At 62.1% G+C, this 55,585-nt stretch carries 52 protein-coding genes and 2 pseudogenes (1 of these 54 only partly in view); 39 read left to right on the top strand and 15 right to left on the bottom strand.

Translation table 11 applies throughout. The annotated features are described in order from the left end of the window. The 4 genes in view from ssuD to ACP7E3_RS01495 are tightly spaced (at most 28 nt apart) and all read left to right on the top strand, a layout consistent with a single transcriptional unit that may run on beyond the window. Window positions 1-203, top strand: the final stretch of a protein-coding gene (ssuD, locus tag ACP7E3_RS01510) for an FMNH2-dependent alkanesulfonate monooxygenase (protein ID WP_057003983.1). It extends 946 nt beyond the left edge of the window; the window shows 203 of its 1,149 coding nt (coding positions 947-1,149); its start codon lies off the left edge, out of view; the stop codon is at window positions 201-203. A gap of 9 nt (window positions 204-212) precedes the next feature. After that, a complete protein-coding gene (gene ssuC, locus ACP7E3_RS01505; RefSeq protein WP_046381713.1) occupies window positions 213-1,001 on the top strand; it encodes an aliphatic sulfonate ABC transporter permease SsuC in 789 nt (262 codons plus the stop codon). Further along, complete coding sequence (ssuB, locus tag ACP7E3_RS01500; RefSeq protein WP_046381714.1) at window positions 998-1,804, top strand: aliphatic sulfonates ABC transporter ATP-binding protein; 807 nt, start codon at window positions 998-1,000, stop codon at window positions 1,802-1,804. Before ssuC ends, ssuB begins: the two co-directional genes overlap by 4 nt. Before the next feature lie 28 nt (window positions 1,805-1,832). After that, window positions 1,833-2,048, top strand: a complete 216-nt coding sequence (locus ACP7E3_RS01495; RefSeq protein WP_017845085.1) for a TOBE domain-containing protein — start codon at window positions 1,833-1,835, stop codon at window positions 2,046-2,048. Window positions 2,049-2,282: 234 nt separating this feature from the next. Here the strand turns inward: ACP7E3_RS01495 and ACP7E3_RS01490 are convergent, their stop codons facing one another. After that, entirely contained in the window at window positions 2,283-2,924 is a 642-nt protein-coding gene (locus ACP7E3_RS01490; protein ID WP_079444895.1) for a TetR/AcrR family transcriptional regulator, read from the bottom strand. 232 nt (window positions 2,925-3,156) lie between these two features. After that, window positions 3,157-4,533, bottom strand: coding sequence for a glutamine synthetase family protein (locus tag ACP7E3_RS01485; RefSeq protein WP_026139798.1), 1,377 nt, complete (start codon window positions 4,531-4,533; stop codon window positions 3,157-3,159). 278 nt (window positions 4,534-4,811) lie between these two features. Between ACP7E3_RS01485 and ACP7E3_RS01480 the strand changes: the two genes are divergently transcribed. The 9 genes and pseudogenes from ACP7E3_RS01480 to ACP7E3_RS01440 form a co-directional block, all read left to right on the top strand. Then, window positions 4,812-5,084 (top strand): glutamine amidotransferase, encoded by a 273-nt coding sequence (locus tag ACP7E3_RS01480; RefSeq protein ID WP_128192375.1) that lies wholly within the window; start codon window positions 4,812-4,814, stop codon window positions 5,082-5,084. 118 nt (window positions 5,085-5,202) lie between these two features. After that, on the top strand, window positions 5,203-6,561 hold the full coding sequence (locus tag ACP7E3_RS01475) for a glutamine synthetase family protein (RefSeq protein ID WP_017845082.1): 1,359 nt from the start codon (window positions 5,203-5,205) through the stop codon (window positions 6,559-6,561). A gap of 58 nt (window positions 6,562-6,619) precedes the next feature. Then, the gene (locus ACP7E3_RS01470) at window positions 6,620-7,984 is read left to right on the top strand and encodes an aspartate aminotransferase family protein (RefSeq protein ID WP_261754617.1); all 1,365 of its coding nucleotides are present in this window, start codon (window positions 6,620-6,622) and stop codon (window positions 7,982-7,984) included. Window positions 7,985-8,191: 207 nt separating this feature from the next. Then, a complete protein-coding gene (locus ACP7E3_RS01465; protein ID WP_046385153.1) occupies window positions 8,192-9,286 on the top strand; it encodes a polyamine ABC transporter substrate-binding protein in 1,095 nt (364 codons plus the stop codon). A 239-nt stretch (window positions 9,287-9,525) separates the two neighbouring features. Beyond that, window positions 9,526-10,620 carry a polyamine ABC transporter substrate-binding protein gene (locus ACP7E3_RS01460; RefSeq protein ID WP_017845079.1) on the top strand — a complete coding sequence of 365 codons (1,095 nt, stop codon included), beginning with the start codon at window positions 9,526-9,528 and terminating at the stop codon, window positions 10,618-10,620. A gap of 66 nt (window positions 10,621-10,686) precedes the next feature. Beyond that, window positions 10,687-11,829 carry an ABC transporter ATP-binding protein gene (locus tag ACP7E3_RS01455; protein ID WP_017845078.1) on the top strand — a complete coding sequence of 381 codons (1,143 nt, stop codon included), beginning with the start codon at window positions 10,687-10,689 and terminating at the stop codon, window positions 11,827-11,829. Further along, complete coding sequence (locus ACP7E3_RS01450) at window positions 11,826-12,746, top strand: ABC transporter permease subunit (protein ID WP_046381716.1); 921 nt, start codon at window positions 11,826-11,828, stop codon at window positions 12,744-12,746. Before ACP7E3_RS01455 ends, ACP7E3_RS01450 begins: the two co-directional genes overlap by 4 nt. After that, a complete protein-coding gene (locus ACP7E3_RS01445; protein WP_426122125.1) occupies window positions 12,743-13,627 on the top strand; it encodes an ABC transporter permease subunit in 885 nt (294 codons plus the stop codon). Before ACP7E3_RS01450 ends, ACP7E3_RS01445 begins: the two co-directional genes overlap by 4 nt. A gap of 136 nt (window positions 13,628-13,763) precedes the next feature. Next, window positions 13,764-13,865: pseudogene (locus tag ACP7E3_RS01440) on the top strand (putrescine ABC transporter permease PotI); the annotation flags it as partial. A 182-nt stretch (window positions 13,866-14,047) separates the two neighbouring features. Here ACP7E3_RS01440 and ACP7E3_RS01435 read toward each other — a convergent pair. Continuing rightward, window positions 14,048-14,689 (bottom strand): HD domain-containing protein, encoded by a 642-nt coding sequence (locus tag ACP7E3_RS01435; RefSeq protein ID WP_057003980.1) that lies wholly within the window; start codon window positions 14,687-14,689, stop codon window positions 14,048-14,050. Between the two features lie 250 nt (window positions 14,690-14,939). Between ACP7E3_RS01435 and ACP7E3_RS01430 the strand changes: the two genes are divergently transcribed. Then, window positions 14,940-15,905, top strand: a complete 966-nt coding sequence (locus ACP7E3_RS01430) for a GlxA family transcriptional regulator (RefSeq protein WP_201021631.1) — start codon at window positions 14,940-14,942, stop codon at window positions 15,903-15,905. 54 nt (window positions 15,906-15,959) lie between these two features. On the opposite strand, the gene ACP7E3_RS01425 is transcribed toward ACP7E3_RS01430, so the two are convergent. Together ACP7E3_RS01425 and ACP7E3_RS01420 are read right to left on the bottom strand one after the other, a co-directional pair. Continuing rightward, window positions 15,960-18,314, bottom strand: a complete 2,355-nt coding sequence (locus ACP7E3_RS01425) for a penicillin acylase family protein (protein ID WP_108524850.1) — start codon at window positions 18,312-18,314, stop codon at window positions 15,960-15,962. Between the two features lie 31 nt (window positions 18,315-18,345). Then, window positions 18,346-18,921 (bottom strand): DUF6436 domain-containing protein, encoded by a 576-nt coding sequence (locus ACP7E3_RS01420; protein ID WP_126585160.1) that lies wholly within the window; start codon window positions 18,919-18,921, stop codon window positions 18,346-18,348. A gap of 111 nt (window positions 18,922-19,032) precedes the next feature. Between ACP7E3_RS01420 and ACP7E3_RS01415 the strand changes: the two genes are divergently transcribed. Then, a complete protein-coding gene (locus ACP7E3_RS01415; protein WP_046381721.1) occupies window positions 19,033-19,974 on the top strand; it encodes an alpha/beta hydrolase in 942 nt (313 codons plus the stop codon). A gap of 104 nt (window positions 19,975-20,078) precedes the next feature. Here the strand turns inward: ACP7E3_RS01415 and ACP7E3_RS01410 are convergent, their stop codons facing one another. Further along, window positions 20,079-20,831 carry a DUF2059 domain-containing protein gene (locus ACP7E3_RS01410; RefSeq protein ID WP_017845071.1) on the bottom strand — a complete coding sequence of 251 codons (753 nt, stop codon included), beginning with the start codon at window positions 20,829-20,831 and terminating at the stop codon, window positions 20,079-20,081. A 131-nt stretch (window positions 20,832-20,962) separates the two neighbouring features. Here ACP7E3_RS01410 and ACP7E3_RS01405 point away from each other — a divergent pair, with 131 nt between their 5' ends. Next, window positions 20,963-21,595 carry a 2OG-Fe(II) oxygenase gene (locus tag ACP7E3_RS01405; RefSeq protein WP_057003976.1) on the top strand — a complete coding sequence of 211 codons (633 nt, stop codon included), beginning with the start codon at window positions 20,963-20,965 and terminating at the stop codon, window positions 21,593-21,595. A 2-nt stretch (window positions 21,596-21,597) separates the two neighbouring features. Next, the gene (locus tag ACP7E3_RS01400) at window positions 21,598-22,098 is read left to right on the top strand and encodes a DUF523 domain-containing protein (protein WP_079444887.1); all 501 of its coding nucleotides are present in this window, start codon (window positions 21,598-21,600) and stop codon (window positions 22,096-22,098) included. 1 nt (window position 22,099) lies between these two features. Here ACP7E3_RS01400 and ACP7E3_RS01395 read toward each other — a convergent pair whose 3' ends face one another. Continuing rightward, window positions 22,100-22,594 carry a transporter substrate-binding domain-containing protein gene (locus ACP7E3_RS01395; RefSeq protein WP_079444886.1) on the bottom strand — a complete coding sequence of 165 codons (495 nt, stop codon included), beginning with the start codon at window positions 22,592-22,594 and terminating at the stop codon, window positions 22,100-22,102. A 133-nt stretch (window positions 22,595-22,727) separates the two neighbouring features. On the opposite strand from ACP7E3_RS01395, the gene ACP7E3_RS01390 reads away from it, so the two are divergent. Continuing rightward, entirely contained in the window at window positions 22,728-23,168 is a 441-nt protein-coding gene (locus ACP7E3_RS01390) for a DUF4399 domain-containing protein (protein ID WP_046381724.1), read from the top strand. A gap of 67 nt (window positions 23,169-23,235) precedes the next feature. Here the strand turns inward: ACP7E3_RS01390 and serA are convergent, their stop codons facing one another. Next, window positions 23,236-24,465 carry a phosphoglycerate dehydrogenase gene (gene serA, locus ACP7E3_RS01385; protein WP_017845066.1) on the bottom strand — a complete coding sequence of 410 codons (1,230 nt, stop codon included), beginning with the start codon at window positions 24,463-24,465 and terminating at the stop codon, window positions 23,236-23,238. 367 nt (window positions 24,466-24,832) lie between these two features. Between serA and ACP7E3_RS01380 the strand changes: the two genes are divergently transcribed. From ACP7E3_RS01380 to ACP7E3_RS01365, 4 genes are all read left to right on the top strand, one after another. Further along, window positions 24,833-26,227, top strand: coding sequence for an FAD-binding oxidoreductase (locus tag ACP7E3_RS01380; protein WP_046381725.1), 1,395 nt, complete (start codon window positions 24,833-24,835; stop codon window positions 26,225-26,227). Between the two features lie 22 nt (window positions 26,228-26,249). Continuing rightward, complete coding sequence (locus tag ACP7E3_RS01375; protein WP_017845064.1) at window positions 26,250-26,915, top strand: fumarylacetoacetate hydrolase family protein; 666 nt, start codon at window positions 26,250-26,252, stop codon at window positions 26,913-26,915. 171 nt (window positions 26,916-27,086) lie between these two features. After that, entirely contained in the window at window positions 27,087-28,013 is a 927-nt protein-coding gene (locus ACP7E3_RS01370) for an SdiA-regulated domain-containing protein (protein ID WP_108524856.1), read from the top strand. Between the two features lie 118 nt (window positions 28,014-28,131). Next, window positions 28,132-29,046, top strand: coding sequence for an SdiA-regulated domain-containing protein (locus ACP7E3_RS01365; RefSeq protein WP_126585158.1), 915 nt, complete (start codon window positions 28,132-28,134; stop codon window positions 29,044-29,046). 31 nt (window positions 29,047-29,077) lie between these two features. Here the strand turns inward: ACP7E3_RS01365 and rpiA are convergent, their stop codons facing one another. Next, window positions 29,078-29,749: a ribose-5-phosphate isomerase RpiA gene (rpiA, locus tag ACP7E3_RS01360; protein WP_426122124.1), complete on the bottom strand. Its 672-nt coding sequence runs from the start codon at window positions 29,747-29,749 to the stop codon at window positions 29,078-29,080. A gap of 135 nt (window positions 29,750-29,884) precedes the next feature. Here rpiA and ilvA point away from each other — a divergent pair, with 135 nt between their 5' ends. Further along, window positions 29,885-31,399 carry a threonine ammonia-lyase, biosynthetic gene (gene ilvA / locus ACP7E3_RS01355; RefSeq protein ID WP_017845060.1) on the top strand — a complete coding sequence of 505 codons (1,515 nt, stop codon included), beginning with the start codon at window positions 29,885-29,887 and terminating at the stop codon, window positions 31,397-31,399. Between the two features lie 41 nt (window positions 31,400-31,440). Continuing rightward, window positions 31,441-31,854, top strand: coding sequence for a DUF2269 family protein (locus tag ACP7E3_RS01350; RefSeq protein ID WP_017845059.1), 414 nt, complete (start codon window positions 31,441-31,443; stop codon window positions 31,852-31,854). 111 nt (window positions 31,855-31,965) lie between these two features. Here ACP7E3_RS01350 and ACP7E3_RS01345 read toward each other — a convergent pair whose 3' ends face one another. Continuing rightward, window positions 31,966-32,622 (bottom strand): HAD family hydrolase, encoded by a 657-nt coding sequence (locus ACP7E3_RS01345; protein ID WP_046381729.1) that lies wholly within the window; start codon window positions 32,620-32,622, stop codon window positions 31,966-31,968. 143 nt (window positions 32,623-32,765) lie between these two features. On the opposite strand from ACP7E3_RS01345, the gene ACP7E3_RS01340 reads away from it, so the two are divergent. Beyond that, entirely contained in the window at window positions 32,766-33,245 is a 480-nt protein-coding gene (locus ACP7E3_RS01340; protein ID WP_026139795.1) for an RNA pyrophosphohydrolase, read from the top strand. A gap of 22 nt (window positions 33,246-33,267) precedes the next feature. Continuing rightward, window positions 33,268-35,547 (top strand): phosphoenolpyruvate--protein phosphotransferase, encoded by a 2,280-nt coding sequence (gene ptsP / locus ACP7E3_RS01335; RefSeq protein WP_017845056.1) that lies wholly within the window; start codon window positions 33,268-33,270, stop codon window positions 35,545-35,547. A gap of 141 nt (window positions 35,548-35,688) precedes the next feature. On the opposite strand, the gene ACP7E3_RS01330 is transcribed toward ptsP, so the two are convergent. Further along, window positions 35,689-36,435 carry an NRDE family protein gene (locus ACP7E3_RS01330; protein WP_426122123.1) on the bottom strand — a complete coding sequence of 249 codons (747 nt, stop codon included), beginning with the start codon at window positions 36,433-36,435 and terminating at the stop codon, window positions 35,689-35,691. A gap of 121 nt (window positions 36,436-36,556) precedes the next feature. On the opposite strand from ACP7E3_RS01330, the gene ACP7E3_RS01325 reads away from it, so the two are divergent. From ACP7E3_RS01325 to ACP7E3_RS01315, 3 genes are all read left to right on the top strand, one after another. After that, window positions 36,557-37,339, top strand: a complete 783-nt coding sequence (locus ACP7E3_RS01325) for a sulfite exporter TauE/SafE family protein (protein WP_017845054.1) — start codon at window positions 36,557-36,559, stop codon at window positions 37,337-37,339. A 66-nt stretch (window positions 37,340-37,405) separates the two neighbouring features. After that, window positions 37,406-38,218: a prolipoprotein diacylglyceryl transferase gene (lgt, locus tag ACP7E3_RS01320; RefSeq protein ID WP_057003970.1), complete on the top strand. Its 813-nt coding sequence runs from the start codon at window positions 37,406-37,408 to the stop codon at window positions 38,216-38,218. 52 nt (window positions 38,219-38,270) lie between these two features. Further along, complete coding sequence (locus ACP7E3_RS01315) at window positions 38,271-39,104, top strand: thymidylate synthase (protein ID WP_057003969.1); 834 nt, start codon at window positions 38,271-38,273, stop codon at window positions 39,102-39,104. A gap of 82 nt (window positions 39,105-39,186) precedes the next feature. On the opposite strand, the gene cadR is transcribed toward ACP7E3_RS01315, so the two are convergent. Beyond that, the gene (gene cadR, locus ACP7E3_RS01310; protein ID WP_017845051.1) at window positions 39,187-39,636 is read right to left on the bottom strand and encodes a Cd(II)/Pb(II)-responsive transcriptional regulator; all 450 of its coding nucleotides are present in this window, start codon (window positions 39,634-39,636) and stop codon (window positions 39,187-39,189) included. A gap of 84 nt (window positions 39,637-39,720) precedes the next feature. Between cadR and ACP7E3_RS01305 the strand changes: the two genes are divergently transcribed. From ACP7E3_RS01305 to ACP7E3_RS01270, 8 genes and pseudogenes are all read left to right on the top strand, one after another. Beyond that, a complete protein-coding gene (locus tag ACP7E3_RS01305; RefSeq protein ID WP_426122122.1) occupies window positions 39,721-41,979 on the top strand; it encodes a heavy metal translocating P-type ATPase in 2,259 nt (752 codons plus the stop codon). Between the two features lie 16 nt (window positions 41,980-41,995). After that, entirely contained in the window at window positions 41,996-42,859 is an 864-nt protein-coding gene (locus ACP7E3_RS01300) for a LysR family transcriptional regulator (protein WP_057003967.1), read from the top strand. Between the two features lie 237 nt (window positions 42,860-43,096). Beyond that, window positions 43,097-44,161 carry a putative 2-aminoethylphosphonate ABC transporter ATP-binding protein gene (locus tag ACP7E3_RS01295; protein ID WP_046381733.1) on the top strand — a complete coding sequence of 355 codons (1,065 nt, stop codon included), beginning with the start codon at window positions 43,097-43,099 and terminating at the stop codon, window positions 44,159-44,161. A gap of 1 nt (window position 44,162) precedes the next feature. Continuing rightward, a complete protein-coding gene (locus ACP7E3_RS01290; protein ID WP_411220684.1) occupies window positions 44,163-45,875 on the top strand; it encodes a putative 2-aminoethylphosphonate ABC transporter permease subunit in 1,713 nt (570 codons plus the stop codon). An 18-nt stretch (window positions 45,876-45,893) separates the two neighbouring features. Beyond that, on the top strand, window positions 45,894-46,907 hold the full coding sequence (locus ACP7E3_RS01285; protein ID WP_046381735.1) for a putative 2-aminoethylphosphonate ABC transporter substrate-binding protein: 1,014 nt from the start codon (window positions 45,894-45,896) through the stop codon (window positions 46,905-46,907). A gap of 125 nt (window positions 46,908-47,032) precedes the next feature. Continuing rightward, a pseudogene (locus tag ACP7E3_RS01280) lies at window positions 47,033-48,163 on the top strand (TIGR03364 family FAD-dependent oxidoreductase); the annotation flags it as partial. After that, window positions 48,163-48,717, top strand: coding sequence for a phosphonate degradation HD-domain oxygenase (locus ACP7E3_RS01275; RefSeq protein ID WP_026139794.1), 555 nt, complete (start codon window positions 48,163-48,165; stop codon window positions 48,715-48,717). The pseudogene ACP7E3_RS01280 and the gene ACP7E3_RS01275, both read left to right, overlap by 1 nt. Before the next feature lie 93 nt (window positions 48,718-48,810). Beyond that, window positions 48,811-49,353 (top strand): hypothetical protein, encoded by a 543-nt coding sequence (locus ACP7E3_RS01270; RefSeq protein WP_046381737.1) that lies wholly within the window; start codon window positions 48,811-48,813, stop codon window positions 49,351-49,353. A gap of 6 nt (window positions 49,354-49,359) precedes the next feature. Here ACP7E3_RS01270 and ACP7E3_RS01265 read toward each other — a convergent pair whose 3' ends face one another. Next, window positions 49,360-50,727, bottom strand: a complete 1,368-nt coding sequence (locus ACP7E3_RS01265) for a DUF3482 domain-containing protein (protein ID WP_017845042.1) — start codon at window positions 50,725-50,727, stop codon at window positions 49,360-49,362. Beyond that, window positions 50,720-52,099 (bottom strand): DUF2868 domain-containing protein, encoded by a 1,380-nt coding sequence (locus ACP7E3_RS01260; RefSeq protein ID WP_104904289.1) that lies wholly within the window; start codon window positions 52,097-52,099, stop codon window positions 50,720-50,722. Before ACP7E3_RS01260 ends, ACP7E3_RS01265 begins: the two co-directional genes overlap by 8 nt. A 90-nt stretch (window positions 52,100-52,189) precedes the next feature. Between ACP7E3_RS01260 and ACP7E3_RS01255 the strand changes: the two genes are divergently transcribed. Continuing rightward, complete coding sequence (locus tag ACP7E3_RS01255; RefSeq protein ID WP_102618289.1) at window positions 52,190-52,702, top strand: dihydrofolate reductase; 513 nt, start codon at window positions 52,190-52,192, stop codon at window positions 52,700-52,702. A gap of 84 nt (window positions 52,703-52,786) precedes the next feature. Here the strand turns inward: ACP7E3_RS01255 and ACP7E3_RS01250 are convergent, their stop codons facing one another. Beyond that, complete coding sequence (locus tag ACP7E3_RS01250; RefSeq protein WP_057003963.1) at window positions 52,787-54,178, bottom strand: L-cystine transporter; 1,392 nt, start codon at window positions 54,176-54,178, stop codon at window positions 52,787-52,789. Window positions 54,179-54,419: 241 nt separating this feature from the next. Here ACP7E3_RS01250 and ACP7E3_RS01245 point away from each other — a divergent pair, with 241 nt between their 5' ends. Continuing rightward, window positions 54,420-55,481 (top strand): hypothetical protein, encoded by a 1,062-nt coding sequence (locus tag ACP7E3_RS01245; RefSeq protein WP_046381742.1) that lies wholly within the window; start codon window positions 54,420-54,422, stop codon window positions 55,479-55,481. Window positions 55,482-55,585: the final 104 nt, after the last annotated feature.

The following is a 55,585-nucleotide window of genomic DNA, read 5'->3' as shown; positions in this document are numbered from 1 at the left end:
TCAAGGAATACGCGGCGCTGGGCATCGACACCTTTATCTTCTCCGGTTATCCACACCTGGAAGAATCGTATCGCGTCGCCGAGTTGCTGTTCCCGCACCTGGATATCGAACGCCCCGAGTTGCCGAAAAGTGCCGGCTACGTGAGCCCGTTCGGCGAGATGGTCGCCAACGACATCCTTCCCAAAGCGGCGTCACAGAGCTGAGGTGGCGCCATGAATGTGGAAAAACTGAGCCATCGCGTGGCGCCTTGGGTGCTGCCGGTGTTGCTGTTGGCGGTGTGGCAGTTGTCGGTGTCGGCGGGGTGGTTGTCGACGCGGATTCTGCCGGCGCCGAGCGCGGTGATCGAGGCCGGGGTCAACCTGGTACGCAGCGGTGAAATCTGGACGCACCTGGCCATCAGCGGCTGGCGCGCGGGCCTGGGTTTTGTGATCGGTGGCAGCATCGGTCTGGCCCTGGGCTTTATCACCGGCCTGTCGACGTGGGGCGAGCGCCTGCTGGACAGCTCGGTGCAGATGATCCGCAACGTGCCGCACCTGGCGTTGATCCCGCTGGTGATCCTGTGGTTCGGCATTGACGAGACCGCGAAGATTTTCCTGGTCGCCCTCGGCACGCTGTTCCCGATCTACCTCAACACCTACCACGGCATCCGCAACGTCGACCCGGCGCTGGTGGAAATGGCCCGCAGCTACGGCTTGTCCGGCTTCAGCCTGTTCCGCCAGGTGATCCTGCCGGGCGCGCTGCCGTCGATCCTGGTGGGCGTGCGTTTTGCCCTGGGCTTTATGTGGCTGACGCTGATCGTGGCGGAAACCATTTCGGCCAGTTCCGGTATCGGTTACCTGGCGATGAACGCCCGTGAATTCCTGCAAACCGACGTGGTGGTGCTGGCCATCGTCATGTACGCGATTCTCGGCAAGCTGGCCGACCTCGCAGCGCGCGGCCTGGAGCGTGTGTGGCTGCGCTGGCATCCGGCTTATCAAGTGAATAAAGGAGGTGCGGCATGACCGCTCAACAACCTCCGCGCCTGCTGAAGGGGATTCCCCTGGCGGTGCGCAAATTGCGCAAGGCCTTTGGCGCGCGGGAAGTGCTCAAGGGCATCGACCTGCATATTCCGGCGGGCCAGTTCGTTGCCGTGGTCGGCCGCAGTGGCTGCGGTAAAAGTACCTTGCTGCGCCTGCTCGCCGGCCTCGACAAGGCCAGCAGCGGTGAGCTGCTGGCCGGCTCCGCGCCGCTTGGCGCGGCGATCGAAGACACGCGGTTGATGTTCCAGGAAGCGCGTCTGCTGCCGTGGAAAAAGATCATCGACAACGTCGGCCTCGGCCTCAAGGGCAACTGGCGTCCCAAGGCACTGGAAGCGCTCGAAGCGGTCGGCCTGGCCGAGCGTGCGAATGAGTGGCCGGCGGCCTTATCCGGTGGCCAGAAGCAACGTGTGGCCCTGGCGCGTGCGTTGATTCATCAGCCGCGTCTGTTGTTGCTCGATGAGCCGTTGGGCGCGCTGGATGCGTTGACCCGCATCGAGATGCAGCAACTGATCGAAAGCCTCTGGCAGAAGCATGGTTTCACCGTGTTGCTGGTAACCCACGACGTCAGCGAAGCCGTGGCCATTGCCGACCGGGTGATCCTGATCGAAGACGGCGAAATCGGCCTCGACCTGATTGTCGACCTGCCGCGTCCACGCGCCCGAGGCTCGCATCGCCTGGCCGCGCTCGAAGCGCAGGTGCTCAACCGTGTGCTGTCGCTGCCCGGCACCCCGCCGGAACCCGAACCCGTTTCACCGTTGCCTACGCAATTGCGGTGGGCGCAATAACTCACTTGTCCCATGAAGGAAAAACGACATGACTATCAAAGCCATCAACGTGCGTAACCAGTTCAAAGGCACCGTCAAGGAAATCGTCGAAGGCGACGTGCTCTCGGAAATCGACGTGCAGACCGCGTCCGGGATCGTGACGTCGGTGATCACCACCCGTTCGGTCAAGGAGTTGGAGCTGGTGATCGGCAGCGAGGTGATTGCCTTCGTCAAATCCACCGAGGTGTCGATCGCCAAGTTGTGATCACTGGCGCTATCGGGAGCAAGCTCCCTCCCACATTCGAACCGGTTTCTTCAGGAAAACTCGGTCACATGTGGAAGCAAGCTCCCTCCCACATTCGAACCGGTTTCTTCAGGAAAACTCGATCACATGTGGGAGCAAGCTCCCTCCCACATTCGAACCGGTTTCTTCAGGAAAACTCGGTCACATGTGGGAGGGAGCTTGCTCCCGATGAGGCCCTGCCAGACAACACATCCATCAGACAGTGACGCCCCGCTTGGGCAAATACGCCGGCAGATAAAGCCCCACATATGCATCGAACACGCGCATGCCTTCCTCAGCCATGCGCGGCGTGATCAGCCCATGCTGATGCACCGAACGCGCATACACGCGATCACTCAATTCCAGCGCCAGCGCGAACACGTCCACATCTGTGGGCAGGGTCGGCACTTCGAAATGCCGGTTGAACACGGCCAGCATCAAGTCACCCAACTCCAGATCGTGCTGGCGGTCGGCCTGATTCACTTCGGTCAGCCCGTGCTGGGTCAGGATCAGCTGGCGGGCGGCGGCGTCGTTGCTGTAGATGGTGAGCATGCGCTGTTCGACGATGTAAGACAGGTCGCGCCAATACTTGAGTGAATCATGCGCGATGGGCGCCTGGATTGCGGCGCGGAATGCCGCATGGACGTCAGCGGTCAACGCTTCCAGCAGCGCCGGCACGCTGGCGAAAAAGTGGTACACCGACGACGGCGGAATCTGTGCGCGCTCGGCCACGCTGTAGATCGACAAACCGGCCACGCCTTCGGACGCCAGCAACGTGCGGGCGGCGTCGAGGATCGCGTCGATCCGGGCCTGGCTGCGGGCGCGGGGTTTGCGAGGGGCGGCGGGGCGGGTGGTCATGGAAGTCTCCTACAAGGCAGCGGGCATTGTATGAGCAGGAGCCGGTGTTGTCTGCCAGGCCGCCATCGGGAGCAAGCTCCCTCTCACACTCGAACCGGTTTCTTCAGGAAAACTCGTTCAAATGTGGGAGGGAGCTTGCTCCCGATGGCGGCCAACTCGGTCTACCAAAAGCAACCCATAAAAAAACGCCACAGACCAAAGGCCTGCGACGTTTTTTCAGTGCAACCAGCGCTTACACGGTATGCAGGTACCAGTTGTACTCAAGGTCGGAGATGGAGTGTTCGAACTCTTCCAGCTCACTTTCCTTACAGGCGACGAAGATATCGATGTATTTAGGATCGATGTACTTGGCCATCACCTCGCTGTCGTCCAACTCGCGCAGGGCATCGCGCAGGTTGTTCGGCAGGCTTTGTTCGTTCTGCTCGTAGCTGTTGCCTTCCACTGGCGCGCCCGGTTCGATCTTGTTGGTCAGGCCGTGGTGTACGCCCGCCAGGACCGAAGCCATCAGCAGGTAGGGGTTGGCATCGGCACCGGCCACGCGGTGTTCGATACGCACGGAGTCGGCCGCGCCGGTCGGCACGCGGATCGCCACGGTGCGGTTGTCCAGGCCCCAGCACGGCGAGTTCGGCACGTAGAACTGTGCGCCGAAACGACGGTAGGAGTTGACGTTGGGGCACAGGAACGCCATTTGGGCGGGTAGGGTCTCCAGCACACCGCCGATCGCGTGACGCAATGCGGCGTTCTGCTCGGGATCCTCGCTGGCAAAGATGTTCTTGCCGTCCTTGTCCAGGATCGAAATGTGTACGTGCAAACCGTTGCCTGCCTGGCCTGGGTAAGGCTTGGCCATGAAGGTGGTGTCCATCTCATGGTCGTAGGCGATGTTCTTGATCAGGCGCTTGAGCAGTACCGCGTAGTCGCAGGCCTTGATCGGGTCGGCCACGTGGTGCAGGTTCACTTCGAACTGCGCCGGGGCACTTTCCTTGACGATGGCATCAGCCGGGATGCCTTGCTCTTTGGCACCTTCCAGGATGTCCTGGAGGCAGTCGACATATTCGTCGAGGTCGTCGATCAGGTAGACCTGTGTCGAGTGCGGGCGTTTGCCGGAGATCGGCGAGCGGGGCGGTTGTGGGCGGCCGTTCACGTTCTCCTGGTCGATCAGGTAGAACTCAAGCTCGAAGGCAGCGCAGATAGTCAGACCGAGGTCGTCGAATTTGCTTACAACCTGACGCAGTACTTCGCGCGGATCGGCGAAGAAAGGTTCACCTTCAATTTCGTGCATGGTCATCAGCAGTTGCGCGGTCGGGCGCTTTTGCCAAGGTTCATTGCACAGGGTGTCGGGGATTGGATAGCAGATTCGGTCAGCATCACCGATGTCCAGACCCAGGCCGGTGCTTTCCACCGTTGAGCCGTTGATATCCAGGGCAAATAAAGAGGCAGGCAAGTTAATGCCTTTCTCGTAAACCTTGTGGAGGCTGGTGCGTTCGATGCGCTTACCGCGCACCACACCATTCATATCCGCAATTAGAAGGTCTACGTACAGAACCTCAGGATGATCCTTAAGGAACGCGTTCGCTTCGTTAAGCTGAACGGCACGCGGGGGTACCGACATGATGCAACACCTTTGTTGTTAAAAATATCAATCATTGATCTTTTCAGGTTTCAGTCAACCCGAACGGCATGCCGAAGTCAAGCGAGGCCTTTTTTGCCCCAAAAAAGCGCCATGAGGGCTTTTTTGGGGCTTTTTGGGGCGGTTTTGCTCGGTTGCCCGGCTTGGGACTAGCAGGCTTGAGCGGGCCGTGTTGTATTTTTTACGGGGGTGTTGTGTAAAAAAATGAACAAGGCTAAGCTCGATTCAAACCCATAACAGCAATAATACCGGGGTGCTTCATGTCTGGCCTGCCGTTAATCGGCATCACCACCTGCGCGAAACAGGTCGGTCTGCATGCTTTTCAGATCCGTGTCGAATGTTGCGAACGCGCATTCCCATTGATGATTCCATCCCCGATAAGCCCCTTCGATCCGGCCATTATTCTTGACGGCCAGGACGCTGTTCGCGTGCCCCGTTCATTTTCTTGTACTCGCCCTTTTCATGACGCCGGTCCTGCCTTTTTTGCGGTTGCCGCTCATTATCCTGCACGGGAGGCAAGCCTTTTGCTTTAGGAGTGCAACGGCACCCCAAATGGCGGTTAAGCTCCCACTCTGATGAACCAGCGACGCCGATGCGTCAACCGACGCCTGACCTTTAATGAACGTCAGGAAACCCAGCCCAGAGGCATTTATGAGTAACAACCTCGACCAGCTCACCGATTGGTTGAAAGACCACAAGATCACAGAAGTCGAATGCATGATTGGCGACCTCACCGGTATCACCCGGGGCAAGATCTCGCCGACCAACAAGTTCATCGCCGAGAAAGGCATGCGCCTGCCCGAGAGCGTTCTGTTGCAGACCGTGACCGGCGACTATGTCGAAGACGACATCTATTACGAATTGCTCGACCCGGCCGACATCGACATGATCTGCCGCCCCGACCAGAACGCGGTGTTCCTGGTGCCGTGGGCCATCGAGCCTACCGCCCAGGTGATCCACGACACCTACGACAAGCAAGGCAACCCGATCGAGCTGTCGCCGCGCAACGTGCTCAAGAAAGTCCTCAAGCTCTACGCCGACAAAGGCTGGCAGCCGATCGTGGCGCCGGAGATGGAGTTCTACCTGACCAAGCGCTGCGAAGACCCGGACTTCCCGCTGCAACCGCCGATCGGCCGTTCCGGGCGCCCGGAAACCGGTCGGCAGTCGTTCTCTATAGAAGCGGCCAACGAATTCGACCCGCTGTTCGAGGACGTCTACGACTGGTGCGAACTGCAGGAGCTGGACCTCGACACCCTGATCCACGAGGACGGCACGGCGCAGATGGAAATCAACTTCCGTCACGGCGACGCGCTGTCCCTGGCCGACCAGATCCTGGTGTTCAAGCGCACCATGCGTGAAGCCGCGCTCAAGCACGACGTGGCCGCCACCTTCATGGCCAAGCCGATGACCGGCGAGCCCGGCAGCGCGATGCACCTGCACCAGAGCATCATCGACATCGCCACCGGCAAGAACGTCTTCTCCAATGAAGACGGGACCATGAGCCAACTGTTCCTCAACCACATTGGCGGCCTGCAGAAATTCATCCCCGAATTGCTGCCGCTGTTTGCCCCCAACGTGAACTCGTTCCGCCGCTTCCTGCCGGACACTTCGGCGCCGGTGAACGTGGAGTGGGGCGAAGAGAACCGCACCGTCGGCCTGCGCGTACCGGATGCCGGCCCGCAGAACCGTCGCGTGGAAAACCGCCTGCCGGGCGCAGACGCCAACCCGTACCTGGCGATCGCCGCCAGCCTGTTGTGCGGCTACATCGGCATGGTCGAAGGGCACAACCCAAGCGCGCCGGTCGTCGGCCGTGGTTACGAGCGGCGCAACCTGCGCCTGCCGTTGACCATCGAAGACGCCCTGGAACGTATGGAAAACAGCAAGACCATCGAGAAATACCTGGGTCACAAATTCATCACTGGCTACGTCGCGGTCAAGCGGGCCGAGCATGAAAACTTCAAGCGCGTGATCAGTTCGTGGGAGCGGGAGTTCCTGCTCTTCGCCGTCTGATGCGCCGGGCGCGCCCGTTGAACGGCGCGCCCTCCACTGAAAAGTCTAGGAGATTGGTATGTCCAGCAACAACCCGCAAACCCGTGAATGGCAAGCCTTGAGCAGTGATCACCACCTGGCGCCGTTCAGCGACTTCAAGCAGTTGAAAGAGAAAGGCCCACGGATCATTACTAAAGCCCACGGCGTTTACTTGTGGGACAGCGAAGGCAACAAGATCCTCGACGGCATGGCCGGCCTGTGGTGCGTGGCGATCGGTTACGGTCGCGATGAACTGGCTGACGCCGCCGCCAAGCAGATGAAAGAACTGCCGTACTACAACCTGTTCTTCCAGACCGCCCACCCGCCGGTGCTGGAACTGGCCAAGGCGATCTCCGACGTTGCACCGGCCGGCATGAACCACGTGTTCTTCACCGGTTCCGGCTCCGAAGGCAACGACACCATGTTGCGCATGGTCCGCCACTATTGGTCGATCAAGGGCCAGCCGAACAAGAAAATCATCATCAGCCGCAAGAATGGCTACCACGGCTCCACCGTGGCCGGCGCCAGCCTCGGCGGCATGACTTATATGCATGAGCAGGGCGACTTGCCGATCCCGGGCATCGTCCACATCGCCCAGCCGTACTGGTTTGGCGAAGGCGGCGACATGAGCCCCGAAGAGTTCGGTGTGTGGGCCGCCAACCAGCTGGAAGCGAAGATTCTGGAACTGGGCGTGGACAACGTCGGTGCCTTCATTGCCGAGCCGATCCAGGGCGCCGGTGGCGTGATCGTGCCGCCGGACAGCTACTGGCCGCGCATCAAGGAAATCCTCGCCAAGTACGACATCCTGTTCGTCGCCGACGAGGTGATCTGCGGTTTCGGCCGTACCGGCGAGTGGTTCGGCAGCGATTTCTACGACCTCAAGCCGGACATGATGACCATCGCCAAGGGCCTGACCTCGGGCTACATCCCGATGGGTGGCCTGATCGTGCGCGACGAGGTGGTGGCGGTGCTGAATGAAGGCGGCGATTTCAACCACGGCTTCACCTACTCCGGTCACCCGGTGGCTGCGGCGGTCGCTCTGGAAAACATCCGCATCATGCGCGATGAACAAATTATTAAGCGTGTGCATGATGAAACGGCACCGTATTTGCAGAAACGTCTGAGGGAGCTGGCTGATCATCCGTTGGTGGGTGAAGTGCGTGGTGTCGGCATGCTCGGTGCGATTGAACTGGTTCAGGACAAAGCGACGCGCAAGCGTTACGAAGGCCGCGGTGTTGGCATGATCTGTCGAACCTTCTGCTTCGAGAATGGCCTGATCATGCGCGCCGTGGGTGACACCATGATCATTTCGCCGCCGCTGGTGATCAGCAAGACCGAAATCGACGAGCTGGTGACCAAGGCTCGTCATTGCCTGGACCTGACTTTGGCGGCATTGCAGGGCTAAGTGCTAGGCTCAGAACGCAGTGACTCTCGGGTGCTGCGTTCGGGCAGTTATAAAAGTGGGGGGTTAGTTGAAAGCCGGCCCCCTAAGTTGCCAGACTGTTGTCCTGTTTTGCTGCCCTTCGACGGGCTGCCGAACAGCTGTGTATCGATGAAGCATGCTGCGGCCCAAAAAAGAAAATTGGAGCATCACCAAATGAAGGCATTAGGTTTGAAGAACGCTGGCAAGACCCTCCTCGCGTTGTCCCTGATGGGCGCAATGGCGGGCGCGGCCCAGGCAGACGATAAAGTGCTGCACGTCTATAACTGGTCCGACTACATTGCTCCGGACACCATCGCCAACTTTGAAAAAGAGTCGGGCATCAAAGTGGTGTACGACGTATTCGACAGCAACGAGACCCTTGAAGCCAAGTTGCTGGCAGGCAAGTCCGGTTACGACATCGTCGTACCGTCGAACAACTTCCTCGCCAAGCAGATCAAGGCCGGCGTCTACCAGGAGCTGGACAAGTCCAAGCTGTCCAACTACGAAAACCTGAACACGTCGCTGCTCAAGGCCGTGTCGGTCAGCGACCCGGACAACAAGCACGCTTTCCCGTACATGTGGGGTTCGATCGGCATCGGTTACAACCCGGAGAAGGTCAAGGCCGCGCTGGGCGTCGACAAGATCGATTCGTGGGACATCCTGCTCAAGCCGGAAAACATCGCCAAGCTCAAGAGCTGCGGTGTGAGCTTCCTCGATTCGCCAACCGAAATGCTGCCGATCGCGCTGCATTACCTGGGCCTGCCGACCGACAGCCAGAAGAAAGCCGACCTCAAGCAAGCTGAAGACCTGTTCCTGAAGATCCGTCCTTCGATCGGCTACTTCCACTCGTCCAAGTACATCTCCGACCTGGCCAACGGCAACATCTGCGTAGCCGTGGGTTACTCGGGTGACATCCAGCAGGCCAAATCCCGCGCGGCTGAAGCCGGTGGCAAGGTCAAAGTGGCGTATGACATTCCGAAGGAAGGCGCCGGCAGTTTCTATGACATGGTCGCCATCCCTAAAGATGCCGAAAACGTCGAAGCGGCCTACAAGTTCATGAACTACCTGCTCGAGCCGAAAGTCATGGCTGCGATCACCAACAGCGTGCGTTTCCCGAACGGTAACGAGAAAGCCACCGCATTGGTCGACAAAGACATCACCAGCGACCCAGGCATCTACCCGCCAGCGGACGTGCAAGCCAAGCTGTATGCCATTGCCGACTTGCCGGCAGCGACTCAGCGTGAAATGACCCGTAGCTGGACCAAAATCAAATCGGGCAAATAAGCGAGGAAACCTGTAGGAGCGAGCTTGCTCGCGAAAATCGTCAACGATAACGCAGCGCCTCTGGTCGCCCGCGTTGCCTGTGAGTTCTTCGCGAGCAAGCTCGCTCCTACAAAGAGCGGCAGCCGTACAGTAATTAAATGACAGAAAGTTTTGCCGGATCGGTTTATCGAGGGTAAGTTGCGCGCCGGTTTTGTTGCCGGGCAACAACTTTGGGCCCAACTATTTAAGAGGACCTCCACTTGCCATTTTCTTTATTTCGCCAAGCCTTGCTGGTAGGTGCAGGTATCACGCTGGCTGTCAGCGTGCAGGCCGCATCGACTGTGCATGTTTATAACTGGTCGGACTACATCGGCCCCGACACCCTGGCCAACTTTGAAAAGGCCTCCGGTATCAAGCCTGTGTATGACGTGTTTGATTCCAACGAAACCCTGGAAGGCAAGTTGCTGGCCGGACGTACCGGTTACGACGTGGTGGTGCCGTCCAATCACTTCCTTGGCAAACAGATCAAGGCCGGGGCGTTCCAGAAGCTCGACAAGTCGTTGCTGACTCACTACGCCAACCTCGACCCGGCGCTGCTCAAGCGCCTGGAAAAGAACGACCCGGGCAACCAATACGCCGTGCCGTACCTGTGGGGCACCAACGGCATCGGTTACAACGTCGATAAAGTCAAAGAAGTGCTGGGCGTCGACAAGATCGACTCCTGGGCCGTGCTGTTCGAGCCGGAAAACATGAAGAAGCTCGCGACGTGCGGCGTGTCCTTCATGGACTCGGCAGATGAAATGCTGCCGGCGGTGCTCAACTACATGGGCCTGAACCCCAACAGCGAGAACCCCGAAGACTACAAGAAGGCCGAAGCGAAACTGCTGAAAGTGCGGCCTTATGTGACCTACTTCCATTCTTCCAAATACATCTCCGACCTGGCCAACGGCAACATCTGCGTGGCGGCCGGGTTCTCCGGCGATGTGTTCCAGGCCAAGGCCCGCGCAGCCGAGGCGGGCAAGGGCGTGAACATCGCCTACGCGATTCCGAAAGAAGGCGGCAACCTGTGGTTTGACGTGCTGGCGATCCCCAAGGACGCGACCAACGTTAAAGAAGCCCACGCCTTCATCAACTATTTACTGCAACCTGAGGTTATCGCTCAGGTCAGTGATTACGTCGGTTATGCCAACCCTAACCCAGGGGCGGACGCGCTGATGGAGCAATCGATACGCACCGACGAAGCGGTTTACCCACCGCAGGCGGTTCTCGACCGGACATTTGTCAACTTCGAGCTACCCCCGAAAGTGCAGCGTTTAATGACCCGTAGCTGGACCAAGGTCAAGACGGGCAAGTAAGGCTCAAACTATCCTGGGTTCGCCCGCGTCGGGCGAACTGCACTCTTTTTTTTGGGAGTTTCGTAAATGGCAGTTGCCTCCGGCGCCTATAAGAAAGCCCTCGAGGGCGACCAGACACCGAAAAAGGTGCTGGTCAAAATCGACCGGGTCACGAAGAAGTTCGACGAGACGATTGCCGTGGACGATGTGTCCCTGGAAATCAAGAAAGGCGAGATCTTCGCCTTGCTCGGCGGTTCGGGTTCGGGCAAATCCACCTTGTTGCGCATGCTCGCAGGTTTCGAGCGCCCAACCGAGGGTCGCATCTACCTCGACGGTGTGGACATCACCGACATGCCGCCCTACGAGCGGCCGATCAACATGATGTTCCAGTCCTACGCGCTGTTCCCGCACATGACCGTGGCGCAGAACATCGCGTTTGGCCTGCAACAGGACAAGATCCCCAAGGCCGAAGTCGACGCCCGCGTGGCCGAGATGCTCAAGCTGGTGCAGATGAGCCAGTACGCCAAGCGCAAGCCACACCAGTTGTCCGGTGGCCAGCGCCAGCGTGTGGCCCTGGCCCGTTCCCTGGCCAAGCGCCCGAAACTGCTGCTGCTCGATGAACCGATGGGGGCGCTGGACAAGAAACTGCGTTCGCAGATGCAGCTGGAACTGGTGGAAATCATCGAGCGCGTCGGCGTGACCTGCGTGATGGTGACCCACGACCAGGAAGAGGCCATGACCATGGCCGAGCGCATCGCGATCATGCACCTGGGCTGGATCGCGCAGATCGGCAGCCCGGTCGACATCTACGAGACGCCGACCAGCCGCCTGGTGTGCGAGTTCATCGGCAACGTCAACATCTTCGACACCCAGGTGGTCGACGACGCTGAAGGCCACGCAGTGCTCAAGTGCCCGGACCTGGACCGCGACATCTACGTTGGCTACGGCATCGCCACTTCGGTGGAAGACAAGTCGGTGACCTACGCCATCCGCCCGGAAAAACTGCTGGTCACCACTCAAATGCCGACCTGCGAGCACAACTGGTCCAGCGGCAAGGTCCACGACATCGCCTACCTCGGCGGCCACTCGGTGTTCTACGTCGAGTTGCCGAGCGGCAAGCTCGTGCAATCCTTCGTCGCCAACGCCGAACGCCGTGGCCAGCGCCCAACCTGGGGTGATCAGGTGTACGTGTGGTGGGAAGACGACAGCGGCGTGGTACTTCGCTCATGAACATGAAAAAATTCAAGCGCCAGCTGCAACGAATAACCCCCGGTGGCCGGCATGTGGTCATCGGGATCCCTTTCCTCTGGCTGTTCCTGTTCTTCATGCTGCCGTTCTTCATCGTCCTGAAGATCAGCTTTGCCGAAGCCGACGTGGCGATCCCGCCTTACACCGAGATCTACACCTTCGTTGAGCAGAAGCTGCAACTGGTGCTGAACCTGGCCAACTACGCGATGCTCGGCGACGATGAGTTGTACATCGCCGCGTACCTGGGCTCGCTGAAGATGGCGTTCTTCAGCACCCTGCTGTGCCTGGTGATCGGCTACCCGATGGCCTATGCGATTGCCAGTGCGCGCAAAGAGATGCAGACCGTCCTCGTGCTGCTGATCATGATGCCGACCTGGACCGCGATCCTGATCCGCGTGTACGCGTGGATGGGCATCCTCAGCAACAACGGCTTGCTCAACAGCTTCCTGATGTCCATCGGGCTGATCAACGAGCCGCTGCAGATCCTCAACACCAACATCGCGGTGTATATCGGCGTGGTCTATTCGTACCTGCCGTTCATGATCCTGCCGCTGTACGCCAACCTGGTGAAACATGACCAGAGCCTGCTGGAAGCTGCCTCGGACCTGGGTTCGAGCACCTTCAACAGCTTCTGGAAGATCACCGTGCCGCTGTCCAAGAACGGCATCATCGCCGGTTGCATGCTGGTCTTCATCCCGGTGGTGGGCGAGTTCGTGATCCCGGAACTGCTCGGCGGCCCGGAAACCCTGATGATCGGTAAAGTGTTGTGGCAAGAATTCTTCAACAACCGTGACTGGCCGGTGGCTTCTGCCCTGGCGGTGGTGATGCTGGCGATCCTGATCGTGCCGATCATCCTGTTCAACCGCAGCCAAGCCAAAGAGATGGAGGGCAAGATATGAAGCGCGTCAGTTTCTCAAGCTTCATGCTGGTGGCGGGGTTGTTGTTCATCTACCTGCCGATGCTGATCCTGGTGATCTACTCGTTCAACGAATCCAAGCTGGTGACGGTGTGGGGCGGTTGGTCGATCAAGTGGTACGTGGGCCTGCTGGACAACACCCAGTTGATGGGCTCGGTGGCGCGTTCCCTGGAAATCGCCTGCTACACGGCCGTCGCGGCCGTGGCGCTGGGTACATTGGCGGCGTTCGTGCTGACGCGCATCAGCCAGTTCAAGGGCCGCACGCTGTTCGGCGGCCTGGTGACCGCGCCGTTGGTCATGCCCGAGGTGATCACCGGTCTGTCGCTGTTGCTGCTGTTCGTGGCGATGGCGCAGATGATCGGCTGGCCCCAGGAACGTGGCATCGTCACCATCTGGATCGCCCACACCACGTTCTGCGCGGCGTATGTGGCGGTGGTGGTGTCGGCGCGCTTGCGCGAGCTGGACCTGTCGATTGAAGAAGCGGCGATGGACCTGGGCGCGCGGCCGTGGAAGGTGTTCTTCCTGATCACCATCCCGATGATCGCGCCGTCGTTGGCGGCGGGTGGGATGATGTCCTTCGCGCTGTCCCTCGATGACCTGGTACTCGCCAGCTTCGTGTCGGGCCCGGGTTCGACCACGTTGCCGATGGAAGTCTTCTCGGCAGTGCGCCTGGGGGTCAAACCGGAGATCAACGCCGTGGCCAGCCTGATTCTGCTGGCGGTGTCGTTGGTGACTTTCCTGGTGTGGTTCTTCAGCCGACGTGCCGAAGAGATGCGCAAGAAGGCGATCCAACAAGCGATCGAAGAAGCGGCCGCCGATGGCTGGCAGCAGCCGGACAAGCGTCGGGCGCCTGTGCCGGTCTAACGGCCGACACGGTGCAAATGTGGGAGGGGGCTTGCCCCCGATAGCAGAGTGTCAATCACTGAAGCTGTGACTGATCCACCGCCATCGGGGGCAAGCCCCCTCCCACATTTTGACCGCGTTCCAGGTTGATCAGGCCGTCCACATCTGGATCACCCACACCACGTTCTGCGCGGCGTATGTGGCGGTGGTGGTGTCGGCGCGCTTGCGCGAGCTGGACCTGTCGATCGAAGAAGCGGCCAGCCGATGGCTGGCAGCAGCCGGACAAGCGTCGGGCGCCTGCGCCGGTCTAACGGCCGACACGGTGCAAATGTGGGAAGGGGGCTTGCCCCCGATAGCAGAGTGTCAGTCACTGAAGCTGTGACTGATCCACCGCCATCGGGGGCAAGCCCCCTCCCACATTTTGACCGCATTCCAGGTTGATCAGGCCGTCCACGGCGACTGGCGAATCACCTCGACAAAGTTCATCGGCTTGAACCCCGGCTCCTGATCCACCAGCACATCGGTCTTCACGTTGCCGAACGTGGTCAGCGGGCGATGGCGCAAGCCGTCGGCGAACGCGCAGATGATGCATTCCTTGAACCCTTCACCGCGTGGATGTGCATGCACCACGGCTTCGCGCTGCACGGGGGTAAATGCGGCGTAGTCCATGCCCAGCACGTCCATCTCGACGCCGGCGGTGACCAGCGCCACGGTCGGCCGCAGATGCTGTGGCACGCCCGGCGTGGTGTGCAGTGCGATGGACAGCCACACCTGTTCGATGTCGTCATCGCTCAGCCCATGCGGCTTGAGGAAGTCCGCCGCCGCGTTGGCACCGTCGACTTCGAAACGCTGGTCGTCGCTGCGATGGCCTTCGACCAGGCCCAGGTCATGGAACATCGCGCCGACGTAGAGCAGCTCCGGGTTATAGGTCAGTTGCTTGCGCTCACCGCTCAACGCACCGAACAGAAACACCCGGCGCGAGTGGTGGTAGAGCAGGTCGGATTCGATATCGCGGATGTAGTCGGTGGTGGCCCTGGCCAGGGCGCTGTCCGGGATCTTGATGCCGGCGATGCTGGTGCTCATGGTCGTTCTCCGCAAGAAAGCGCCGGGGTGGCGCCGAGGCAGCCAGTCTGGTCGCGCGCCGGGGAAGGGGCTATCGCAGCGAGGGTGCGATGTCGGCCAATGTGCTGCTACATCGTGCCAAGTGAAAGTCGGCTAGGGTGTAGCTGGCGATATCGCCCTTGAAGCCTGCGAAAATCCAAAGGTGGAAGGGCGTTTGCCCCCTCCCACAAGGGTTCTGTGTTTATCCGGTTAGGTAAAGGTGTGCCTGTTCATGAGCAAGACCGTCGGCATTCTGATTTTCCCCGGCGTCCAGTCACTGGACGTGACCGGCCCGCTGGATGTGTTCTGCGAAGCGAACCGTTTCCTGTCGCCCGACGATCAGTACCAGTTGGACGTGATCGGCCTGGACCACGGCAATATGGCCTGTTCCAACGGCCTGTCGTTGCAGGCCCATCGGCATTACCGCGAAGCGTTGCAAGCCTATGACCTGCTTCTGGTCGCCGGCGGGCCGCAGTTGCCTTTCGAGGATTTCGGCGCGCACTTCGATGATTGGCTGCGCGGGGCCGCGGCGCGGGCGCAGCGCTTCGGTTCGATTTGCAACGGCGCTTTCATACTGGCCCGCGCCGGCCTGCTCGACGGGAAAACCGTCACCACCCATTGGGGCGATGCCGCCGACCTGGTGCGGTTGTGCCCCAGCGCCCGGGTCGAGGCCGACCGTCTCTATATGCAGGACGGCAACCTCTACACCTCGGCCGGGGTCACGGCGGGGATCGACCTGTCGCTGTACCTGCTGGCCCAGGATCACGGGCCGGAAGTGGCGTTGAGCGTGGCCAAGCGCCTGGTGGTGTTCACCCAGCGTGCGGGCGGGCAGTCGCAGTTCAGCCCGTTCCTCACGCCCCACGCCGAAACCACCTCGGCGGTGGCGCTGGTGCAGGTGTATGTGCTGGCGAACCTGACCGGCGATCTGACCATCGCGGACCTGGCCAACGCGGCCAATATGAGTGCGCGCAACTTCTCCCGGGTGTTCGCCCGTGAAGCGCGGATCACCCCGGCGGAGTTCGTCGAGCGGGCGCGGGTGGATGCGGCGCGGGTGATGCTCGAAAGCAGCCGCGCACCGCTCAAGACCGTGGCCTATCAATGCGGGTTTCGCGATGCCCAGCACATGCGCAGCGTGTTCAACCGCCGACTGGGGGTGACGCCGCAACAGTTCCGGCTCAACTTCGCCGCGCCGGTGTAGGGGCAACACCGCAGATACAAGCCCCTTCCCACATTTTGACCGCGTTCCAGGCGGTCAGCGGGCTGGCAGCAGCTTCAGCGTACCGCGCGTATTGGCCGTGATTTCCTCGTCGCTGAAATGCGCCTGCTCATAGCCGCCCTCGATATACGTTTCCGCCTGGTCCCCATAGTGCTTGTCGAACGGCACACCGCTTTGCCCCACCGGGTTGATGGTCAGCGCGTGGGGCACGTCGGCGAAGTCGATCAGGCGCCGGGTCGACGGGCCGTAGGTCACCGGCCATGGTGCCGGGCCGATATTGGCTGACTGGTTGTTCGGCACTTCGTGGCTGCCCGGCGCGGGGAAGGGGCCGACGTTGACGAGCCGGTCCAGCGGTTTCTGCGAGCCCAGCGGGTGGCCGTGGGTCAGCGTATGGGCCTTGCCCCACTGCCATTGGCCCGGGTCATCGCCGAAGGTCGCCTTGAGGTGCGCGAGGCTGTTGTCCCAGGCGAGCTTGACGGTGTCGGCACGCTTGCCGTTCCACCAGGGCGAATCCGGGCTCGCGGCCAGGCGGGGCAACGCCGCATCGATCACCCGCGTGCTGAGCAGGGTCTTGAACATGGCGTCGCCGAGTTTCGGGTGGAAGGCCGCGTCAGCCAGGTTGAACAGGAACTGGTTGAACAGCGTGGCGCTGGTGGAGTCCAGCGGATAATCGCCTTTCCAGGCCGCCAGTTGCTCCACCAGTTGCAACTGCGCCGGGTCCTTGACCACCTCGCGCAGCACCGGCAACAGCGGTGCCAGCAGGCGCGGGCCGAAGGCGGTGGTGGTGCCCAGTTGCAGGGCCTGGCTGTTGTTCACGTCCCACTTCACGCGCTTGTCGCTCAACTGCGCGTTCAACTGCTGGCCACGGTCGGCCAGGTTGTAATAGCCGGGGATCTCCATGCCGCTGGGCGACACCGGCTGCGCATTGGCCGACACCACATAGCCACGCGCCGGGTTTTCTTCCTGGGGGTTGGCGCTGAACGGGTAGAAGCCCAGCTTGTCGGCCTGGGCCGTGCTGCCGTCGAGGATAAACCCGGGGTTGACGCCGGCCGGGCGGATCGGCAACTGCGCCGCCGCCCACCAGCCGATATCGCCCTGGGCATTCGCCCACACAATGTTCAGCCCCGGCGCCGACACCTTGGCTGCCGCGGCACGGGCCTTGGCCAGGGTGTCGGCGCGGTTGAGCTGGTAGAACCCTTCGAGGATCGGGTTCTGGGTGTCGAGGAACGCCCACCACATCGCGATCGGCGTCTTGCCGGCGTTCTCGCCGAGCACGTCATTGATGATCGGGCCGTGGGGCGATTGACGCAGGGTCAAGGTGACCGGTGCCTGGCCCTTGACCGCGATCTGTTGCTCGCTGCGGGTCATGTCGACCCATTGGCCGTGGTACCAGACCTGGTTGGCGTTGTCCGGATTGACCTGCTCGGCGATCAGGTCGAGGTCGTCGTTCTGGAACATGGTCAGGCTCCAGCCGAAATCCAGGTTGTGCCCCAGGAACGCCACCGGCACCAGCGCGTTGTGATAGCCATACAACTCAAAGCCCGGCGCCGACAGCTGCGCCTCGTACCACACCGACGGCACCGAGAAGCGGATATGCGGGTCACCCGCCAGCAACGGCTTGCCACTCTGGGTGCGGCTGCCGCTGATCGCCCAGGCGTTGCTGCCTTCGAACTGCGGCAAGCCGTTGTCGGCCAGGGCCTGTTCACTCAGGGCCGCGATGGCGCCGAGGTTTTGCCAGTCGCTGGCGGCCAGGTTGAGCGCGCCCTTGGGTTGCCAGGCGAGGTCGAACACGTTCAGGTAATCGCTGCCCAACTGGTCGCGTACATAGGTCAGCAATGGTTCGGTACGAAACGCCGCAGCAAAGCTGTAGGCCATATACCCGGCGACGCTGATGGTGTCCTCGGCGGTAAACGGCCGCTTGGGGATGCCCAGCACATCGAACTCCATCGGGCTGGCGTGGTTGTCCTGATACTGGTTGATCCCGTCCAGATAGGCTTGCAGGGCCTTCCAGTGCGCCGACTCGTGGTCCAACTGCGCCACATAAGTGGCGGAGCGCTCGCGAATGCGCAGGCTGCGGAACAGTTTGTCGGTGTCCAGCAGCTTGGGGCCGAGCACTTCGGCCAATTCGCCGCGCGCCAGGCGTCGCATGATTTCCATCTGGAACAGCCGGTCCTGGGCATGCACATAGCCCAGGGCGCGGTACAGGTCGGTCTCGTTCTCGGCGCGGATATGCGGTACGCCACGCTCGTCGTAGCGCACCGTGACCGAGCCTTGCAGGTTCGCCAGCGTCACGGCGCCCTGGCGGGTGGGTTGCTTGCTGTAGACGTACCAGCCGGCACCGACGGCGACCAGCGCCAGCAGCACCGCGAGAACCTGCAAGAGGCGCTTCATGAACATTCCTTACCAAGAGTGGGGCGACGGGCTACGAACCGGTTGGCCACGAACAATAGCAGCCCACCGCCAGGGTGTGAGTGGCATTCACTGCGCGGCCTGCTGCAAGGGCCTTGAGGATCGGCTCGATAAAGCTGTTGCTGGCGTTGCACGTCAGCCCTTCGCTGTAGGGCCCGAAATACGCGAGCTTGCCGCTGCGGTCCCAGATCGCCACGGCCGGGGTCGCGGGTATCTGATCGGCGCCGGGCAGGCTGCTGAGGATTTTCATCTGGCGCAGGTTGTCGGGCAACTGGCCGTGGCTGCCGGGTTTCTGCAGGGCGTAGAACTCGACGCCCTGGGGCGCGTAGTGCTCGATCAATTCGCCGAGGTGCTGCTGGTTGCCGACGTTGCACGGGCAGGCCGGGTCCCAGAAATGCACAAGGCGGATCGGGCCGGGGCCGGCGAGGTCGTCGGGCAGGCGCAGCGCGTCGCCGGAAAACACCGCCGTGTGTTCGCTGAAGGCACGCAGGTAGCGGCCTTGGAACCAGTCATACGCCGCCCATAACACGCCGGCGCAGAGGAGCAGCAGCAGGCTGGCGAACAGGGTGGTGCGGTAGGGCTGTCGCATTCAGATCAATCCTCGAAGGACGCGTAGCTTGCCATGCTTGCCCCGACAGATGAATATCGCAGCTCGATATTCCTCTGCGCAGCGCGTGAAGCCCCAAGTCTGGAACCTCTTATGCCCGTCACCTTTGACCCCGATCACCTGCGCGACAGCTTGCGGCCCCTGGTGGATGCGCAGCCACTCAGCGCCGAGGCGCGGGTCTATCAGCGCTTCTATGGGCTGGACCTGCGGGCGCGCCAGGTGCCGGCGGTGAGCCGCCTTGGCCGGTTCGAGGTCGATGGGTTCGCGGTGGTCGCCCAGGTGTGGTGGCCGCCGGTGCCGGTGGCGACGATGTTCATGTTCCACGGGTTCTACGACCATATGGGGCTGTACCGCCACGTCGTCGACTGGGCGCTGGACCAGGGTTTCGTGGTGATCGCCTGCGACCTGCCGGGCCATGGCTTGTCCAGCGGCGCGCGGGCCAGTATCGATGATTTTGCGGTGTACCAGGACGTGGTGCAGGCGCTGTTCGCCCAGGCCGAAGCGCTGCACCTGCCACGGCCCTGGCATCTGTTCGGGCAAAGCACCGGCGGCGCGGTGGTGGTGGATCACTTGCTCAACCATGGCGCCGACAGCCCGGCCCAGGGTAAGACTTTTCTGCTTTCACCCTTGGTGCGTCCGCGTGGGTGGGGCTGGTCGCAGGTCAGCTATTACCTGCTGCGGCCGTTCGTCAAAGGCATCGCCCGACGGTTCAGCGAAAACACCAATGACCCGGCCTTCAAGCCGTTCCTCGAAGCCGACCCCTTGCAGCCGCGCCAATTGCCGACCGCCTGGGTCGGGGCACTGGCGCGCTGGATCAGGCAAATCGAAGCCGCACCGCGCAGCCCGCGGCGGCCGCTGATTGTGCAGGGCGAAGAGGATATGACGGTGGATTGGCAGCACAACCTGCAGGTGCTGCGGGGCAAGTTCGATCAGCCTGAGGTGTTGATGCTCAAGCGCGGCCGGCATCACTTGGCCAATGAGATCCCGGAGATTCGCCAGGAATACTTCAAGTACCTCACCGACCACCTGAAATAACACGGACCAAATGTGGGAGGGGGCTTGCCCCCGATAGCAGGGTGTCAGTCAGCACATCTGATACTGACCCACCGCTATCGGGGGCAAGCCCCCTCCCACATTTCCTACTGCGCCAGGCTTGAGGTGCTTTGACCGACCGCCAAGCCTGCGCGGACCGCTGCCAACGCCGCCTGGTAATACGCCTTCCCCTGCGGCGACTCGGCAAACGTAGCGAATTCTTCCAGTTCCGGGTCGGACAAATCCCGATAGACGTACAGCAACGTGTTGTTCAGGTCATTGCCGATCTGTTGCATCAGCCGTTCGCGTTGTCCATCCAGCATGCCCTGGGCCTGGCCGCCGCCCAACAGGCCGGGGATCATCTGGCTCAAGCTGTCGGCCGCCACGCCGGCGATCGCCAGGCTGACTTCGGCGCCGGCTTCGCGGGCGGGCAGGGCCTGGGCCAGGTGGCCGATGATTAGGCTGCGGGTGGCGTCGGCTTCGATGTGCGGCAGGCCTTGGGCATTTTTTGCCAGCTGGTCGCGGCGGGTGGCCAGCAGTTCGGCAGCGACAATCTTGCGCCCCAGCGGCGACTGGAAAAACGCCAGGGCCGGTGCCGGGTCCGCCAGGTGCTTGCGCAGTTGGGCTTCGGCGCGCCGGTCCACGGCCTGGGCGGCGAAGCGCTTGTTGCTGTTGTCGACCAGCGCCTGGTACACCGCTGGCGGCAGGCTGTTGCGGTAGCGTTGCTGGGCGGCACTGAGGGCGTCATTGAAATGCGCGCGTTGTTCGGCCCAGCCGGCGACCTTGTACAACTGGTCATGGCCGTCTGCCCAAGCGGGCAAAACGCAGAACATCAGCAAGGAAAAAAACAAACGACGCATATGGACTCCTGTCAGTCGGCCACTATTGTCCGTGTCGGGCGTAGGATTTGTCGAGAAGTCCTATCAGTCACCTGACTAAAGTGCGTTCAGACGCTCAGCGGCTCTGTCGGATTCACAGGCGTATGGATACTATGCGCGCCATGCAAATATCCCACGATCACCCATTGCTGCAACGCATTGTCGACGACCTGGCCGAAAAGGGCTGGTCGCAGCAAAACGGCTTCCTGCCCCAGGCTCTGACCCTGGAACTGGCGGCTGAGTGCCGTAAACGTGCGGCTGAAGGTGAGCTGGCCCCGGCGGCGGTCGGGCGCGGGCCGGCCCAGGAGATTCGCGAGGGTATTCGTGGCGACCATATCCAGTGGCTGGAGGAGGGCGACGCCGTCGTCTGCGACCGCTATATGACGGTGATGGACAGCCTGCGCCTGGCGATAAACCGCAGCTTGTTCCTCGGCCTGGAAGATTTCGAAAGCCATTTCGCGATGTACCCGCCGGGGGCGTTTTACCTCAGGCACCTGGACCGGTTTCGCGACGACGACCGGCGCACGGTCTCGGCGGTGATCTACTTGAACGACGAGTGGCTGCCGGAACACGGCGGCCAGTTGCGCATGTACCTCAAGGACGGCGTCGAACTCGACGTGGTGCCCAGCGGGGGTTGCCTGGTGGTGTTCCTGTCCGGCGAAGTGCCCCACGAAGTGCTGCCTGCTACCCGCGAGCGCCTGTCGCTGACCGGCTGGTTTCGCCGGCGCGGTAACGAGCCGTTTTAAGCATGGAAAAAATTCTCGTCAGCCGCTGCCTGCTCGGGCACAAAGTGCGCTATGACGGCGGCGCCAGCGGGCCGTTCGATCAACTGGCGGCATGGCAGGCCGAAGGCCGCGTGGTTGCGATCTGCCCGGAAGTGGCGGGCGGTTTGCCCACGCCCAGGCCTTCCGCCGAGATTCCGGGCGGGCAGGGTATCGACGTGTGGGAGGGCCGCGCCCAGGTGCTGACCGCCGCGGGCGAGGACTTCAGCGCCGCCTTCCTCGACGGCGCCCGCCAGGCGTTGGCGCTGGTGCAGCGCCACAATATCCGTATCGCCGTGCTCAAGGCCAATAGCCCGTCCTGTGGCAATGTGCTGACCTATGACGGCACTTTCAGCGGTGTGAAGGTGAGCGGCGAAGGCGTCACGGCGGCGCTGCTCAAGCGCCATGGGGTGCTGGTGTTCAGTGAGTTGGAGTTGCTTGAGGCGGCGCAAGCCCTGGCCCGTCTCCCAAGCCCTCCCACATTTTGATTTACTGTGCTTTGGCTTCCGCCGTGTCGCTTTCGAGCCACTTCTGCCCCAGCGCCTTCAACCGGCCATCGGCTTTCACCCGTTGCAGCGCATTGTCCAGGCTCGCCTTGAACGCCGGGTTGCCCTTCTGGAACGGAATGGCCAGCGCCGGCTTGTCGCGATAAGGCTCACTGAAATCGAACTGATCCTGCAACTCGGCAGTCATAGCGATATGGTTGATGGCCACGTCGTACTTGCCGCTTGCCACGCCGGGCAGCATGTCGCTGTCGTCGGTGGTGATGAACGAGGGGCGCACATCCATCTCTTTGGCCAGTTGTTCACCGAGTTCCACTTCAAAACCGGTGAGTTTCTCGCCGTCCTTGAAGTTGAAGGGCGGGGTATTGGCCTCGAGGGCGATGCGCAGTTCACCGCGGTCAAACACATCATCGATCAATTCGGCGTGAGCCAAGGGGCTCATCAGAGGAAGCAGCAGTAACAGGCCAGGCGAAAAGCGCATGGTCACTCCTAAATAATTCGAATGTGCGAGGCGCGGTTCAGCATCGCTTTGTTATGGTGTTGAGTGCCTTGGACAGCAATTAGTCGCTAAGTTGTCATAACCCTACAAATTTCATAGAAAAGTGGAGAAGCGAATGAAAGCCCTTTTGTCTCGTGTAACGATTGCCGGCGTACTATTGGGTGCTTCGATGTTGGTGACCGCCGCAGACGGCATCCCTCGCAGCGCGCCACCTGAAAATGCCAAAGTGTTTATCGTTTCGCCGAAAGACGGCGCCACCGTCGATAAAACCTTCACCGTCAAATTCGGCATGGAAGGTCTGAAACTGGCCCCGGCCACCGACCAGACCCCAGGCACCGGCCACCATCACCTGCTGGTCGACCAGAAGGCGCTGCCCGACGCCAGCGTGCCGATCCCGGCCACCGATAGCGTAATCCACTTCGGCAAGGCCCAGACCGAAACCGAGCTGACCCTGACCCCTGGCAAGCACACCTTGCAACTGGTCGCCGGCGATAAACTGCACATGCAGTTCAACCCGACTGTAGCGTCGAAAGTGATCACGGTTAACGTCAAGTAAGATTTGTTCAGACAAAAAAATGGGAGACCCCTGCGGGCCTCCCATTTTTCGTAGGGCGTTTGAAGCGTTAGAACAACACGCGGCAACGAATCGTGCCGTTGATGTGTTGCAGCTTCTGTTGCGCCAGGTCCGAGTACTCGGCGTCGACGTCGATCACCACGTAGCCGACCTTCTCGTTGGTCTGCAGGAACTGACCGGAAATGTTGATGCCGTTTTCCGCGAAGACCTTGTTGATCTCCATCATCACACCCGGGATGTTCTGGTGGATGTGCAGCAGACGGTGCTTGCCAGGGTGAGCCGGCAGGGCCACTTCCGGGAAGTTGACCGAGGACACCGACGTACCGTTGTCGCTGTACTTGACCAGCTTTTCCGAGACTTCCAGGCCAATGTTGGCCTGGGCTTCAGCGGTGGAGCCGCCGATGTGCGGGGTCAGGATCACGTTGTCCAGGCCACGCAGCGGGCTTTCGAAGATGTCGTCGTTGGAGCGTGGCTCCACCGGGAACACGTCGATGGCGGCGCCGATCAGGTGCTTGTCCTTGATCGCGTCGGCCAGGGCGTCCAACTCGACCACGGTGCCGCGGGCGGCGTTGATCAGGATGCCGCCTTTCTTGATCGCGCGGATTTCCTTCTCGCCGATCATCCACTGGGTCTCAGCGGTTTCCGGCACGTGCAGGGTGACGATGTCGGACATGCCCAGCAGCTCGGTCAGGCTCGACACTTGCGTGGCGTTACCCAGTGGCAGCTTGGTCAGGGTGTCATAGAAGAACACCTGCATGCCCAGGCTTTCGGCCAGGACCGACAGTTGAGTGCCGATCGAACCGTAACCGATGATCCCCAGCTTCTTGCCGCGGATTTCGAAGGAGTTGGCTGCGCTCTTGATCCAGCCGCCACGGTGGCAGGAGGCATTCTTCTCCGGAATGCCGCGCAGCAGCAGGATGGCCTCGGCCAGCACCAGCTCCGCGACGGAACGGGTGTTGGAGTACGGTGCGTTGAACACCGCGATGCCGCGCTCGCGCGCTGCGTTAAGGTCGACCTGGTTGGTGCCGATGCAGAAACAGCCGACCGCCACGAGTTTCTTGGCGTGATCGAAGACCTCTTCGGTCAGTTGAGTGCGGGAGCGAATGCCGATGAAGTGCGCGTCGGCGATCTTTTCCTTGAGCTGGGCTTCCGGCAGAGAACTGGTGATGTACTCAATGCTGGTATACCCGGCGGCTTTCAGAACTTCGACAGCCGATGGGTGGACGCCTTCCAGAAGAAGGAACTTGATCTTGCTCTTATCGAGAGAAGTCTTGCTCATCTGCGTAAACCTGTATCCCGGAGAAAAATGGCAGGGAATCGGATCGCCGGATGTGTCCTGATTCACCAATACTGTTCCCGTTTGACGGCGTCTGTTGCCGTCATGCTGCGTTGCCGCTCCTCCCCATAGCCCCAGCTATGAGTCGTCGCGGCGCCTTGCCTGACGACAACAGCCACTCGTCAAACAGAAACGTATTGGTAAATCAGGGCACAGAGCTGACCCGGACGGCAGGAAAGCCGTCACCGCAGAACGCCCTTGGGCTCTGTCCTACGGGGGCGGTATGCTAGCATACGCGCCCCGCTAAACACCTATTCCTGCGACGTGAAGCGTTCTCAGGATGACCATGAATTGTTCGAGAGTTCTGTCGATGACCCATCCTGCCCTGATTGATGAGCTAAAGACCCTGGTTGAGCCCGGCAAAGTGCTGACCGACGCCGACTCCCTGGAGGCTTACGGCAAGGATTGGACCAAGCACTTCGCCCCGGCCCCGACTGCCATCGTATTCCCCAAGACGGTTGAACAGGTGCAGGCCATCGTGCGCTGGGCCAATGAGCACAAGGTCGCGCTGGTGCCGTCCGGTGGGCGTACCGGCCTGTCGGCTGCCGCCGTTGCGGCCAATGGTGAAGTGGTCGTCTCGTTCGACTATATGAACCAGATCCTCGAGGTGAACCTCACCGACCGCACCGCCAAGTGCCAGCCGGGCGTGGTCACCAAGCAATTGCAGAACGTCGCCGAAGAGCATGGCCTGTACTACCCGGTGGACTTCGCTTCGTCCGGTTCGAGCCAGATTGGCGGCAATATCGGCACCAATGCCGGCGGGATCAAGGTCATTCGCTACGGCATGACCCGTAATTGGGTCGCCGGCATGAAGGTCGTCACCGGCAAAGGCGATGTGCTGGAACTGAACCGCGACCTGATCAAGAACGCCACCGGCTACGACATGCGCCAGCTGTTCATCGGCGCCGAAGGCACCCTGGGTTTTGTGGTGGAAGCCACCATGCGCCTGGATCGTGCGCCGAAAAACCTCACCGCGATGGTGCTCGGCACCACCGACTTCGACGCGATCATGCCGGTGTTGCACGCATTCCAGAGCAAGCTGGACCTGACCGCTTTCGAGTTTTTCTCTGACAAGGCCCTGGCCAAAGTCCTCGGCCGTGGTGACGTGCCGGCGCCGTTCGAGACCGAGTGCCCGTTCTACGCACTGCTGGAATTCGAAGCCACCACCGAAGAAGTCGCCAACCACGCCCTGGAAACCTTCGAGCACTGCGTCGAGCAGGGCTGGGTGCTGGACGGGGTGATGAGCCAGAGCGAAACCCAGCTGCACAACCTGTGGAAACTGCGCGAGTACATCTCCGAGACCATTTCCCACTGGACGCCGTACAAGAACGACATTTCGGTGACGGTATCGAAAGTGCCGGCATTCTTGAAGGAAATTGACGCGATCGTCGGCGAACACTACCCCGACTTCGAAATCGTCTGGTTCGGCCATATCGGCGACGGCAACCTGCACCTGAACATCCTCAAGCCGGAAAACCTGAGCAAGGACGAGTTCTTCGCCAAGTGCGCCACCGTGAACAAGTGGGTGTTCGAAACCGTGGCGAAGTACAACGGCTCGATCTCCGCCGAACACGGCGTGGGCATGACCAAGCGCGACTACCTGACCTACAGTCGCTCGCCGGTTGAAATCGAATACATGAAGGCCGTGAAAGCGGTGTTTGACCCGAACGGGATCATGAACCCCGGCAAGATCTTCGCTGTTTAACCGCCCCTGAAGGAGTCGTTCCATGAGCTACCAGCACAAGTATGTCGACGGCACCAACATCCACTTCCCGGTGGGTAAAGTGGTGTGTATTGGGCGTAACTACGCCGAACATGCCAAGGAACTGGATAACCCGGTACCGACCGAACCGTTGCTGTTCATCAAACCGGGCAGCTGCGTTGTGGCGCTGGAAGGCGGTTTCAGCATTCCCACCGAACGTGGTTCGGTGCATTACGAAGCGGAAATTGCGGTGCTGATCGGCAAACCCCTGTCGACCAAGCCCAGCCGCGAAGAAGTGCTCGATGCCATCTCCGGTTTCGCCCCGGCCCTGGACCTGACCCTGCGCGACAAGCAGGCCGAATTGAAAGCCAAGGGCTTGCCGTGGGAAATCGCCAAGTCCTTCGACGGCGCGGCGGTGATCGCGCCGTTCGTGGTCGGCAGCACCTTCCCGGACCTGACCGATATCGGCATTCGCCTGAGCATCAACGGCGAAGTGCGCCAGAATGGCAACAGCGCGGCCATGCTCAACCCGATCATCCCGATGATCCAGTACATGGCCGGCTGCTTCTCGCTGCAGGCCGGCGACGTGATCCTCACCGGCACCCCCGCTGGCGTTGGGCCGTTGAATGTCGGTGACAAGCTGGTGCTGGAACTGTCCGGTGTGACCCGCTTCGAAAGCAGCGTTCGCTAACTTCGGCACAACCCTGTGGCGAGCGAACAAGCTCGCTCGCCACAGCTCCCGCACCCGTTTCGGTTGTTTGCATATTTTTCACACCCCATCCGGATAATCTTCAGCCTCTAGCGCGCGGGCCGGTTATTCCTGTGCTATCACCTAACGCTGACTTTCCGGAAAAAGCGCCCAATGGCCGTGTCCCTGCCTACCTTCACCCCCAAGCCACGCTCTCGTTTTGCTCTGCGCTGGTATTCCTGGCTGCTTCTGGTCGGGGCGATCGTGTATGGCGTTGCCTGGGCCATGCATTGGGACGATCGCGGTGTGTTGTGGGTCGTGGAACGTTTTGAAAGCCCGGCCAAACGCCAAGCGAGCGTGTGGCTCCCGGATTACCGCGCCGTCATCGACGCCAAGCTGCTGCCCGGTATGGAGAAGGACGAGGCCTCGGACCTGTCCTACAATCCGCAGACGAAAACCCTGTTTTCCGTCATGGGCAAAAATCCATTCCTCGTCGAGTTGACCCTGCAAGGCGATGTGCTGCGCAAGATGCCCCTTAACGGTTGGAACAACCCGGAAGGTGTGACGGTGATGGAAAACGGCCTGATGGCCGTGGTCGATGAACGCCAGCACAGCCTGACCATCGTCAAGGTCGACGCCAGCACCACGGCGTTGAACAAGGCCGACTTCCCGAGTTACGACCTGGGCCCGTCCAAAGACCAGAACAAAGCCTTTGAAGGCGTCACCTGGGACAAGCGTAACCAGCAGTTCGTGCTCGGCGAAGAACGCCCGCCGGCGCTGTTCACCTGGAAAAGCGACGGCAGCCAGACCCTGGTCGGTGACAAGCAAAAGCTCGCCAATACAAAGCTCGACATGCGCAACCTCTCGGCGTTGGCCATCGATCCGCGCACCGGGCACCTGCTGGCGCTGTCGGCCGAGTCCCACCTGCTGCTGGAACTGGATGAAAAGGGCGAGCCAGTCAGCTTCATGACCTTGCTCGGCGGCTTCAACGGCCTCAAGAACACGATCCCGCGTGCCGAAGGCGTGACCCTGGACGAGAACGGCAACCTCTACATGGTCAGTGAGCCGAACCTGTTCTATCGTTTCGAAAAGCAGAAATAACAACCGATTACGTCGGATATTTCTCTATCCGCGGCATACGCCACACACCGGGCGCGTTTAAGTTTAAATTCAGGCGGGCGTGATATTCATTCGCCATTTTTGACTTTGAGCCCGCCCGATGCGTCGACTTGCCCGCCCCAAACCGGCTTTTTTCATACTGGTGCTGATCGCCTTGATGGGCGCGGGCGTTGTCGCACAACAGTTTCGTCTGTTCGAACGGGCCTGGTTCAATTGGCAGGTGTGGGGCCAGCCTGTTGGCGACCGCGCCATTGGCCTGGCGGATTACCGGGTCAGCGTCGAGGGCCAGGTGATCGAAGGCCTGGATGACGACGTCTCCGCGCTGACCTACGACCCGGTGCGTAAAAGCCTGTTTACCGTCACCAACAAAAACGCCGAGCTGGTCGAACTGTCCCTCGCTGGCAAGATCCTGCGAAGGATTCCCCTGGTTGGCTTCGGAGATGCCGAGGCCGTGGAATTTATCAGCGACAATATCTATGTCATCAGCGATGAGCGCCAACAGCGCCTGATCAAGGTGCATGTGGATGACGATACGCAGTTCCTCGACGCCGCCGACGCGGAGCAGATGACCCTGGGTGTGCATGTGGGGGGCAACAAGGGGTTTGAAGGGCTTGCCTACGACTCGGTGGGCAAGCGCCTGTTCGTGGCGAAGGAACGCGACCCGATGGTGATCTATGAGGTTCATGGGTTTCCCCATTTCAAACCGGAAAAAACCTACTCGGTCCACGTCATCAACAACCCCAAGCGCGATGCCGGGCTGTTCGTGCGCGACCTGTCGAGCCTGCAATACGACGAACGCAGCGGCCATTTACTGGCGCTGTCGGATGAATCGTTCCTGGTGTTGGAGCTGGATATCGACGGTCGCCCGTTAAGCAGTTTGTCGCTGCTTAACGGGCGCCATGGCCTGAATGCGCGGGTGCCGCAGGCCGAAGGGATCGCCATGGATGACGCGGGTACGTTGTACCTGGTCAGCGAGCCGAACCTGTTCTACGTGTTCAAGAAACCAGAAGCCTGAACACACCGCCGACCCCACATTCGGTTGTGCGTCAGGCCTTGAGGGTTTTCACGCCTTCCGCGGTGCCCAGCAGCAGCACGTCAGCCGGGCGTGCGGCGAACAGGCCGTTGGTGACCACGCCGACGATGGCGTTGATCTGCGTCTCAAGCTCCACCGGGTTGGTGATCTGCATGTTGTACACGTCGAGGATGATGTTGCCGTTGTCGGTCAACACGCCTTCGCGGTACACCGGGTCGCCGCCCAGCTTCACCAGCTCGCGGGCCACGTGGCTGCGGGCCATCGGGATCACTTCCACCGGCAGCGGGAAGGTGCCGAGTACCGGCACCAGTTTGCTGGCGTCGGCGATGCAGATAAAGGTCTTGGCCACGGCCGCGACGATCTTCTCGCGGGTCAGGGCCGCGCCACCGCCCTTGATCAGGTTCAGGTGCGCGTCGCTTTCATCGGCGCCGTCGACGTAGAACTCCAGGTCGCTGACGGTATTGAGCTCGTACACCGGAATGCCATGGCCCTTGAGGCGCGCGGCGGTGGCTTCGGAACTGGCCACGGCGCCATCGAACGCGCCCTTGTGCTTGGCCAGCGCATCGATGAAGCAGTTGGCAGTGGAGCCGGTGCCGACGCCGACGATGCTCTTGTCATCGAGTTTAGGAAGGATTAAATCGACAGCGGCCTGGGCCACTGCCTGTTTGAGTTGATCCTGGGTCATGCGGGCTCCGGAACGGGCGGGGAGTAGAGAGGGCGCGAGTATAACCCATCAAAACCTTTGGATTCGTGTGGTCGCCCGGCCAAACGCTGAGTTAGACTCGTCGACCCTGCCCACTCCGCCCAGTGATGCCTGCCGATGCTTGAACAGTACGTCAAAAAGATCCTCACCTCGCGCGTTTACGACGTTGCCATAGAAACCCCGTTGCAGGCCGCCCGCCAGCTCTCCGAGCGGCTGGGCAACAAGGTCTTGCTCAAGCGGGAAGACTTGCAGCCGGTGTTCTCGTTCAAGATTCGCGGCGCGTACAACAAGCTGACCCAGTTGACGGCCGATGAGCGCGCGCGCGGCGTGGTCACCGCTTCGGCGGGCAACCATGCCCAGGGCCTGGCCCTGGCGGCCAAGGTGCTGGGGGTCAAGGCCACTATTGTGATGCCCAAGACCACCCCGGAAATCAAGGTCGAAGGCGTGCGTTCCCGTGGCGGCAAAGTGGTGCTGCACGGTGATTCGTTCCCGGAAGCCCTGGCCTACTCGCTGAAACTGGTCGACGAAAAAGGCTACGTCTACATTCACCCCTACGACGACCCGCACACCATTGCCGGGCAGGGGACCGTGGCGATGGAGATCCTGCGCCAGCACCCTGGGCCGCTGGACGCGATCTTCGTGCCGGTCGGCGGCGGCGGGCTGATCGCCGGTATCGCAGCGTATGTGAAATACCTGCGTCCGGAGATCAAGATCATCGGCGTCGAGCCGGACGACTCCAACTGCCTGCAGGCCGCCATGGCCGCCGGCGAGCGCGTGGTGCTGCCGACCGTGGGGATTTTTGCCGATGGCGTGGCGGTGGCGCAGATCGGCCAGTACACCTTCGACATCTGCAAAGACTATGTGGACGAAGTGATCACCGTCAGCACCGATGAAATCTGTGCGGCGATCAAGGACATCTATGACGACACCCGCTCCATCACCGAGCCAGCGGGCGCCCTGGGTGTGGCGGGCATCAAGAAATATGTCGAGAGCCGTGGCGTCACCGGGCAAACCCTGGTGGCCATCGACTCCGGCGCCAACGTCAACTTCGACCGCCTGCGCCATGTGGCCGAGCGCGCCGAGCTGGGTGAAGGCCGCGAAGCCATCATCGCCGTGACCATCCCCGAGAAGCCGGGCAGCTTCAAGGCGTTCTGCGAGGCCGTGGGCAAGCGCCAGATCACCGAATTCAACTATCGCTACCACTCCGGCCGCGAGGCGCACATTTTCGTCGGCGTGCAGACCCATCCGGAAAACGATCCGCGCAGCGCATTGATCGCCAGCCTGACCAGCCAGGGTTTCCCGGTGCTCGACCTGACCGAGAACGAACTGGCCAAGTTGCACATCCGCCACATGGTTGGCGGGCACGCGGCGAAGGTCAGCGATGAAGTGGTGTTTCGCTTCGAATTCCCGGAGCGGCCGGGCGCCTTGTTCAACTTTCTTAACAAATTAGGCGGGCGCTGGAACATCTCGATGTTCCACTATCGCAACCACGGCGCAGCCGACGGCCGCGTGGTCGCCGGCCTGCAAGTCCCGGCGGACGAGCGCCATCTGGTATCGGCAGCCCTTGAAGCCATCGGCTACCCGTACTGGGATGAAAGCGATAACCCGGCTTACAAACTGTTCCTCGGTTGAGCGACTACGCTGATTGGGGCGGCCTTTAAGGAAGACGACACATGGAAACCCTGACCACCCTCAAAGTTATCCACATGGCGGCGACCGTGTTGTTGCTGCTCAGCGGCCTCGGCCTGGCGCTGCTGGCCTGGCGCAAACGCAGTGCCGGCCCGGCGATCACCGTGCAGCGCCCGTGGGCGTTCGTATGGTTGTTGATGGGGATCTGCCTGATCAGCATGCCGTTTACCGGCTGGTGGCTGGTGCATCTGGTCGGCTGGCCGCTGGGGCAGACCTGGATTCTGGGTTCCAGCCTGCTCTACACCGTCGCGGCGCTGTGCTGGTTCTGGCTGGTGGCGCGGCTCAATCGCTTGCGCAAGGGCGAGGGCGGTAGCCTGAATTTCACCTTGGCATTGGCGGTGGTCAGCCTGGTGGGGTTTGTGGCGATTGCGGGGTTGATGGGGGCCAAGCCGGTTTAAGGCTTGGGACCGAGTTGTCTGCATCGGGAGCAAGCTCCCTCCCACATTTAACCGCGTACATCCGTTGAAATGCAGTTAAATGTGGGAGGGGGCTTGCCCCCGATAGGGCCATCAGCTCCGCAGCGTAATCACCGGCCAGCCGCGTTTTTCAGCCTCAGCCCGCAGATTCGGGTCCGGGTCTACCGCGATCGGATACGTCACCTGCTCCAGCAGCGGCAAGTCATTCATCGAATCGCTGTAGAAGTAGCTGTCTTCCAGGCTGTGCCCGGTTTCTTCCAGCCAACGGTTCAGGCGCGTCACCTTGCCTTCGCGAAAGCACGGCACATCGGTGCTGCGCCCGGTGTAGCGGCCGTCTTCCATCTCGCATTCGGTGGCGATCAGGGCGTCTACGCCCAGGCGTGCGGCAATTGGCGCGGTGACGAAGCGGTTGGTCGCGGTGATGATCACCAGCTTGTCGCCAGCGGCGCGGTGCTTGGCCAGCAGTTCAAATGCCTGCGGCAGCATGATCGGCTCGATGCAGTCGCGCATGTAGTCGTTGTGCCATGCCTCCAATTGGGCCATTTCGGTGCGGCCGAGGATTTCCAGGCAAAAATTCAGGTAGGCCGCGTTATCCAGCTGGCCGGCCAGGTAGTCCTGATAGAATTCGTCGTTGCGTGCCTTGTAGGTCACCGGGTCGAGAAATCCGCGTTCACAGAGGTAATCGCCCCAGGCGTGATCGCTGTCACCCCCCAGAAGCGTGTTGTCCAAGTCGAATAAAGCCAGGCGCATTACAGTTACCCGCTGAAAAGTCTGTAAAAAGGCGTCCAGAATACGGTCTTTTCACAAGACTGCACATAAGCTAAGAAGCCTCGTTGCCGCTGGAACAACCTTTGTGGAACAATGCGACGACATGCGTTTGCGAGGTTGTTGCCGTGATCGACCCCGATGGTTTCCGTCCTAATGTCGGGATTATTCTTACGAATGATTCCGGACAGGTCCTATGGGCTCGCCGAATCAACCAAGATGCCTGGCAGTTTCCTCAAGGTGGGATCAACCCTGACGAAACCCCTGAAGACGCCTTGTACCGCGAGTTGAACGAAGAAGTCGGCCTTGAGCGCGAAGATGTGCAAATTTTGGCCTGTACCCGTGGCTGGTTGCGTTATCGTTTGCCGCAACGCCTGGTGCGTACCCACAGCCAACCGCTGTGTATCGGCCAGAAGCAGAAATGGTTTCTCCTGCGCCTGATCTCCAACGAGCAGCGGGTGCGGATGGATTTGACCGGTAAACCGGAGTTCGATGGCTGGCGTTGGGTCAGTTATTGGTATCCGTTGGGCCAGGTGGTGACATTCAAGCGCGAGGTTTATCGTCGCGCTCTCAAAGAGCTTGCCCCGCGCCTTTTAACGCGCGACTGACGACGGAGTTCGACCCCGAGCCATGCTCAATACGCTGCGCAAGATCGTCCAGGAAGTTAACTCCGCCAAGGATCTCAAGGCGGCGTTGGGGATTATTGTGTTGCGCGTCAAGGAAGCCATGGGCAGCCAGGTCTGCTCGGTTTACCTGCTGGACCCCGAGACCAACCGTTTTGTGCTGATGGCGACCGAGGGCTTGAACAAGCGCTCCATCGGCAAGGTCAGCATGGCGCCCAATGAAGGTCTGGTGGGCTTGGTAGGGACGCGTGAAGAACCCCTGAACCTTGAAAACGCGGCTGATCACCCGCGTTATCGCTACTTTGCCGAAACCGGCGAAGAGCGCTACGCCTCGTTCCTCGGCGCGCCGATCATTCACCACCGCCGCGTTGTCGGCGTGTTGGTCATCCAGCAGAAAGAACGCCGCCAGTTCGACGAAGGCGAAGAAGCCTTCCTCGTGACAATGAGCGCGCAATTGGCCGGGGTGATCGCCCATGCCGAAGCCACCGGCTCGATTCGCGGCCTGGGGCGCCAGGGCAAGGGCATCCAGGAAGCCAAGTTCGTCGGCGTACCGGGCTCGCCAGGTGCGGCCGTCGGTACGGCCGTGGTCATGTTGCCGCCGGCCGACCTCGATGTGGTGCCGGACAAGACCGTCAGCGACATCGACGCCGAAATCAAACTGTTCAAGACCGCCCTGGAAGGCGTGCGCGCCGACATGCGCAACCTGTCGAACAAGCTCGCCACCCAACTGCGCCCCGAAGAGCGAGCGCTGTTCGAGGTGTACCAGATGATGCTGGATGACGCGTCGCTGGGCAGCGAAGTCAAAAACGTGATCAAGACCGGCCAGTGGGCCCAGGGCGCGCTGCGCCAGGTGGTCTCCGATCACGTCAACCGTTTCGAATTGATGGACGACGCCTACCTGCGCGAGCGCGCCTCGGATGTGCGCGACCTCGGTCGCCGTCTGCTCGCTTACTTGCAGGAAGACCGTTCCACCAACCTGGTCTACCCCGACAACACCATCCTGATCAGTGAAGAACTGACCGCCACCATGCTCGGCGAAGTGCCGGAAGGCAAACTGGTGGGCCTGATCTCGGTGCTCGGTTCGGGCAACTCCCACGTCGCGATCCTGGCCCGGGCCATGGGCATTCCGACGGTGATGGGCCTGGTGGACCTGCCGTATTCCAAGGTCGACGGCATCGAAATGATCGTCGACGGCAACCGTGGCGAGGTGTTCACCAACCCCAGCGAAGTGATGCGCAAGCAGTACGCCGAGGTGGTGGAAGAGGAACGCCAGCTGTCCCAGGGCCTCGACGCCTTGCGCGAACTGCCCTGCGTGACCCTCGACGGGCATCGCGTGCCGCTGCTGGTCAACACCGGCCTGCTCGCCGATGTGGCCCGCGCGCAACAACGCGGCGCCGAAGGGGTGGGGCTGTACCGCACCGAAGTGCCGTTCATGATCAACCAGCGCTTTCCGAGCGAGAAGGAGCAGCTGGCGATTTATCGCGAGCAACTGTCCGCCTTCCATCCGTTGCCGGTGACGATGCGCAGCCTGGACATTGGCGGCGATAAGTCACTGTCGTATTTCCCGATCAAGGAAGACAACCCCTTCCTCGGCTGGCGCGGGATTCGCGTCACCCTCGACCACCCGGAAATTTTCCTCGTACAAACCCGCGCCATGCTCAAGGCCAGCGAAGGCCTGAACAACCTGCGCATCCTGCTGCCGATGATCTCCGGCACCCATGAGTTGGAAGAAGCCCTGCACCTGATCCACCGCGCCTGGGGCGAGGTGCGCGACGAAGGCGCCGACGTACCGATGCCGCCGATCGGCGTGATGATCGAAATTCCGGCGGCGGTGTACCAGGCCAAGGAGCTGGCGCGGCAGGTGGACTTCCTGTCGGTGGGCTCCAACGACCTGACCCAATACCTGCTGGCCGTGGACCGCAACAACCCACGGGTGGCCGACCTCTACGACTACCTGCACCCGGCGGTGCTGCAAGCGCTGCAACATGTGGTGCGCGACGCCCATGCCGAAGGCAAGCCGGTGAGCATCTGCGGGGAAATGGCCGGCGATCCGGCGGCAGCGGTGCTGTTGATGGCGATGGGCTTTGACAGCCTGTCGATGAACGCCACCAACTTGCCGAAGGTGAAGTGGCTGCTGCGCCAGGTCAACCTGAGCATGGCCAAGGAACTGCTGGCCGAGCTGATGACCATCGACAACCCGCAAGTTATCCACAGCTCGCTGCAACTGGCGCTGAAGAACCTGGGGTTGACGCGGATGATCAACCCGGCCTCTGCCAAGACCCTCTAAAACCTGGCGCCGATCAAAAATGTGGGAGGGGCGGTGCGACGATTCGACTTGCCCCCGATTACGGAGTGTCAGTCAGCACACTTTTGGCTGATACACCCTAATCGGGGGCAAGCCCCCTCCCACATTGGTTTTGTGGTGTGTCTAGAGCGAGAGTTCGACTTCGCCGAGCCGCCCACCGTGCGGCCCAAAACTGCGCTCCACCATCTGCCGCGTGCCGTCCGCATTCACAATCAGCGCTGTACTCGCCCGTGTCCCATAACTGGGGCTGGCGATAAATACGCTTGATAGCAAACTCTCGGTCGCCAAGCCCACGCCGGTGTCCGGCAAGTCGGCAAACGGCGCGGTCTGCGGGTCGCTCAAGATATCCAGCAAGGTTTCCGGCTGCGGGTTCTCCAGTACCTCGCCCAGCGCCGCCTTGGCCTTGAGCAATTTCGGCCATGGCGTGTCGAGCCCTGCATTGGAAAGGCCGTACACCCCGGCGGGCAGCTGCGTAGGCACGCTGTCGCGGGCGTTGTAATGCCACAGTTCATCCCGCGTGCCCACCAACAGGTTGAACCCGGCATATTCAATCGCGCGGCCGTTGATCTCCGCCAAATACTGCTCAAGCGGCAGCGAACCGCTGAGAAACCGCGCCACCAATTCCCCACGCGACTTGCGGGCCGGCGGCTGGTGCGGGTCGCGGATATTGGTCAGGGCGGCAAACCGCCCGTCGGCGTTCACCCCCAGCCAGGTGCCGCCCGCTTCCTGGTCGCGGCCGGCATAGACGGCAGGCGCATCCGGCCATTGGGCCAGCGGCAGGCTGGGGCGGGCGTAGAACTCGTCACGGTTGGCCGCGACGATCAGCGGTTGGGCATGGCCCGGCCGCCAGGCGAAAACAATCAGGCACATCAGGCGATCTCCCTTTGTGTGTTTGGCCACTCTACCTACACTGGCGCGGGCGTTCCATCGTATCCAGTTGGGTCGCATGCCTTCCATCCGTTAACATGCCGGACTTGGTTTGGGGGCTCCCATGGAATTTCTGCTGTATTTACTGCTGGGCGCCTGTGCCGGGGTGCTCGCCGGGCTGTTTGGCGTGGGCGGCGGGATCATTATCGTGCCGGTGCTGGTGTTCAGCTTCACCTTGCAGGGCTTCGACCCGCAGGTGCTGACCCACCTGGCCGTGGGCACGTCCCTGGCGACGATCATCTTCACCTCGATCAACGCCGTGCGTGAGCACCACCGACGGGGCGCAGTGCGCTGGCCGATCTTTGTGTGGATGACCGTGGGCATCCTGATCGGCGCCGGTTTTGGCGCGCTGACGGCGGAGGCGATTTCCGGCCCCCACTTGCAGAAGATCATCGGCGTGTTCGCGCTGATCATCGCCGTGCAGTTGGCCCTGGAGGTCAAGCCCAAGGCCAGTCGAACGGTGCCGGGCAAGCTCGGTCTGACCCTGGCGGGCACGGTGATCGGCTGGGCCTCGGCGATTTTCGGGATTGGCGGCGGTTCGCTGACCGTGCCGTTTCTGACCTGGCGCAGCGTGCCGATGCAGCAAGCGGTGGCCACTTCGTCGGCCTGCGGGCTGCCGATTGCGCTGGCCAGTGCATTAAGTTTCATGATTCTGGGCTGGCATGACCCGCTGCTGCCCGCTCATAGTCTAGGGTTCGTGTATTTGCCGGCGCTGCTGGGCATTGCCCTGACCAGCATGGTGTTTGCCCGCTTCGGCGCGCGCCTGGCGCACCGTTTGTCGCCGCGCTTGCTAAAACGCCTGTTTGCCGGGCTGCTGTTTTGCGTGGGTTTGAATTTCTTGCTGTAACGCAGCCTTAATCGCGCCCGGGCATGGTCCCGGTCGCCATAACGAATGATTTAACGAGGAGTCGCAATGCTGCCTTACCCGCAGATCGACCCGGTGGCCCTGGCCATCGGTCCGCTGAAAATCCACTGGTACGGGTTGATGTACCTGATCGGCATCGGCGGCGCCTGGCTGCTGGCTTCCCGGCGCCTGAACCGTTTCGACCCGACCTGGACCAAGGAGAAACTCTCCGACATGGTGTTCTGGTTGTCGATGGGGGTCATCGTCGGCGGACGCCTGGGGTATGTGCTGTTTTACGACTTGCCCGCCTACATCGCCAACCCGACGCTGATCTTCGAGGTATGGAAGGGCGGCATGGCCTTCCACGGTGGGTTTATCGGCGTGATGCTCGCCGCCTGGTGGTTTGGCCGTCGCAACGGCAAGTCGTTCTTCGAGCTGATGGACTTCGTTGCGCCGCTGGTGCCGATCGGTCTGGGCGCCGGGCGTATCGGTAACTTCATCAATGCCGAACTGTGGGGCAAGCCGACCGACGTGCCGTGGGCCATGGTGTTCCCGCCGTTCAGCGACCCGGCGCAATTGCCGCGTCATCCGTCGCAGCTGTACCAGTTCGCCCTGGAAGGTGTGGCACTGTTCCTCATTCTGTACATTTTCTCGCGCAAGCCACGGCCGACCATGGCTGTGTCGGGTATGTTCGCGTTGTTCTACGGCATCTTCCGTTTTGTCGTCGAGTTCGTGCGCGTCCCGGATGCGCAACTGGGCTACCTGGCGTTCGGTTGGGTGACCATGGGCCAGATCCTCAGTCTGCCGATGATCATCGTCGGCCTGGGCCTGCTGTGGTGGGCGTACAACCGTCCGCAACCGTTGAAGAACACCGCGCTTTGAATTCGAATGCCGAGGCCTGCGAGGTCTCGGCTGCACCGATACGGGTAATGACATGAAGCAATATCTCGAACTACTGAACGACGTCGTGACCAATGGCCTGACCAAGGGCGACCGCACCGGCACCGGCACCAAGGCTGTGTTTGCCCGTCAGTATCGGCATAACTTGGCCGACGGCTTCCCGCTGCTGACCACCAAGAAGCTTCACTTCAAAAGCATCGCCAACGAATTGATCTGGATGTTGAGCGGCAACACCAACATCAAGTGGTTGAACGAGAACGGCGTGCGTATCTGGGACGAGTGGGCCACCGAAGACGGTGATCTGGGCCCGGTGTACGGCGAGCAGTGGACCGCCTGGCCGACCAAGGACGGCGGCACGATCAATCAGATCGACTACATGGTCGAGACGCTGAAGACCAACCCCAACAGCCGCCGCATCCTGTTCCACGGCTGGAACGTCGAGTACCTGCCGGACGAGACCAAGAGCCCCCAGGAAAATGCGCGCAACGGCAAGCAGGCCCTGCCGCCGTGCCACCTGCTGTACCAGGCGTTCGTGCATGACGGCCATCTGTCGATGCAGTTGTATATCCGCAGCTCCGACGTATTCCTCGGCCTGCCGTACAACACCGCCGCGCTGGCGCTGCTGACCCACATGCTGGCCCAGCAGTGCGACCTGATCCCCCACGAGATCATCGTCACCACCGGCGACACCCACGCCTACAGCAACCACATGGAACAGATCCAGACCCAACTGGCGCGCACGCCGAAGAAGCTGCCGGAATTGGTGATCAAGCGTAAGCCTGCGTCGATCTATGACTACAAGTTCGAAGACTTCGAAATCGTCGGTTACAACGCTGACCCAAGCATTAAAGCCGACGTCGCCATCTAAAGGCTGCCTCCGTCTAAAGGTGTGGGCTTGTGTGGGAGGGAGCAAGCCCCCTCCCACACTTTGATTCGGTTACCAGGCTGAATTAATGCCCATGGCTTCTGCCCACATGCGAAGGCTCAGCCTCGCTGGCGGCGACACTGCCGCTGACCTCCAGGCGCTGCAATATCCCGCACTGATCCAGCTCCGGCCCGCTGCCACAGCGCTGGCGCAGGTCGATCAGCTGTTCCTGCAATGCCAACAAGCCGTCGATCCGCGCTTTGACATGGTGGATATGCTCGTCGATCAGCGCATTCACGTTTTCGCATTGGTCCTGCGGGCTGTCTCGTAAGCCCAGCAGGCTGCGGATTTCTTCCAGGGTCATGTCCAGGCTGCGGCAGTTGCGGATAAACACCAACCGCTCGGTGTGCGCCTGGGTGTACACGCGGTAGTTGGCCTCGGTGCGTGCCGGTGGTGGCAGCAAGCCTTCCTTCTCGTAATAACGGATGGTTTCCACCGGGCAGTCGGTCAGCTTGGCCAATTCGCCGATCTTCATCGCAACAATCTCCAAATGGGTGCTTGACCCTATAGTGGCTACAGGGTCTTTACTTGGCAACAGGCACCTTACGGACGCGACCAGATGAGCGACTCCCATCACACCCCGCACACGCACGATCACGCGCATGACCACGCTCATGCGCCGAAAAAACTGACACCGGTGCATGACCACGGCCACGCCGGTGCCTGCTGCTCCGGCACGCCAGCCCCGGCGTTGGTGCAACTGAGCACCGCGCCCAGCGCCGATTCGCGCCTGAGCACCTTCCGCATCGAAGCCATGGACTGCCCCACCGAGCAGACCCTGATCCAGAACAAACTGGGCAAGCTTGCCGGTGTGCAGCAGTTGGAATTCAACCTGATCAACCGCATCCTCGGTGTCACCCATGACCTGCCGAGCACCGCGCCGATCATCGACGCCATCAAGTCCCTGGGCATGCAGGCCGATCCGATCGAAGAGGGCACCCCGGCCGCCGCGCCGCCCGCTAAGAAACACTGGTGGCCGCTGGCGTTGTCCGGCGTCGGCGCCCTGGCGGCCGAAGTGATCCACTTCACCAATGCGGCCCCGACCTGGGTGATTGCCTTGGTGGCGCTGGTCTCGATCCTCAGCGGCGGCCTGACCACCTATAAAAAGGGCTGGATCGCCCTGAAAAACCTCAACCTGAACATCAACGCGCTGATGAGCATCGCCGTGACCGGCGCGATCCTGATCGGCCAATGGCCGGAAGCGGCGATGGTGATGTTCCTGTTCACCGTGGCCGAATTGATCGAAGCCAAGTCCCTCGACCGCGCGCGCAATGCCATCAGCGGCTTGATGCAGATGACCCCGGAACGGGCCACAGTGCGCCAGGCCGACGGCAGTTGGGCCGAACGGGAAGTGAACAGTGTGGAATTGGGCGCCATCGTGCGGGTTCGCCCCGGCGAGCGCATCGGCCTGGACGGCGAAGTCACCGCCGGCCAGTCGACCATCGACCAGGCGCCGATCACCGGCGAAAGTCTGCCGATTGAAAAAACCGTGGGCGATAAAGTCTTCGCCGGCACCATCAACCAGGCCGGTTCCCTGGAATACGCAGTCACGGCGGCCGCCAGCAACTCGACCCTGGCGCGGATCATCCACGCCGTGGAACAGGCTCAGGGCGCCCGCGCGCCGACCCAGCGTTTTGTCGACCGTTTCGCGAAGATCTACACCCCGGCGGTGTTCCTGTTTGCCCTGGGCGTGGCGCTGATCCCGCCGCTGTTCATGGCTGGCGTCTGGTTCGACTGGATCTACCGCGCCCTGGTGCTGCTGGTGGTCGCATGCCCGTGCGCCTTGGTGATCTCCACCCCGGTGACCATCGTCAGCGGCCTGGCCGCAGCGGCGCGCAAAGGCATCCTGATCAAGGGCGGCGTGTACCTGGAGGGCGGTTACAAGCTCGACTACCTGGCCCTCGACAAGACCGGCACTATCACCCACGGCAAACCGGTGCAAACCGACTACCTGGCACTGTTCCCGAATGTCGAAGACAGTGCGCCGGGGTTGGCCGCCGCCCTCGCCGGGCGTTCCGACCACCCGGTATCGCTGGCCATCGCCAACGCGGCGGTGGATAAAAACCTGCCGCGCCATGCTGTGGATAACTTCACTGCCCTGACCGGTCGCGGTGTGCGCGGTGATATCAACGGCGCAACCTACCACCTGGGCAACCACCGCCTGGTGGAAGAACTCGGCCTGTGCTCGCCCGCGCTGGAAGACAAACTCTTCGCCCTGGAGAAACAAGGCAAATCCGTGGTGCTGCTGCTCGACAAATCCGGCCCGCTGGCGCTGTTCGCCGTGGCCGACACGGTCAAGGACAGCAGCCGCGAAGCGATCCAGCAGTTGCACGAGCTGGGCATCAAAACCCTGATGCTCACCGGCGATAACACCCACACTGCCCAGGCGATTGCGGCCCAGGTTGGCATCGACCAGGCCCAGGGCGACCTGTTGCCCACCGACAAACTGCTAGCCATCGAAGCCCTTTACGGCCAAGGCCGGCGCGTGGGCATGGTCGGCGACGGCATCAACGACGCCCCGGCGTTGGCCCGCGCCGAGATCGGTTTTGCCATGGCCGCGGCAGGCACCGACACTGCCATCGAAACTGCCGACGTGGCCTTGATGGACGATGATTTGCGCAAGATTCCGGCTTTCATTCGGTTGTCGCGGCAAACCTCGAGTATCCTCAAGCAGAACATCGCCCTGGCGCTGGTGATCAAGGCGGTCTTCCTTGCGGTCACCTTCCTGGGCATGGCCACCATGTGGATGGCGGTGTTCGCCGACATGGGCGTAAGCCTGCTGGTGGTGTTCAATGGCCTGCGCCTGCTGCGCAAATAAATGATGTGAGGGTGGTGTGCTGAGTGCCGAGTTGAAGGCGTTTTTTATGGTCGCCCGCCTGGGCAGCATTACCCAGGCGGCGAAAAAACTCGGCCTGAGCCAGCCCACCGTCACCACGCAGATCCGCAACCTGGAAAGCCAGTACGGCGTCGAGCTGTTCTATCGCGGGGGCCGCCGCCTGACGGTCAGCGACGAAGGCGCGCGCCTGCTGCCGATGGTCAAGACGCTGTTGCAGCAGGAAGCGGATATCGAGTTTTTCCTGCGTAACAGTGGCCAGGTCCAGGGCGCATTGCGGATTGCTGCGACGGCGCCGTATTACATCCTCGACCTGGTCAAAGCCTTCCGTGAGCGTTTGCCCCAGGTGGACGTGTCGGTGGAAATCGGCAACTCCCAACAGGTGCTCGAAGCCCTGGATGATTACCGCGTCGACGTCGCCGCGTCCTCGCAACTGCTGGAAGACCCGCGCCTGATTCGCCGTGTGCTGGGCACCGATCCGCTGGTGCTGGCGGTGCATCGCAACCACCCGTTGGCGACGCTCGATCATGTGCCGTTGACCGCGCTGGCCGGGCATACGCTGTTGATGCGTGAAGCCGGCTCCACCACGCGACGCCTGACGGAACAGCTGCTGCAGGGTGCCGGCGTGAGTTACGGGCCGCTGCTGGAAATCGGCAGCCGCGAGTCGATTCGTGAAGCGGTGCTGCGCAATATCGGCATCAGCATCATCGCCCGCCAGGAAGTGCCCCATGACCCGCAACTGCGAGTGCTGACCATCGAGAACGCGCCGCAGATCGCTGAGTATCTCTACTGCCTCAAGGAAAGAAAAGGCGCTCGCCTGCCAGCTGCTTTTCTCGGGTTGGCGCAGGAAATGTCGCCGATCTGAAATCCGGTGGTGACCTTGAGGGCGCTATCGGGGGCAAGCCCCCTCCCACACTTGACCGAGTTCCAACATGAGAATGCGGTCAAAATGTGGAAGGGGGCTTGCCCCCGATAGCGCCAGACCTGGCACCCCCCCTACCCAAATCCACCAATACCACTATCGCCACGTTTTGCCTTTCTGCCACATCAGGGACGCATTGCCTGCCTAGCATGGCCCTCATCTGTTTGATGAGGTGCCTCCATGAACACAGCCCTGACCCAACCCGGCGCGCCAATGAAGGTGCGCGGTATCCAGAAACGTTTCGGCGCCTTTACCGCGCTGGACAACGTGTCCCTGGACGTCGCCGCCGGCGAGCTGGTGTGCCTGCTGGGCCCGTCCGGTTGCGGCAAGACCACGCTGCTGCGCTGCATCGCCGGCCTCGAGCGCCAGGACAGTGGGGAGCTTTATCTGGGTGAGCGGGATGTTTCCCTGCTGCCGCCGCAGGCGCGGGACTACGGCATTTTGTTCCAGTCCTACGCGCTGTTCCCCAACCTCAGCGTTGAAGCGAATATCGGCTACGGCCTCACCGGCAGCGGTCGCGATGAAGTGCGCAAGCGTGTCGGTCAGATGCTCGAACTGGTCGGCCTGCTCGGCAGCGAAAAGAAATACCCCGGCCAACTCTCCGGCGGCCAGCAACAACGGGTCGCCCTGGCCCGCGCCTTGGCGCCGGCACCCTCGCTGTTGCTGCTCGATGAACCGATGTCGGCCCTCGACGCTCGCGTCCGTGAGCACCTGTGTACCGAACTGCGCCAACTGCAACGGCGCCTGGGCGTCACCACGCTGATGGTCACCCACAATCAGGACGAAGCCATGTTGATGGCCGACCGCATTGCCGTGATGAACAACGGTAAGGTCGAGCAATACGCCACGCCCCAAGAGATCTACGACCGCCCGGCCACACCGTTCGTGGCGGAGTTCGTCGGCCAGGGCAATTGGCTGCCGTTCAGCCGCAGCAGCGCGAGCCACGCCCAGGTCGGCGGGATGCACATGCGCCTGGCCGATGACGCTGGCGCGGCCACCTCCGGGCGCCTGTTCTGCCGCCCGGAGGCGATCAGCGTCAACCCGCTGGTGCATGAAGAGAACCTGTTTGCGGCCAAGGTCCGCGAGATCACCTTCCTCGGCAACCGTTGCCGCATGAGCTTTGAACTGGCGCAACTGCCCGGTCATCCGCTGCTGGCCGAACTGGCTCCGGAAGCCATGCCGCGCCTGGGGGCCCAGGACATCTGGGTCGCGTTGCCGCCGCGCAGCCTGCAGGTGTTTGCCTGACATGGGTGCGCTGATGACGCTGCCCATTGCACGCCGGGTGTCCCGCGCCGAGTTGGGCGACCGCCTTTTCGTGCTGGGCGGCAAATGGCTATGGCTGTGCCTGCTGGGTATCGCGGTGTTGTTGCCGCTGCTGGCGATCTTCTGGCGCGGCTTCAGCAGCGAAGCCGGGCAGGGCGGCGGGCTGGTGGCGGCACGGGAACTGGTCAGCAGCGCCAACTTCCACTGGCTGCTTGGGAATAGCCTGAAAGTCTCCCTCAGCGTGGCGGTCATTGTCGTACCGCTGGCGTATCTGTTTGCCTACGCGCTGCAACGCACACTGATCCCGGCCAAGGCGCTTTGGCGCGCCCTGTCGCTGCTGCCGTTGATGGCGCCGTCAATGCTGCCGGGGATCGCGTTGGTCTATCTGTTCGGCAACCAGGGCCTGCTGCGCGGTTTGTTGTCGGAGAATATCTACGGCTTCTGGGGCATTGTCCTCGGTGAGGTGATCTACACCTTCCCACACGCCTTGATGATCCTGTTGTCGGCGCTTTCCCTGGCGGATGCGCGCTTGTTCGATGCCGCCTCGAGCATGGGTGCCAGCCCGGCCCGGGCATTTCGCAGCATCACTTGGCCTGCCACGCGCCAGGCAGTGTTCGCCGCGTTTTGCCTGGTGTTCACCCTGACCATCACCGACTTCGGCGTACCGGTGGTGGTCGGCGGCGATTATCAGGTGCTGGCGCTGGAAGCCTACAAGGCCGTGGTCGGCCAGCAACAGTTCGGGCGCGGGGCGTTGATCGGCATGGTGTTGCTGCTGCCGGCGCTGTTCAGCTTTGGCGTCGATACCTGGCTGCGTCGGCGCCAGGGTGATGCCATGGGCGGCCGTGCCCAAGTGTTCCAGCCGGCCCCGTCGCGGCGGCGCGATGCCTGTTACCTGGCCATCGTGCTGCTGATCTGCGCGGTGTTGCTGCTGGTGTTCGGCATGGCGGTGTACTCGTCGCTGGTGAAGTTCTGGCCCTACAACCTGTCGCTGTCGCTCAACCACTACCAGTTCGAAGACACAGCCGGCGGCGGCTGGCTGGCGTACCGCAACAGCCTGACCCTGGCGCTGTGTACGGCGTTGATCGGCAGCGTGCTGATCTTCACCGGCGCGTACCTGATGGAAAAGACCCAGGGCCAGAAAGGCCTGAACCTGGCGCTGCGCATGCTCAGCTTCGTGCCGATGGCCGTGCCGGGCCTGGTGCTGGGCCTGGGCTACGTCTTCTTCTTCAACCTCAGCGGCAACCCGCTGCATGTGTTCTACGGCACCATGACGCTGCTGGTGGTGTGTACCATCGCTCATTATTTGACCACCGCGCAGATGACCGCCACCACCGCACTGCGCCAGTTGGACGCGGAGTTCGAAGCCGCCGCGTTGTCGCTCAAGGCGCCGCTGTACCGCCACTACCTGCGCGTCACCGTGCCGATTTGCCTGCCGGCGCTGCTGGACATCGTGCGCTACCTGTTTGTGTCGGCGATGACCACTGTCTCGGCGGCGATCTTCCTCTACAGCCCCGACACCATCCTCGCCGCCGTCGCCGTGTTGAACATGGACGACGCCGGCAATGTGGGCGGCGCGGCGGCCATGTCCACTTTGATTCTGTTCACTTCGGCCGGCGTCTCGCTGCTGCTGGCGTGGGCCTCACGTGGCGCGTTGCGCCGCTCCCAAGCCTGGCGCCAGACCGCGCCGGGCCAATAACCCTGAAGGAGGTATGCCATGTTCAAGCCCCTCGCGTTGGTCGCTGCCGTACTCACTGCATTCAGTCTGAATGCCTTCGCCAAGACTGAATTGACCGTGTACACGGCCCTCGAAGCCGAGCAATTGAAGACCTATAAACAGGCCTTCGAGCAGGCCAACCCCGACATCGAAATCAAATGGGTGCGTGACTCCACCGGCATCATCACCGCCAAGCTGCTCGCGGAAAAAGACCGCCCGCAAGCCGATGTGGTCTGGGGCCTGGCCGCGTCGAGCCTGGCGATCCTCGACCAGCAAGGCATGCTCGAAAGTTACGCGCCCAAGGGCCTGGACAAGATCGGCAAACACTACCGTGACGCCGCCAACCCGCCTGCGTGGGTCGGCATGGACGTCTGGGCCGCGACGATCTGCTTCAACACCGTCGAAGCCGAGAAGCAGGGCCTGAGCAAACCGGTGAGCTGGCAAGACCTGACCAAGCCTGAGTACAAGGGCAAGATCGTGATGCCCAACCCGGCGTCCTCGGGCACCGGTTTCCTGGATGTGAGCGCCTGGCTGCAGACCTTCGGCGAGAAGCAGGGCTGGCAGTACATGGACGACCTGCACCAGAACATCGGCCAGTACGTCCACTCCGGTTCCAAGCCGTGCAAGCTGGCGGCTTCGGGTGAATTCCCGATCGGTATTTCCTTCGAATACCCGGCCGTGCAGTTGAAGCGCCAGGGCGCGCCGCTGGACATCATCCTGCCAAAAGAAGGCCTGGGCTGGGACATCGAAGCGACGGCGGTGATCAAAGGCAGCGCCCACGCCGACGCGGCGAAGAAACTCGCCGACTTCTCCGCCAGCACCGCGGCGATGGACCTGTACAAGGACAACTTCGCCGTGCTCGCCCAGCCGGGCATCGCCAAGCCGCAGACCGAATTGCCGGCGGACTACGAGCAGCGGCTGATCAAGAACGACTTCACCTGGGCCTCGAAAAACCGCGACAGCATTCTGACTGAATGGCGTAAGCGCTATGACGGCAAGTCGGAAAAACAATAAATTTCACCTCTACCTGTAGGAGCGAGCTTGCTCGCGAAGAACCCATAGACGACGCGGGCTACCTGATAGCGCTGCGTTATCGTTGACGTGCTTCGCGAGCAAGCTCGCTCCTACAGAGGGTTACGTATGTCATGACAGATTTATTGATCATCGGCGCCGGCATCCTCGGCCTGTCCCACGCCTACGCAGCAGCCAAGCGCGGGCTCAAGGTCAAGGTGTTCGAGCGCAGCGCCACGCCGTTGGGCGCCTCGGTGCGCAACTTCGGCCAGGCCCTGGTCACCGGCCAACCGCCAGGCCCGATGCTCGACCTGGCGCGGCAAAGCCGCGATATCTGGGGCGAATGGGCGCGGCTGGCCGGCTTGCAGCTCAAGCGCAACGGCTCGTATCTGTTCGCCCGCAGCGAAGCCGAAGAACACCTGCTGGAAGCCTTCTGCGCCGGCCGCGCCCAGGCGTATGGCTATAACGTCGAACTGCTGCAGGGCGCGGCGTTGCGGGATCTGTACGGCGGCCAATTCCGTCATCACCGCGCAGCGTTGCACGGCAAGGACGATCAGCAGCTGTATTCGCGCGAGGCGATCCCGGCGTTGATCGATTACCTGCGCGGGGAACTGCAGGTGGAGTTTCACTTTTCGACCCTGGTGCGCGACGTCGAGCCCGGCCAGTTGCACAGCACGGCGGGCAGTTTTCGTGGCGCGCAGATCGTGGTCTGCTCGGGCCACGACTACCAAACCCTGCTGGCCGAAGCGATTGCCGAACTCGACCCGCATATCTGCCGCCTGCAAATGCTGCGCGCACGGCCGGCGGTCAACCTGAACCTGCAACATGCCTTGCTCACCGGCCTCAGTTGCGTGCATTACGGCGCGTTTGCCGACCTGCCGGAAGCGGCGGCGGTGCAGGCGCAGATCCTGCGCGAGGCACCGTACCTGCATGAGCACGGGATTCACTTGCTGATCAGCCCGACGCCCCATGGCGAACTGATCATCGGCGACTCCCACGACTACGGCCGCGATGCGTCGCCGTTCAACGCCGAGCAGGTCGATGACTGGATGCTCGAACTGGCCGAGCAGACCCTGGGTTGCAAGGTCCAGGTGGTCGAGCGTTGGCAGGGCGTCTACGGCGCACGCGGGCGGGTGCCGTTCTCGTTCCTGCGCGTGGCGCCCGGCGTCAGCGCCGCGTTGATGCATACCGGCGTGGGCATGAGCGTGGGGCCGGCGCTGGGCGAGCGCAATATCAGCGCACTGTGGGGGGCGGCATGATGAATCCGCAGCAGGTGATTGCCGAGGTTTTCGGCCTGTACGAGCAACACGGCACGGCGGATTACATCGGCGAGGCGGTGTCGCAGCTCGAACACATGTCCCAGGCCGCGCAGTGGGCCATGGCCGAAGGCTTCGACGATGAAGTGGTGCTGGCGGCGTTTTTCCACGATATCGGCCATCTTTGCGGCCAGGGCGGTGCGAACATGGGCGGCTATGGCGTGGTCAGCCATGAGCGGCTGGGCGCCGATTACCTGCGCCGCGTCGGTTTCAGCGAGCGCCTGGCGCGGCTGGTGGAATATCACGTCGAGGCCAAGCGCTACCTGACATTCAGCCAGCCGGACTACTACGCCCGGTTGAGCGAAGCCAGCCGCCGCACGCTGGCGTATCAAGGCGGGGCAATGACGCCTGACGAAGCGCGGGCGTTCGAGCAAGACCCGCTCTACGCCATCAGCCTGCGTCTGCGCCACTGGGACGAACAGGCCAAGCAAGCGCAGGTGCCGGTGCTCGATCTGCAGGTACTCAAGGCCAAGGCCGCGCGGCTACTGGTTGCGTAGATTGGCCTTACGCCAAACGCAGATGCGCCGCCTAGAGCCCCTGAGGTCGGATCACTAAGGTGGCTTGCTTCTTCAATCCAAGGAGCAACGCTGATGCGCTACTTAAAAGTGACGGCCCAGGACATGAGCGGCAACGGTCGGGCGGACACAGTCATCCTGCACTTCTATGAGCAGCAGGCTGGCTGTCCTGATGAACTGATCCACGAGATCTTCGCCGTGGACATGAGCGCGGACGGCCGGGTCGACCTGCAATGGGCGGACGATCTGAACCCGGTCACCCGCCCTTGTCGGCTGGAAAAACAGCGGGTGGACACCTTCGCCGACTGCTTTTTGAAGTTGAACTGGTTCAATCGGCGCAGCCACTGGCAGCGCACGTTGACGCTGTACGTCGATCATTACGCCAAGGCCGGCACGCCCAACGCGGTCAAGCTGGAATTCCAAGAGCGCACGGCGCCGCAGTGCAAGGGCTCGCTGATCTACAAGGCGGCGGCCTATGACGGCGATGGCGACGGGGTGCTGGAATCGTTTACCAATAGTGACATCGACCGCGACGGTATTGCGGACAAGGCCGATAAAGAGCTGATCCGCACGTTGTGTACGACCTTTCTGGGCTTTGAGTGGTACGCGCGTCAATAAGCGGGGTCAGGCTTCATCGAGCCGGGCGGCCAGGGCTTCGACCTGCTCCTGGCGCTCGGCCTGGCTCAATTTGGCGTGAGGGTTGAGGGACGACCACTGCGGGTGGGCGCGGGCCTTGTGCAGGGCGTCGGGCAGTTTGCCTTCGCGCCAGGTCTTGTCCTGCGGCGTGTCGACCTTGATGCTGTGCATCGCCGCATGACCGCGCAGGTTCAGGGCCTTGAGCAATTGGCGTTGGCGCAGGGCCAGCAGGCGCAGCACGCTGTCGTCGACGGTCAGCTCGCGCTGGCCCTTGATTTTGCCCAGCAGGCGCCCGCCATAGCTGCGCGCGGTTTGCAGCGCGCCACCGGCAATGGCGCCCGCCAGCGCGGCGGCGCCAAGGGTCAACCCACCCACCAGCAGGTCGACCCCGGCACCGGCGGCCGCGCCGGCGGCAATCCCGCCGCCGACGCGCACGCCGAGTTGCTTGAGGGTTTCCGGGTTGAACAGGTCATCGCCCCAGCGCCCGTCGAGCAGCGGCAAGTCGCTGGCGGCGGCGTCCTGCGGGCGGAAGCCGAACAGCTTGAGCAAGGCTTCCACGCAACGCTGCTCGCGCTGGCGCACGGCCTTGCGCAAATCGCCGATGGCTTGCGGTTCCTCTTCAGTGACCACGCTGCGCCGGCACGCGGCGCAGTCGATCAGCAGTTCGGCGATCAGCCGCGCGGCACTTTGCTGGCGGGCCTGGCGTTGGGCGTGCTGGTCGAGGATCAGCCGTTCCAGTTGGGGCCGGGCGTTTTCCAGTAGCAGGGCGAGGCTTTCATACAGGCGGCGTTCGCCGTCTTCCGGCGGCGCGACGCTGTCGAACCGCACCAGTGCGTGCAGGCCGAGGCGGGCCAGGGCTTCGCGCCAGTCCGGTTCGCGATGATCGTTGCTGCTGACGAAGTTGAGCACGGGCAATAACGGTTTGCCGCAACTGGCCAGCACTTGCAGTTCGTCGCGGTATTTGGCCAGCACCGGCTCGCGGGCGTCGATCACATACAGGCCGGCGTCGGAGGCCAGCAGTTGGCGCAGCACCTTGGCTTCCTGTTCGAAACGCTGGCGGGCTTCGCTGCCTTCCAGGAAACGCGCCAAGCGTGCCGGGCCGTCGAGGCGTTCGCCGGGGCGATCGAGGCGCTCCAGATAGTCGAGCAGGGCGATGGCGTCTTCCAGGCCGGGGGTGTCGTAGAGTTCCAGCAGGGCTTCGCCCTCGACCGACAAGCGCGCGCCTTCGACATGCCGCGTGGTGCTGGGGCGATGGGAGACTTCGCCGAAACCGACATCGCGGGTCAGGGTACGCAGCAGCGAGGTCTTGCCGACATTGGTGTGGCCGACCACGGCGAGTTTCAGGGGTTTAGTCATGGCCGCTCTCCAGCCAGTTCAACGGCGCGCAATCGGCGAAGGGCAGCTCCAGTTGTTGCAGCGCCGCGTGCCAATCGCCCAGGCGCTCGGCGTCCAGCGCCTGGCCGGGTGGCGCTTGCAGCAGCCACACGCGGGTGGCGCTGGCGCTGCGCGCCAGTTCGGCGATCAGCGCCAGGCTGCCCCGGTCGGGCGAGCGGCGCGGGTCGCAGGCGATGGCCAGGCGCGCGGGCGGGAAGCGGGTCAGTTGTTCCAGCAGTTTGTGGCGTGATTCGCGGCTGTCGAGGATGCCGGCGTTCTGCACGTTGCCCGGCAGCTTCGGCGGCCACGGGTGTTGGTCGTCGAGTTCGATGGCGACCACCAGCGCGCCGTCGCTGTGCAGTTCGCTGACGCCGCCGCTGACGGCGTGCAACTGCTCCGGTGCCGCATCGTTGACCCCAAGCCGTTCGCTGCTCGGCATCAGGCGTTCGCGCAGTTGGCTGTAGCCGGGCAGGTTGAGGTCCAGGCGCAGGGCGGCGCGTCCGCGTTTCCAGCGCCACAGGCACAGCAGGGCAAGGATCAACCGCGGTAACAGGCCGTAGATCAGCAGCACGCCCACCAGCCAGGCAGCCCAGGCCTGGCGGGCGCTGTCGATGTTCAGGGCGGAATCGCCGCTGGCGCGGATCATCTCCACCGTGGGGACGTTGAAACCAAGCAGGGCGGGCAGGGCGCCGAGGGCTTGGGTCACGGCGACGAAGGTGTCGGCGCCGAGGATGGTGGTTTCCCACACAAAACCGTAGCGCCGGGTGGCGAGCAGCGTCAGCAGGATCGCCAGCGCGCTGAGCAACGCGAGTAACCACAGGCTGTTGACCAGCACCCCGACGGCCCAGCGATTGAGCTTCTGGCGCTGCAATAGCAGCAGCAACGCCGGCGCCAGTTGCGCGGCTTTGGCGTCACGCGCGAGTTTTTCGCTGAGCCACAACCACAGCCGGCCGAGGCTGGCGCTGTGTTCTCCGGCAAACAGCAGGCCCAATGCCCAACTGATCAGCAGGATCAGGTTCAAGCCGAGCAGGCTGCCCAGCGCCCAGAACACATTCACCGGGGTCAGGCCGTTACCCAGCGCAGCAAAGGCCAGGCCTGCACCACTGATCACCGCGACTATCGCCAGCAGTATCAGGGCCAAACGCGCACCTTGCAGCCAGCGGATGAGGGCGGTTGTCAGCCCATCGCGCTCGGCCAGGTGCAGGGCGCGCTGTTGAATGCGCGTCGACAGGTCGCCGCCGGCCGTGCGGGCCAGGCGATTGGCTTGCTGATCTTCCAGCGGGCCGGCGTGTTCTTCGCGCAGGCGCACGGTTTCCGTCAGCCAGAGTGTTTGCAGGGGGGTCAGTGCAGTCACGCGCCGTCCTGTTGTGTCAGTGAGCCTGGAGCATAACCGCTGTGCAGCCGGTTGGGGTACGCTTCGCGTGGCTCTGGTATTCTCGTCGCCATGAAAAAAACTCTCCCTCTAAGCCTGATCGCAGCCCTCGGTGAAAACCGTGTGATCGGCATCGACAACAGCATGCCCTGGCATTTGCCGGGGGATTTCAAATATTTCAAGGCCACCACCCTGGGCAAGCCGATCATCATGGGGCGCAAGACCTGGGACTCCCTGGGCCGACCGCTGCCGGGGCGCTTGAACATTGTGGTCAGTCGTCAGACCGACCTGGCGCTGGAAGGTGCGGAAGTTTTTCCGTCGCTTGAAGCGGCGGTGGCGCGTGCGCAAGCGTGGGCCCTGGAGCAGGGCGTGGATGAGCTGATGTTGATCGGCGGCGCGCAGCTTTATGCGCAGGGGCTGGAACAGGCGGATCGCCTGTACCTGACGCGGGTGGCGCTGAGCCCGGAAGGGGATGCGTGGTTTCCGGCGTTTGATGAGAACCAGTGGAAGTTGGTTTCCAATCTGCAGAACCCAGCCGAAGGTGACAAGCCGGCTTACAACTTCGAAGTTTGGGAAAAAGCCTAAAAGCATCGGGGGCAAGCCCCCTCCCACACTGACCGCATTTACTCGGTCAAATGTGGGAGGGGGCTTGCCCCCGATAGCGGTCTATCAGGCCTGCGCCAACTCCGCATGCTCATCCGCATTCAGCCGTTCTTTATCCGTCTGCTGCATGATCTGGCTGGTAATCGCCCCGGCTGTCATCGAACCGTTCACGTTCAACGCGGTACGGCCCATGTCGATCAGCGGCTCCACGGAAATCAGCAGCGCCACCAGTGACACCGGCAAGCCCATCGCCGGCAGTACGATCAGCGCGGCAAACGTCGCCCCACCGCCCACGCCGGCAACGCCCGCCGAACTCAAGGTCACAATCGCCACCAGGGTCGCGATCCACAGCGGGTCCAACGGGTTGATGCCGACCGTCGGCGCGACCATCACCGCCAGCATTGCCGGGTAGAGACCGGCGCAACCGTTCTGGCCGATGGTCGCGCCGAACGAGGCGGCGAAACCGGCGATGGCGTGCGGGATGCCCAGGCGGCGGGTCTGCGCTTCGATACTCAGCGGGATCGCCGCCGCGCTGGAGCGGCTGGTGAAGGCGAACGTCAGCACCGGCCAGACCTTGCGCAAGAAGCGCAGCGGGTTGATCCCGGCCAGCGACAGCAGCAGGCCATGCACGACGAACATCAGCCCCAGCGCCAGGTACGAGACCACGACAAAACTGCCGAGCTTGATGATGTCTTGCAGGTTGGAGCCGGCGACCACCTTGGTCATCAGCGCCAATACGCCGTAGGGCGTGAGCTTCATCACCAGGCGCACCAGGCGCATCACCCAGGCTTGCAGGGTGTCGATGGCGTTGAGCACTTTCTGGCCCTTTTCCACATCATCCTTGAGCAGTTGCAGCGCGGCCACGCCGAGGAAGGCGGCGAAGATCACCACGCTGATGATCGAGGTCGGCTTGGCGCGGGCCAGGTCGGCGAACGGGTTTTGCGGCACGAACGACAACAGCAACTGCGGGATATTCAGGTCGGCGACCTTGCCCGCGTAGTCGTTCTGGATCACTTGCAGGCGCGCCATTTCCTGGGTGCCGGCCACCAGGCCTTCGGCGGTGAGGCCGAACAGGTTGGTCAGGCCGATGCCGATCAGCGCCGCAATCGCGGTGGTGAACAGTAGGGTGCCGATGGTCAGGAAGCTGATCTTGCCCAGGGACGCGGCGTTGTGCAGACGTGCCACGGCGCTGAGGATCGAAGCGAACACCAGCGGGATCACGATCATTTGCAGCAACTGCACATAACCGTTGCCGACCAGATCGAACCAGCCGATAGAGGCTTTGAGGACCGGGTTGCCATCGCCGTAAATGGTGTGCAAGGCCGTACCGAACGCCACGCCGAGTATCAGGGCGAACAGGACCTTCTTGGCGAGGCTCCAGTTCGTTCGACGGGTTTGTGCCAGGCCCAGCAACAGGGCCACGAACACCAGTAAGTTGAGAATCAGGGGCAGATTCATTGAAGCTCCGTTGAGAGTGTTGCCAATCGCGTGAGCCTGCGATTGCGAACCGGGAAGCCTAACAGCTTGATATATATTGATTTAATACCAATATGGAATGGTGTCTGTCGTTTTTGGAATAAGTAGTTGGCGCTCAGGCACATGGCAATGGCGGAATCAGAACGCAAGCGGTCGCGACCGGGCGAAAACTGTCACAGGGATTTGTTAGCGTCGATGTCTTTCACTCAGGGAGACAACGCCTATGAAGCTCGCGCCGAAACTACTGGTATCCGCCGCATTCTGCCTCGCACTCGCCGGCCAGGCGTTCGCCGCCACCGAGTTGAAACACTGGCCGGCCCCGGCCGCCAAGCAACTGAACGAAATGATCGCCGCCAACGCCAACAAGGGTAACTTCGCGGTGTTCGACATGGACAACACCAGCTACCGCTACGACCTCGAAGAGTCCCTGCTGCCCTACATGGAAAACAAGGGCCTGATCACCCGCGACAGCCTCGACCCGTCGCTCAAGCTTATGCCCTTCAAAGACACCGCCGAGCATAAGGAAAGCCTGTTCAGTTACTACTATCGCCTCTGCGAAGTGGACGACATGGTCTGCTACCCGTGGGTGGCCCAGGTGTTTGCAGGTTTTACCCTCAAGGAACTCAAGGTCCAGGTCGATGAGTTGATGGCCTCCGGCAAGCCAGTGCCGGTCAGCTATTTCGAAGGCGACGCGGTGAAGAACTCCGAAGTCCAGCCGCCGAAAGTCTTCACCGGTCAGGCTGAGCTGTACAACAAGCTCATGGAAAACGGCATCGAGGTGTATGTGATGACCGCCGCGTCGGAAGAGCTGGTACGCATGGTCGCTGCCGATCCGAAGTACGGCTACAACGTCAAACCGCAGAACGTCATCGGCGTGAGCACCCTGCTCAAGGACCGCAAGACCGGCGAACTGACCACCGCACGCAAGCAGATCACTGCCGGCAAATACGACGAAAAAGCCAACCTCGGTCTGGAATTGACCCCCTACCTGTGGACCCCGGCGACCTGGATGGCCGGCAAGCACGCCGCGATCCTGACCTACATCGACGAATGGAAAAAACCGGTAATCGTCGGCGGCGATACCCCGACCAGCGACGGCTACATGCTGTTCCACGATGTGGACGTGGCCAAGGGCGGCATTCACCTGTGGGTCAACCGCAAAGACAAGTACATGACCCAGCTCAACGGCATGATGGCCAAACACGCGGCCGCCCAGGCCAAGGAAGGCTTGCCGGTGACGGCGGACAAGAACTGGGTGATCGTCAAGCCTGACGAGATCCAGTAACCACGGGTGTACGCCGGTAATTGTGGGAGGGGGGGGGGGGGCGGGCGGGGGGTGGTGTTTGGCACCCCCCGAAGGGGGGCCCCCCCCCCCCCCCCCAGGGGACC

The organism is Pseudomonas sp. PSPC2-3 (assembly GCF_049898265.1).
GTDB lineage: Bacteria > Pseudomonadota > Gammaproteobacteria > Pseudomonadales > Pseudomonadaceae > Aquipseudomonas > Aquipseudomonas veronii.
The sequence above is the reverse complement of the archived record's forward strand: the minus strand, read 5'-3'. Positions and strand labels throughout refer to the sequence as shown.

What these genes read in the sequence shown, in the direction of transcription:
- ACP7E3_RS01475 (WP_017845082.1), top strand. Translation starts at nt 5,203, where the DNA reads ATGAGTAACAACCTCGACCAGCTCACCGATTGGTTGAAAGACCACAAG.
- ACP7E3_RS01245 (WP_046381742.1), top strand. Translation starts at nt 54,420, where the DNA reads ATGAAGCTCGCGCCGAAACTACTGGTATCCGCCGCATTCTGCCTCGCA.
- ACP7E3_RS01450 (WP_046381716.1), top strand. Translation starts at nt 11,826, where the DNA reads ATGAACATGAAAAAATTCAAGCGCCAGCTGCAACGAATAACCCCCGGT.
- ACP7E3_RS01455 (WP_017845078.1), top strand. Translation starts at nt 10,687, where the DNA reads ATGGCAGTTGCCTCCGGCGCCTATAAGAAAGCCCTCGAGGGCGACCAG.
- rpiA (WP_426122124.1), bottom strand. Translation starts at nt 29,749, where the DNA reads ATGACCCAGGATCAACTCAAACAGGCAGTGGCCCAGGCCGCTGTCGAT.
- ACP7E3_RS01275 (WP_026139794.1), top strand. Translation starts at nt 48,163, where the DNA reads ATGAATCCGCAGCAGGTGATTGCCGAGGTTTTCGGCCTGTACGAGCAA.
- ACP7E3_RS01325 (WP_017845054.1), top strand. Translation starts at nt 36,557, where the DNA reads ATGGAATTTCTGCTGTATTTACTGCTGGGCGCCTGTGCCGGGGTGCTC.
- cadR (WP_017845051.1), bottom strand. Translation starts at nt 39,636, where the DNA reads ATGAAGATCGGCGAATTGGCCAAGCTGACCGACTGCCCGGTGGAAACC.
- ACP7E3_RS01295 (WP_046381733.1), top strand. Translation starts at nt 43,097, where the DNA reads ATGAACACAGCCCTGACCCAACCCGGCGCGCCAATGAAGGTGCGCGGT.
- ACP7E3_RS01380 (WP_046381725.1), top strand. Translation starts at nt 24,833, where the DNA reads ATGACCCATCCTGCCCTGATTGATGAGCTAAAGACCCTGGTTGAGCCC.
- ACP7E3_RS01490 (WP_079444895.1), bottom strand. Translation starts at nt 2,924, where the DNA reads ATGACCACCCGCCCCGCCGCCCCTCGCAAACCCCGCGCCCGCAGCCAG.
- ACP7E3_RS01425 (WP_108524850.1), bottom strand. Translation starts at nt 18,314, where the DNA reads ATGAAGCGCCTCTTGCAGGTTCTCGCGGTGCTGCTGGCGCTGGTCGCC.
- ACP7E3_RS01435 (WP_057003980.1), bottom strand. Translation starts at nt 14,689, where the DNA reads ATGAGCACCAGCATCGCCGGCATCAAGATCCCGGACAGCGCCCTGGCC.
- ACP7E3_RS01410 (WP_017845071.1), bottom strand. Translation starts at nt 20,831, where the DNA reads ATGCGTCGTTTGTTTTTTTCCTTGCTGATGTTCTGCGTTTTGCCCGCT.
- ACP7E3_RS01370 (WP_108524856.1), top strand. Translation starts at nt 27,087, where the DNA reads ATGGCCGTGTCCCTGCCTACCTTCACCCCCAAGCCACGCTCTCGTTTT.
- ACP7E3_RS01445 (WP_426122125.1), top strand. Translation starts at nt 12,743, where the DNA reads ATGAAGCGCGTCAGTTTCTCAAGCTTCATGCTGGTGGCGGGGTTGTTG.
- ACP7E3_RS01315 (WP_057003969.1), top strand. Translation starts at nt 38,271, where the DNA reads ATGAAGCAATATCTCGAACTACTGAACGACGTCGTGACCAATGGCCTG.
- ACP7E3_RS01495 (WP_017845085.1), top strand. Translation starts at nt 1,833, where the DNA reads ATGACTATCAAAGCCATCAACGTGCGTAACCAGTTCAAAGGCACCGTC.
- ACP7E3_RS01375 (WP_017845064.1), top strand. Translation starts at nt 26,250, where the DNA reads ATGAGCTACCAGCACAAGTATGTCGACGGCACCAACATCCACTTCCCG.
- ACP7E3_RS01345 (WP_046381729.1), bottom strand. Translation starts at nt 32,622, where the DNA reads ATGCGCCTGGCTTTATTCGACTTGGACAACACGCTTCTGGGGGGTGAC.
- ACP7E3_RS01265 (WP_017845042.1), bottom strand. Translation starts at nt 50,727, where the DNA reads ATGACTAAACCCCTGAAACTCGCCGTGGTCGGCCACACCAATGTCGGC.
- ACP7E3_RS01270 (WP_046381737.1), top strand. Translation starts at nt 48,811, where the DNA reads ATGCGCTACTTAAAAGTGACGGCCCAGGACATGAGCGGCAACGGTCGG.
- ACP7E3_RS01420 (WP_126585160.1), bottom strand. Translation starts at nt 18,921, where the DNA reads ATGCGACAGCCCTACCGCACCACCCTGTTCGCCAGCCTGCTGCTGCTC.
- ACP7E3_RS01400 (WP_079444887.1), top strand. Translation starts at nt 21,598, where the DNA reads ATGGAAAAAATTCTCGTCAGCCGCTGCCTGCTCGGGCACAAAGTGCGC.
- ACP7E3_RS01255 (WP_102618289.1), top strand. Translation starts at nt 52,190, where the DNA reads ATGAAAAAAACTCTCCCTCTAAGCCTGATCGCAGCCCTCGGTGAAAAC.
- ACP7E3_RS01285 (WP_046381735.1), top strand. Translation starts at nt 45,894, where the DNA reads ATGTTCAAGCCCCTCGCGTTGGTCGCTGCCGTACTCACTGCATTCAGT.
- ptsP (WP_017845056.1), top strand. Translation starts at nt 33,268, where the DNA reads ATGCTCAATACGCTGCGCAAGATCGTCCAGGAAGTTAACTCCGCCAAG.
- serA (WP_017845066.1), bottom strand. Translation starts at nt 24,465, where the DNA reads ATGAGCAAGACTTCTCTCGATAAGAGCAAGATCAAGTTCCTTCTTCTG.
- ssuC (WP_046381713.1), top strand. Translation starts at nt 213, where the DNA reads ATGAATGTGGAAAAACTGAGCCATCGCGTGGCGCCTTGGGTGCTGCCG.
- ACP7E3_RS01365 (WP_126585158.1), top strand. Translation starts at nt 28,132, where the DNA reads ATGCGTCGACTTGCCCGCCCCAAACCGGCTTTTTTCATACTGGTGCTG.
- ACP7E3_RS01480 (WP_128192375.1), top strand. Translation starts at nt 4,812, where the DNA reads ATGTCTGGCCTGCCGTTAATCGGCATCACCACCTGCGCGAAACAGGTC.
- ACP7E3_RS01430 (WP_201021631.1), top strand. Translation starts at nt 14,940, where the DNA reads ATGAGCAAGACCGTCGGCATTCTGATTTTCCCCGGCGTCCAGTCACTG.
- lgt (WP_057003970.1), top strand. Translation starts at nt 37,406, where the DNA reads ATGCTGCCTTACCCGCAGATCGACCCGGTGGCCCTGGCCATCGGTCCG.
- ilvA (WP_017845060.1), top strand. Translation starts at nt 29,885, where the DNA reads ATGCTTGAACAGTACGTCAAAAAGATCCTCACCTCGCGCGTTTACGAC.
- ACP7E3_RS01415 (WP_046381721.1), top strand. Translation starts at nt 19,033, where the DNA reads ATGCCCGTCACCTTTGACCCCGATCACCTGCGCGACAGCTTGCGGCCC.
- ACP7E3_RS01290 (WP_411220684.1), top strand. Translation starts at nt 44,163, where the DNA reads ATGGGTGCGCTGATGACGCTGCCCATTGCACGCCGGGTGTCCCGCGCC.
- ACP7E3_RS01330 (WP_426122123.1), bottom strand. Translation starts at nt 36,435, where the DNA reads ATGTGCCTGATTGTTTTCGCCTGGCGGCCGGGCCATGCCCAACCGCTG.
- ssuB (WP_046381714.1), top strand. Translation starts at nt 998, where the DNA reads ATGACCGCTCAACAACCTCCGCGCCTGCTGAAGGGGATTCCCCTGGCG.
- ACP7E3_RS01485 (WP_026139798.1), bottom strand. Translation starts at nt 4,533, where the DNA reads ATGTCGGTACCCCCGCGTGCCGTTCAGCTTAACGAAGCGAACGCGTTC.
- ACP7E3_RS01350 (WP_017845059.1), top strand. Translation starts at nt 31,441, where the DNA reads ATGGAAACCCTGACCACCCTCAAAGTTATCCACATGGCGGCGACCGTG.
- ACP7E3_RS01390 (WP_046381724.1), top strand. Translation starts at nt 22,728, where the DNA reads ATGAAAGCCCTTTTGTCTCGTGTAACGATTGCCGGCGTACTATTGGGT.
- ACP7E3_RS01405 (WP_057003976.1), top strand. Translation starts at nt 20,963, where the DNA reads ATGCGCGCCATGCAAATATCCCACGATCACCCATTGCTGCAACGCATT.
- ACP7E3_RS01470 (WP_261754617.1), top strand. Translation starts at nt 6,620, where the DNA reads ATGTCCAGCAACAACCCGCAAACCCGTGAATGGCAAGCCTTGAGCAGT.
- ACP7E3_RS01305 (WP_426122122.1), top strand. Translation starts at nt 39,721, where the DNA reads ATGAGCGACTCCCATCACACCCCGCACACGCACGATCACGCGCATGAC.
- ACP7E3_RS01250 (WP_057003963.1), bottom strand. Translation starts at nt 54,178, where the DNA reads ATGAATCTGCCCCTGATTCTCAACTTACTGGTGTTCGTGGCCCTGTTG.
- ACP7E3_RS01395 (WP_079444886.1), bottom strand. Translation starts at nt 22,594, where the DNA reads ATGCGCTTTTCGCCTGGCCTGTTACTGCTGCTTCCTCTGATGAGCCCC.